Origin of the sequence: Actinoalloteichus caeruleus DSM 43889 (assembly GCF_000429185.2) — a bacterium.
Taxonomy (GTDB): domain Bacteria; phylum Actinomycetota; class Actinomycetes; order Mycobacteriales; family Pseudonocardiaceae; genus Actinoalloteichus_B; species Actinoalloteichus_B caeruleus.
Genome location: NZ_AUBJ02000001.1, coordinates 2,649,677 through 2,706,878, shown reverse-complemented (window position 1 = coordinate 2,706,878; position 57,202 = coordinate 2,649,677). Strand labels below are relative to the sequence as shown.

Annotated in this window: 47 protein-coding genes, 4 tRNA genes, 6 pseudogenes and 1 CRISPR repeat array (2 of these 58 cut by a window edge); of the genes and pseudogenes, 33 read left to right on the top strand and 24 right to left on the bottom strand. The window is 70.5% G+C overall.

Going from position 1 to position 57,202, the window contains the following annotated elements:
* Positions 1-771, top strand: the 3' portion of a protein-coding gene (gene zapE / locus G443_RS09915; RefSeq protein WP_035273079.1) for a cell division protein ZapE. It extends 279 nt beyond the left edge of the window; 771 of the gene's 1,050 nt are visible here — the last part of the coding sequence; the start codon falls outside the window, past its left edge; it ends in the stop codon at positions 769-771.
* A 7-nt stretch (positions 772-778) separates the two neighbouring features.
* Here the strand turns inward: zapE and rocD are convergent, their stop codons facing one another.
* Positions 779-2,017, bottom strand: coding sequence for an ornithine--oxo-acid transaminase (gene rocD / locus G443_RS09910; RefSeq protein WP_026418369.1), 1,239 nt, complete (start codon positions 2,015-2,017; stop codon positions 779-781).
* Positions 2,018-2,267: 250 nt separating this feature from the next.
* Here rocD and G443_RS09905 point away from each other — a divergent pair, with 250 nt between their 5' ends.
* A complete protein-coding gene (locus tag G443_RS09905; protein WP_026418370.1) occupies positions 2,268-3,068 on the top strand; it encodes an SGNH/GDSL hydrolase family protein in 801 nt (266 codons plus the stop codon).
* 40 nt (positions 3,069-3,108) lie between these two features.
* On the opposite strand, the gene G443_RS09900 is transcribed toward G443_RS09905, so the two are convergent.
* The 4 genes from G443_RS09900 to G443_RS09885 all read right to left on the bottom strand — a co-directional run bounded on the left by G443_RS09900 (position 3,109) and on the right by G443_RS09885 (position 6,522).
* Positions 3,109-3,897, bottom strand: coding sequence for a DUF427 domain-containing protein (locus G443_RS09900; RefSeq protein ID WP_026418371.1), 789 nt, complete (start codon positions 3,895-3,897; stop codon positions 3,109-3,111).
* Between the two features lie 59 nt (positions 3,898-3,956).
* Positions 3,957-4,412, bottom strand: coding sequence for a peroxiredoxin (locus G443_RS09895; protein ID WP_030103956.1), 456 nt, complete (start codon positions 4,410-4,412; stop codon positions 3,957-3,959).
* 101 nt (positions 4,413-4,513) lie between these two features.
* Positions 4,514-5,368 carry a sugar phosphate isomerase/epimerase family protein gene (locus tag G443_RS09890; RefSeq protein ID WP_211237497.1) on the bottom strand — a complete coding sequence of 285 codons (855 nt, stop codon included), beginning with the start codon at positions 5,366-5,368 and terminating at the stop codon, positions 4,514-4,516.
* Positions 5,365-6,522 carry a dihydrodipicolinate synthase family protein gene (locus G443_RS09885; protein WP_026418374.1) on the bottom strand — a complete coding sequence of 386 codons (1,158 nt, stop codon included), beginning with the start codon at positions 6,520-6,522 and terminating at the stop codon, positions 5,365-5,367. The genes G443_RS09890 and G443_RS09885 overlap by 4 nt, the downstream gene beginning before the upstream one ends.
* A gap of 244 nt (positions 6,523-6,766) precedes the next feature.
* Here G443_RS09885 and G443_RS09880 point away from each other — a divergent pair, with 244 nt between their 5' ends.
* A complete protein-coding gene (locus G443_RS09880) occupies positions 6,767-7,831 on the top strand; it encodes a LacI family DNA-binding transcriptional regulator (protein WP_026418375.1) in 1,065 nt (354 codons plus the stop codon).
* Positions 7,832-8,450: 619 nt separating this feature from the next.
* Here G443_RS09880 and G443_RS09875 read toward each other — a convergent pair.
* Positions 8,451-8,804, bottom strand: coding sequence for a histone-like nucleoid-structuring protein Lsr2 (locus G443_RS09875; protein WP_026418376.1), 354 nt, complete (start codon positions 8,802-8,804; stop codon positions 8,451-8,453).
* Between the two features lie 281 nt (positions 8,805-9,085).
* Here G443_RS09875 and G443_RS09870 point away from each other — a divergent pair, with 281 nt between their 5' ends.
* Complete coding sequence (locus G443_RS09870; protein ID WP_035291867.1) at positions 9,086-9,559, top strand: histone-like nucleoid-structuring protein Lsr2; 474 nt, start codon at positions 9,086-9,088, stop codon at positions 9,557-9,559.
* Between the two features lie 384 nt (positions 9,560-9,943).
* On the opposite strand, the gene G443_RS09865 is transcribed toward G443_RS09870, so the two are convergent.
* Complete coding sequence (locus tag G443_RS09865; RefSeq protein WP_245588748.1) at positions 9,944-11,041, bottom strand: AI-2E family transporter; 1,098 nt, start codon at positions 11,039-11,041, stop codon at positions 9,944-9,946.
* 290 nt (positions 11,042-11,331) lie between these two features.
* Between G443_RS09865 and G443_RS09860 the strand changes: the two genes are divergently transcribed.
* From G443_RS09860 to G443_RS09850, 3 genes are all read left to right on the top strand, one after another.
* Positions 11,332-11,673 carry a WhiB family transcriptional regulator gene (locus G443_RS09860; protein ID WP_026418379.1) on the top strand — a complete coding sequence of 114 codons (342 nt, stop codon included), beginning with the start codon at positions 11,332-11,334 and terminating at the stop codon, positions 11,671-11,673.
* A 2-nt stretch (positions 11,674-11,675) separates the two neighbouring features.
* Complete coding sequence (locus G443_RS09855) at positions 11,676-11,876, top strand: Rv3202a family protein (protein ID WP_026418380.1); 201 nt, start codon at positions 11,676-11,678, stop codon at positions 11,874-11,876.
* Between the two features lie 179 nt (positions 11,877-12,055).
* A complete protein-coding gene (locus tag G443_RS09850; protein ID WP_016697159.1) occupies positions 12,056-12,337 on the top strand; it encodes a metal-sensitive transcriptional regulator in 282 nt (93 codons plus the stop codon).
* 30 nt (positions 12,338-12,367) lie between these two features.
* On the opposite strand, the gene G443_RS09845 is transcribed toward G443_RS09850, so the two are convergent.
* Both G443_RS09845 and G443_RS09840 read right to left on the bottom strand, forming a co-directional pair.
* Positions 12,368-13,051: a potassium channel family protein gene (locus G443_RS09845; protein WP_211237498.1), complete on the bottom strand. Its 684-nt coding sequence runs from the start codon at positions 13,049-13,051 to the stop codon at positions 12,368-12,370.
* The gene (locus G443_RS09840) at positions 13,044-14,381 is read right to left on the bottom strand and encodes a TrkH family potassium uptake protein (protein ID WP_035291813.1); all 1,338 of its coding nucleotides are present in this window, start codon (positions 14,379-14,381) and stop codon (positions 13,044-13,046) included. Before G443_RS09840 ends, G443_RS09845 begins: the two co-directional genes overlap by 8 nt.
* A 452-nt stretch (positions 14,382-14,833) precedes the next feature.
* Between G443_RS09840 and ku the strand changes: the two genes are divergently transcribed.
* Genes ku through ligD (G443_RS09825) form a run of 3 tightly spaced genes read left to right on the top strand, consistent with a single transcriptional unit; the run spans position 14,834 to position 18,088 of the window.
* The gene (ku, locus tag G443_RS09835) at positions 14,834-15,751 is read left to right on the top strand and encodes a non-homologous end joining protein Ku (protein WP_026418383.1); all 918 of its coding nucleotides are present in this window, start codon (positions 14,834-14,836) and stop codon (positions 15,749-15,751) included.
* Between the two features lie 2 nt (positions 15,752-15,753).
* Positions 15,754-17,187, top strand: coding sequence for a non-homologous end-joining DNA ligase (gene ligD, locus G443_RS09830; RefSeq protein ID WP_026418384.1), 1,434 nt, complete (start codon positions 15,754-15,756; stop codon positions 17,185-17,187).
* On the top strand, positions 17,180-18,088 hold the full coding sequence (ligD, locus tag G443_RS09825; protein WP_026418385.1) for a non-homologous end-joining DNA ligase: 909 nt from the start codon (positions 17,180-17,182) through the stop codon (positions 18,086-18,088). The genes ligD (G443_RS09830) and ligD (G443_RS09825) overlap by 8 nt, the downstream gene beginning before the upstream one ends.
* Before the next feature lie 297 nt (positions 18,089-18,385).
* Here ligD (G443_RS09825) and G443_RS09820 read toward each other — a convergent pair whose 3' ends face one another.
* Positions 18,386-19,474: a LacI family DNA-binding transcriptional regulator gene (locus G443_RS09820; RefSeq protein ID WP_026418386.1), complete on the bottom strand. Its 1,089-nt coding sequence runs from the start codon at positions 19,472-19,474 to the stop codon at positions 18,386-18,388.
* A gap of 645 nt (positions 19,475-20,119) precedes the next feature.
* On the opposite strand from G443_RS09820, the gene G443_RS09815 reads away from it, so the two are divergent.
* Complete coding sequence (locus G443_RS09815) at positions 20,120-21,976, top strand: rhamnogalacturonan lyase family protein (protein WP_051313814.1); 1,857 nt, start codon at positions 20,120-20,122, stop codon at positions 21,974-21,976.
* 260 nt (positions 21,977-22,236) lie between these two features.
* Here G443_RS09815 and G443_RS09810 read toward each other — a convergent pair.
* Positions 22,237-22,308 (bottom strand) — tRNA-Val (locus G443_RS09810).
* A gap of 627 nt (positions 22,309-22,935) precedes the next feature.
* Here G443_RS09810 and G443_RS09805 point away from each other — a divergent pair.
* The 4 genes from G443_RS09805 to G443_RS09790 all read left to right on the top strand — a co-directional run bounded on the left by G443_RS09805 (position 22,936) and on the right by G443_RS09790 (position 23,769).
* A complete protein-coding gene (locus G443_RS09805) occupies positions 22,936-23,361 on the top strand; it encodes an SsgA family sporulation/cell division regulator (RefSeq protein WP_016699318.1) in 426 nt (141 codons plus the stop codon).
* Positions 23,362-23,502: 141 nt separating this feature from the next.
* Positions 23,503-23,575 (top strand) — tRNA-Gly (locus G443_RS09800).
* A 46-nt stretch (positions 23,576-23,621) separates the two neighbouring features.
* Positions 23,622-23,693 (top strand) — tRNA-Cys (locus G443_RS09795).
* Between the two features lies 1 nt (position 23,694).
* Positions 23,695-23,769 (top strand) — tRNA-Val (locus G443_RS09790).
* 1 nt (position 23,770) lies between these two features.
* Here the strand turns inward: G443_RS09790 and G443_RS25850 are convergent.
* The 5 genes and pseudogenes from G443_RS25850 to G443_RS09770 form a co-directional block, all read right to left on the bottom strand.
* Positions 23,771-24,055, bottom strand: a complete 285-nt coding sequence (locus G443_RS25850; RefSeq protein WP_372493013.1) for a hypothetical protein — start codon at positions 24,053-24,055, stop codon at positions 23,771-23,773.
* 28 nt (positions 24,056-24,083) lie between these two features.
* On the bottom strand, positions 24,084-24,557 hold the full coding sequence (locus G443_RS09785; protein ID WP_253860199.1) for an AAA family ATPase: 474 nt from the start codon (positions 24,555-24,557) through the stop codon (positions 24,084-24,086).
* Positions 24,558-25,241: 684 nt separating this feature from the next.
* Positions 25,242-25,598: pseudogene (locus tag G443_RS09780) on the bottom strand (transposase); the annotation flags it as partial.
* An 18-nt stretch (positions 25,599-25,616) separates the two neighbouring features.
* Positions 25,617-26,860: pseudogene (locus G443_RS09775) on the bottom strand (IS110 family RNA-guided transposase).
* A 403-nt stretch (positions 26,861-27,263) separates the two neighbouring features.
* Positions 27,264-28,084, bottom strand: a pseudogene (locus G443_RS09770) (IS110 family transposase); the annotation flags it as partial.
* 305 nt (positions 28,085-28,389) lie between these two features.
* Here G443_RS09770 and G443_RS25845 point away from each other — a divergent pair.
* Both G443_RS25845 and G443_RS25840 read left to right on the top strand, forming a co-directional pair.
* Positions 28,390-28,881, top strand: a pseudogene (locus G443_RS25845) (IS110 family transposase); the annotation flags it as partial.
* Positions 28,882-28,987: 106 nt separating this feature from the next.
* Positions 28,988-29,482 carry a transposase gene (locus G443_RS25840; protein ID WP_372493012.1) on the top strand — a complete coding sequence of 165 codons (495 nt, stop codon included), beginning with the start codon at positions 28,988-28,990 and terminating at the stop codon, positions 29,480-29,482.
* A gap of 262 nt (positions 29,483-29,744) precedes the next feature.
* On the opposite strand, the pseudogene G443_RS09760 reads toward G443_RS25840, so the two are convergent.
* From G443_RS09760 to G443_RS25835, 3 genes and pseudogenes are all read right to left on the bottom strand, one after another.
* A pseudogene (locus G443_RS09760) lies at positions 29,745-30,915 on the bottom strand (IS110 family RNA-guided transposase).
* 458 nt (positions 30,916-31,373) lie between these two features.
* On the bottom strand, positions 31,374-31,703 hold the full coding sequence (locus tag G443_RS09755; protein ID WP_211237499.1) for a hypothetical protein: 330 nt from the start codon (positions 31,701-31,703) through the stop codon (positions 31,374-31,376).
* 256 nt (positions 31,704-31,959) lie between these two features.
* Positions 31,960-32,328 (bottom strand): hypothetical protein, encoded by a 369-nt coding sequence (locus G443_RS25835; RefSeq protein ID WP_155886088.1) that lies wholly within the window; start codon positions 32,326-32,328, stop codon positions 31,960-31,962.
* A 228-nt stretch (positions 32,329-32,556) separates the two neighbouring features.
* Between G443_RS25835 and G443_RS09745 the strand changes: the two genes are divergently transcribed.
* The 7 genes from G443_RS09745 (at position 32,557) to G443_RS09715 (ending at position 39,234) form a co-directional block, all read left to right on the top strand.
* Positions 32,557-33,177: a cyclodeaminase/cyclohydrolase family protein gene (locus G443_RS09745; protein ID WP_026418390.1), complete on the top strand. Its 621-nt coding sequence runs from the start codon at positions 32,557-32,559 to the stop codon at positions 33,175-33,177.
* Entirely contained in the window at positions 33,174-34,031 is an 858-nt protein-coding gene (locus G443_RS09740) for a bifunctional 5,10-methylenetetrahydrofolate dehydrogenase/5,10-methenyltetrahydrofolate cyclohydrolase (RefSeq protein ID WP_026418391.1), read from the top strand. Before G443_RS09745 ends, G443_RS09740 begins: the two co-directional genes overlap by 4 nt.
* Before the next feature lie 271 nt (positions 34,032-34,302).
* Positions 34,303-35,238 carry an ABC transporter ATP-binding protein gene (locus G443_RS09735; RefSeq protein ID WP_035275487.1) on the top strand — a complete coding sequence of 312 codons (936 nt, stop codon included), beginning with the start codon at positions 34,303-34,305 and terminating at the stop codon, positions 35,236-35,238.
* Positions 35,238-36,002 (top strand): ABC transporter permease, encoded by a 765-nt coding sequence (locus tag G443_RS09730; RefSeq protein ID WP_026418392.1) that lies wholly within the window; start codon positions 35,238-35,240, stop codon positions 36,000-36,002. The genes G443_RS09735 and G443_RS09730 overlap by 1 nt, the downstream gene beginning before the upstream one ends.
* A gap of 6 nt (positions 36,003-36,008) precedes the next feature.
* Complete coding sequence (locus G443_RS09725) at positions 36,009-37,355, top strand: sensor histidine kinase (protein WP_081715368.1); 1,347 nt, start codon at positions 36,009-36,011, stop codon at positions 37,353-37,355.
* On the top strand, positions 37,352-37,972 hold the full coding sequence (locus tag G443_RS09720) for a response regulator (protein ID WP_026418394.1): 621 nt from the start codon (positions 37,352-37,354) through the stop codon (positions 37,970-37,972). The genes G443_RS09725 and G443_RS09720 overlap by 4 nt, the downstream gene beginning before the upstream one ends.
* A gap of 719 nt (positions 37,973-38,691) precedes the next feature.
* Complete coding sequence (locus G443_RS09715; RefSeq protein WP_245588749.1) at positions 38,692-39,234, top strand: PM0498 family protein; 543 nt, start codon at positions 38,692-38,694, stop codon at positions 39,232-39,234.
* Between the two features lie 19 nt (positions 39,235-39,253).
* Positions 39,254-39,547: a CRISPR direct-repeat array (repeat unit 30 nt; unit sequence GTTGTGACCCCTCTTAGGGGCGATGAGGAC).
* A 584-nt stretch (positions 39,548-40,131) separates the two neighbouring features.
* On the opposite strand, the gene G443_RS09710 is transcribed toward G443_RS09715, so the two are convergent.
* Positions 40,132-41,223, bottom strand: a complete 1,092-nt coding sequence (locus G443_RS09710) for an SAVED domain-containing protein (protein ID WP_245588750.1) — start codon at positions 41,221-41,223, stop codon at positions 40,132-40,134.
* A gap of 1,277 nt (positions 41,224-42,500) precedes the next feature.
* Here G443_RS09710 and G443_RS09705 point away from each other — a divergent pair.
* From G443_RS09705 to G443_RS09675, 7 genes are read left to right on the top strand one after another with little or no spacing between them, the layout of a single operon-like run.
* Complete coding sequence (locus G443_RS09705; RefSeq protein ID WP_162147294.1) at positions 42,501-44,516, top strand: RAMP superfamily CRISPR-associated protein; 2,016 nt, start codon at positions 42,501-42,503, stop codon at positions 44,514-44,516.
* Positions 44,516-45,928, top strand: coding sequence for a Cas10/Cmr2 second palm domain-containing protein (locus tag G443_RS09700; protein ID WP_026418399.1), 1,413 nt, complete (start codon positions 44,516-44,518; stop codon positions 45,926-45,928). The genes G443_RS09705 and G443_RS09700 overlap by 1 nt, the downstream gene beginning before the upstream one ends.
* Positions 45,928-46,497 carry an RAMP superfamily CRISPR-associated protein gene (locus G443_RS09695; protein WP_026418400.1) on the top strand — a complete coding sequence of 190 codons (570 nt, stop codon included), beginning with the start codon at positions 45,928-45,930 and terminating at the stop codon, positions 46,495-46,497. Before G443_RS09700 ends, G443_RS09695 begins: the two co-directional genes overlap by 1 nt.
* Positions 46,490-47,779 carry a type III-B CRISPR module-associated Cmr3 family protein gene (locus tag G443_RS09690; RefSeq protein WP_026418401.1) on the top strand — a complete coding sequence of 430 codons (1,290 nt, stop codon included), beginning with the start codon at positions 46,490-46,492 and terminating at the stop codon, positions 47,777-47,779. The genes G443_RS09695 and G443_RS09690 overlap by 8 nt, the downstream gene beginning before the upstream one ends.
* Positions 47,776-49,095, top strand: a complete 1,320-nt coding sequence (locus G443_RS09685) for an RAMP superfamily CRISPR-associated protein (RefSeq protein WP_026418402.1) — start codon at positions 47,776-47,778, stop codon at positions 49,093-49,095. The genes G443_RS09690 and G443_RS09685 overlap by 4 nt, the downstream gene beginning before the upstream one ends.
* Positions 49,092-49,523, top strand: a complete 432-nt coding sequence (locus G443_RS09680) for a hypothetical protein (RefSeq protein WP_026418403.1) — start codon at positions 49,092-49,094, stop codon at positions 49,521-49,523. Before G443_RS09685 ends, G443_RS09680 begins: the two co-directional genes overlap by 4 nt.
* A complete protein-coding gene (locus G443_RS09675; protein WP_026418404.1) occupies positions 49,520-50,254 on the top strand; it encodes a CRISPR-associated endoribonuclease Cas6 in 735 nt (244 codons plus the stop codon). The genes G443_RS09680 and G443_RS09675 overlap by 4 nt, the downstream gene beginning before the upstream one ends.
* Positions 50,255-51,035: 781 nt before the next feature.
* Here the strand turns inward: G443_RS09675 and G443_RS09670 are convergent.
* The 3 genes and pseudogenes from G443_RS09670 to G443_RS09665 form a co-directional block, all read right to left on the bottom strand.
* Positions 51,036-52,007 carry an RluA family pseudouridine synthase gene (locus G443_RS09670; protein ID WP_051313817.1) on the bottom strand — a complete coding sequence of 324 codons (972 nt, stop codon included), beginning with the start codon at positions 52,005-52,007 and terminating at the stop codon, positions 51,036-51,038.
* A gap of 483 nt (positions 52,008-52,490) precedes the next feature.
* Positions 52,491-52,607 (bottom strand): annotated as a pseudogene (locus G443_RS24980) (biotin carboxylase N-terminal domain-containing protein); the annotation flags it as partial.
* 107 nt (positions 52,608-52,714) lie between these two features.
* Positions 52,715-53,281 carry a TetR/AcrR family transcriptional regulator gene (locus G443_RS09665; RefSeq protein ID WP_026418406.1) on the bottom strand — a complete coding sequence of 189 codons (567 nt, stop codon included), beginning with the start codon at positions 53,279-53,281 and terminating at the stop codon, positions 52,715-52,717.
* A gap of 584 nt (positions 53,282-53,865) precedes the next feature.
* Between G443_RS09665 and G443_RS09660 the strand changes: the two genes are divergently transcribed.
* Both G443_RS09660 and G443_RS09655 read left to right on the top strand, forming a co-directional pair.
* Positions 53,866-55,125, top strand: coding sequence for an MFS transporter (locus tag G443_RS09660; RefSeq protein WP_051313818.1), 1,260 nt, complete (start codon positions 53,866-53,868; stop codon positions 55,123-55,125).
* Between the two features lie 43 nt (positions 55,126-55,168).
* Entirely contained in the window at positions 55,169-56,125 is a 957-nt protein-coding gene (locus tag G443_RS09655; protein WP_026418407.1) for an LLM class flavin-dependent oxidoreductase, read from the top strand.
* Between the two features lie 238 nt (positions 56,126-56,363).
* Here G443_RS09655 and G443_RS09650 read toward each other — a convergent pair whose 3' ends face one another.
* Positions 56,364-57,202, bottom strand: partial view of a xanthine dehydrogenase family protein molybdopterin-binding subunit gene (locus G443_RS09650; RefSeq protein WP_026418408.1) — the 3' end only. The gene runs 1,273 nt beyond the window's last position; 839 of the gene's 2,112 nt are visible here — the last part of the coding sequence; its start codon lies beyond the right edge, outside the window; it ends in the stop codon at positions 56,364-56,366.

Here is a 57,202-nt window from a genome sequence, read left to right as displayed (position 1 = left end):
ACCCACCTGCTCGCCGCGACCTGGCACGAGGTACCGGCGCCCCGGGTCTTCGGCACCTTCGTCGAGCTCACTCACCTGGTCGGGGCGTTGGGCTTCGCCGAGACCGTGCGCAGGCTCTCGGATCACCGACTGCTGGCGATCGACGAGTTCGAGCTGGACGATCCGGGCGACACCATGCTGGTGACCAGGCTGCTGTCCGAGCTGATGTCCGCCGGGGTGTTCGTCGCCGCGACCTCCAACACCTTGCCCGACCGGTTGGGGGAGGGGCGTTTCGCGGCGGACGACTTCCTCCGCGAGATCCACGCGATGGCGAGTCGCTTCGAGGTGGTGCGGGTCGACGGCCCCGACTACCGGCACCGGGGCCTGCCGGAGGCTCCCGAGCCGGTGGACGACGACGAACTCGCCCGTCGCGCGGAGGCCGATCCCGACGCCACCCTCGACGGCTTCGAGGAGCTGTGCGCCCACCTGGCCCGACTGCACCCGTCGCGGTACGGGCGGCTGGTGGACGGCGTGAGCGCCGTCCACCTGCGCGGTGCCCGCCCGTTACCCGACCAGGACGTGGCGTTGCGCTTCGTCGCGTTCGCCGACCGCCTCTACGACCGCGACATCCCGGTGGTCGTGTCGGGATCCTCGGTCGCGGAGCTCTTCGGCGCCGACATGGTGCGCGGCGGGTACCGCAAGAAGTACCTGCGGGCGATCAGCCGCCTGACCGCCTTGGCCAGGAAGGGCGCCACTCGCCCGGCCGAGAGCGGGCAGGGCGCCGCCGGCTGACGGGAGCTCAGCGGCTCCCGAGCACCTCCCCGATGGCCTCGACGCCGCGGTCCAGCTCGGCCTCGCTGATCACCAGTGGCGGCGCGATGCGCAGCGTCGTCGACTGGGTCTCCTTGCAGAGCACCCCGCGACGGGCCAGTTCCTCCGACACCTGACGCCCAGCCGGGCCCCCCGGCGCGATCTCCACGCCGGCCCACAGGCCGCGACCCCGCACCTCGGTGACGCCGTGACCCACCAGCTCCCCGAGGCGGGAGTGCAGCCGTCCGCCCAGCTCGACGGCGCGGCGCTGGAACTCACCGGTGGACAGCAGCCGGATCACCGCCCTGCCGACGGCGCAGGCCAACGGGTTCCCGCCGAAGGTCGAGCCGTGCTCACCGGGTCGGAGCACGCCGAGGACGTCCCGGCTCCCCACGACGGCCGACAGCGGCAACAGCCCGCCGCCCAACGCCTTCCCCAGCGTGTACAGGTCGGCGCGGACCCCGTCGTGCGCGGACGCCAGCAACTCCCCGGTCCTGGCCAGCCCGGACTGGATCTCGTCGATCACCAGCAGCACCCCGTGCTCGTCGCAGACGCGCCGCAGGGTCCGCAGGTAGTCCGGAGGCGGGACCACCACTCCCGACTCGCCCTGGATGGGTTCCACCAGGACGGCGGCGGTCCGAGGGGTGATCGCGCGTTCCACCGCCGCGGCGTCGCCGTAAGGTGTCACGACGAAACCCGGGGTGAACGGTCCGAAGTCCGCTCGGGCGACCTCGTCGGTCGAGAAGGACACGATGGTCGTCGTCCGGCCGTGGAAGTTCGAGCCGGCGACCACGATCTCCGCGGTGTCAGCCGGCACGCCCTTGACCTGGTACGCCCACTTCCTGGCGACCTTGATGGCCGACTCGACGGCCTCCGCGCCCGAGTTCATGGGCAACACCAGCTCGGTGCCGGTCAGCTCGGCGAGCTCGGCGCAGAAGGGCCCGAGCTGGTCGTGGTGGAACGCCCTGCTGGTCAGGGTGACCCGACCGAGCTGCTCGACCGCGGCCGACACCAGGTCCGGGTGGCGGTGGCCGAAGTTCAGCGCGGAGTAGCCGGCGAGGAAGTCCAGGTAGCGGCGCCCCTCCACGTCGGTCACCCATGCGCCCTCACCGTGCGCGATGACCACCGGAAGCGGGTGGTAGTTGTGCGTGCTCCACCGCTCGTCGAGCGCGATCGCCTCGGAGGTGCTCCGCGTCGTCGCGTGAGCGTGGTCGGTCGTGACAGCCATACCTCAAGGCTAGGGGGCAATACCCGACCGGATCATGCGGCAAACCATGCTCATTATGACGATTCGTTGCGAATTCGACCATGAATACGGCGAAACGTTTCCGGCGGGCGAGTGGGCGAGCGGAGCGGCCCAGGTGCGCACGCACGGTGACCGGCGATCGTCCGACCGGCTGGTTGCCTCGGCGAAAAGTTTCACGTTGAGAACGACCGTGTTAAGGATGAGCCACGTTGCCCATGATCGGGAGGTATCCGTGCGTGCTCGTCTCCTGACCACCCTGGCCGGCGCGGCGCTCGCCGTCGCCACCGCCGTCTCCGTCGCCCCCGCCGCCGTCGCCCAACAGGACCTCGCCTACGCCGCGCTCGGCGACTCCTACGTCTCCGGTACCGGAATCGGCCAGTACGACCCCGACAGCGGGAACTGCCAGCGGTCGCCGCTGGCCTACCCGGAGCTCTGGGCGAGCGAGAACGCCGCGAGCCTCACCTTCGCCGCGTGTTCCGGAGCCACCACCGACGACCTGCTCGCCAACCAGATCGGCGCGCTCGACCCCGCGACCGACCTCGTCAGCGTCTCCATCGGCGGCAACGACGCCGGCTTCGCCAGCGTCATCACGACCTGCACGATCGGAACTTCCCAGGGCTGCGCGGACGCGGTCGCCGGCGCCCAGGCCTTCATCGCCGACGAACTCCCCGCCCGCCTCGACGCCACCTACGCCGCGATCAGTTCCTCGGCCCCCAATGCCGAGGTCGTCGTGATCGGCTACCCGCACCTGTTCTCGGCGGGCACCTGCCTGGTGTCCAACGAACGCCGCACGCTGCTGAACGAGACCGCGGACCTGCTGGCCGACGTGACCAACACCCACGCCGGTGCGGCCGGCTTCACCTTCGCCGACGCGCGGCCCGCCTTCCAGGGACGTGGCTACTGCGCCTCCGGCGCGTGGATCAACGGCCCGATGCTCCCGTTGACCGAGTCCTACCACCCCAACGCCAACGGCCACGCCAACGGATACCTTCCGGTGCTCAACGGCGCGGTGTCCTCGGTCGCCGCCTCCTGAGTGGAGCGTCCGCCGGGAACCCCGTTCCCGGCGGACCGCCTCACCCCACCTCGACGCGCACCCGGGGGCCGGCGAAGCACAGGTAGCCGGCGACCGCCGCCGCCTCGGCCAGCGGCAGGGGGTAGGTCCAGGCCACCTCGGCGCCGCTGACCTCAGGTGCCTCGAGGTCGAAGTACCCCGCGCGTCCCTTGTACGGGCACATCGTCACCCGCTCCGCCGGCACCAGGAACTCGCTCGCCACGTCCTCCCGGGGGACGTACCACCGGACGGGCAGCCCCGTCTCGAACAGGGCCACCGGACGCCGGGTCTCGGCGATCAGCAGGGACCCCGCCCAGACCCGGACGAGCCGACTCGAACGGCGGGTGTCGACGCGGTGGAAGGGGTCCCTCGGATGCGCGAACACCCGCTCGTCCTCCTCGAACCACGCGTCCAGGCGCTCGAAGTAGAAGGCGCCGAGCCCGGACAGGTTCGGGGAGCCCCGCACCGGGTCCGGGTAGGACCACACGACGTTCTCCAGCACCCGGTCACCCACCCGGAGGTGCCAGTACCGGGCATCGCCCTTGAAGGGGCAGTGCGTCCGGTGGTCGCTGTCCACGAGCTCTCCGCTGACGTCGGACAGCGGGAGGTACCACTGGGGGAGCAGGCCCGTCTCGTGCAGCATCCGCGCCCCGACGGTGTCCACCACCGTCTCGCCCGCCACCTCGCCGCGAACGCGGCGGTCCACCTCGTGCAGGTACAGGACGTGCGCCGGCGCGGCCGCCTCCAGGTCGAAGTTCAGGTGCCCGGCCAACGGTCGCGCGAAGGGACCCGATCCCAGGGTGAGTGACATGGCACCGACTGTAGGGGCTGCGGGCGACCGTGGCCGGTTCCGCGTTGGCGCGGGTCCCGTCAGGACGACGCGCGCAACGCGGCGAGCGCCTCGTCCGCGTGGATCTCCATCCGGAACTCGCTGCGCGTCACGTGCAGGAGCCGGCGGTCGGTCCCGATGACGAAGGTGTGCCGCTTCATCGGGAGGGGACCGATCCGCCGGACCCCGAACTGGGCGGCGACGGTGCCGGCGGGGTCGGAGAGCAGCGGGAAACCCAGGGAGTTCGCCTCGTCGAACTCCCGCTGCCGCTCGACCGCGTCGCCGCTCACACCCACCGGCCGCGCCCCCAGCTCGCCGAACTCCGAGGCGAGGTCCCGGAAGTGGCAGCTCTCGGCGGTGCACCCGGTGGTGAAGGCGGCGGGGTAGAAGAAGAGCACGACGGGACCCCTGGTGAGCAGGTCACCCAACGAGAGCGTCTCGCCGTGCTGGTCGGTCAACTCGAAGTCGGGGACGAGGTCCCCCGCCCGCAGTGCCATCGTGTGCCTCGGCAATCCAGTCCGGTCGCGCCCTCACGGCCGACTCGCCGCCACGGTACTACCGATCTTCCCGACGGGGATCACGGACGGGGTTCGATTGACTACCAGACGTGGCGCCGGTAGCGCTCCACGGTCAGGTCCACCACCTCGCGGGGCGCGGCGTCCCAGAGCCCCTGGTTGAAGATCTCGACCTCGATGGGGCCGTCGTACCCGGCGCGTTCCACGGCCTCGCGCAACCGCGCGAGCTCCACGCAGCCGTCACCCATCATGCCCCTGCCCAGCAGGACGTCGGCCGGGAGCGGCGTCACCCAGTCGCAGACCTGGTAGGACGCGATCCGCTCGCCGGCCCGCTCGATGGCCTGGTAGACGTTGGGGTCCCACCAGACGTGGTAGGCGTCGACCACCACCCCGACCTGTTCGACGGGGAAGCGGCTCGCCAGGTCGACCGCCTGGTCCAGCGTCGAGACCACGCAGCGGTCCGAGCAGAACATGGGGTGCAGCGGTTCCACCGCGAGCCGGACCCCGCGTTCCTGGGCGTAGGGGCCGAGCTCCCCGAGCGCGTCGGCCACCCGTTCCCGGGCGCCGTCCACGTCGGTGCTCCCGGCGGGCAGGCCACCGGACACCAGCACGAGCACCGAGGTCCCCAGCTCGGCGCACTCGTCGACCGCGCGGCGGTTGTCCTCCAGGGCGGCGGCCCGCTCCCCGGGGTCCGCCGAGGTGAAGAAGCCACCCCGGCAGAGCGAGGTGACCTCGAGGCCGGCCTTCCTGACCAGGTCCGCCGACCTGGCCAGCCCGTACTCGGCGACCGGCTCCCGCCACAGGCCCACGCCGGGCACCCCGGCGCGCACGCATTCGGCCACCACGGTCTCCAGGTCCGCGTACTTGATCGTCGCCTGGTTCAGGCTCAACCGGGACAGGTCGGCTCCCGCGAGGGGAGCGGCGTCGGTGCTGGTCACTGGGCCACTCCGGACAGTTCGAGGAACAGGCGCATGCGGCGCTCGGCGAGGTCGGGGTCGGGGAGGAGGCCGGCTTCGTCGGCGAGGACGAACAGCCTGGCCAGATGGGGGACGGACCGAGCGCTCTCCAGGCCGCCCACCATGCGGAAGTGGTCCTGGTGCCCGGACAGCCACGCGAGGAAGACGATGCCCGTCTTGTAGTAGTACGTGGGTGTCTGGAAGATGTGCCGGGACAGCGGAACGGTGGGGTCCAACAGCCGGTCGAAGGTCTCCTCGTCCCCGGAGTCCAGCGCCCGGACCGCCGCGACCGCAGCCGGCGCGATGGCGTCGAAGATGCCGAGCAGGGCGTGGCTGTACCCCCGGTCGTCACCCCTGATCAGCTCCGGGTAGTGGAAGTCGTCGCCGGTGTAGCAGCGGACGCCCGTCGGGAGCCGCCGCCGGAGCGCCACCTCCCGGTCCGCGTCCAGCAGCGACACCTTGATGCCGTCGACCTTCGCGCTGTTGGCCTCGATGATCGAGGTGAAGGTGTCTGTCGCGGTGTCGAGGTCGCGGGAGCCCCAGTAACCCAGCAGCTGGGGGTCGAACATCGGTCCGAGCCAGTGCAGGATCGCCGGCTCGGGCAACTGTCCCAACAGGTGGTCGTACACCCGCTGGTAGTCCTCGGGTCCGGTGGCCGCGCTGGCCAGGGCGCGGCTGGCCATCAGGATCACGGTGGCCCCGGCGGCCACGGCGACCTCGGCCTGCTCCTCGTAGGCCGCGATGATCTCCGGGATGCCGTGGTCACCGGGACCGAGCTGGTCGGTGCCCACACCCACGCCGAGCGCCCCACCGACCGACCGGGCCTCCGCGCCGCTGCGGCGGATGAGCTCGGCCGCCGTCGGCCAGTCCAGGCCCATCCCCCGCTGCGCGGTGTCCATGGCGTCGGCGACCCCGACGCCGTGCTCCCACAGGTGGTGGCGGAACGCCATGGTGGCGCCCCAGTCGGGGCGTGCCGGGACACCCGGGGTGTTGTCCGCGAGCGGGTCAGCCACGACGTGCGCCGCGGCGTAGAGCACTCGGCTGCTCGGGGGAGCGCCCTTGGCCGAACGCGGCGCGGTCGGTCGAGGGGTGTACTGGACGAGATCGCCGGCGTCTGTCGGCAGCGTGAGTGCCACGGGGTCAGCTCCGGTTCGTAGAAAGCGCTTACTGAGCCTCGAAAGCTAGGTGGAGGGCACGGGGTGGTCAAGGAGGTGCCCGCACTCCTGGCCGAGATCGGCCGGGGCCGCGCCGCGCGGGGGGCGAGCGACGGACAGTACGGCGTGCGGGAGACGGTGCCGCCCCGCACGACGGCCCGTTCCCGCGTGCTATCCAGGACCGGTCCCGAGGGGGACGGGTCAGGACCGATCGGAGGCGTGCAGGGTGGCGGCAACGTTGGCCGATGTCGCGGCCAGGGCGGGTGTGTCCAGCGCGACGGTGTCCCGGGTGCTCAACGGCAACTACCCGGTCGCCGAGGCGACCCGGCGGCGGGTGACCGAGGCGCTCCGGGAACTGAACTACGTGGTCAACGGGCCGGCCCGGGCTCTCGCCGCCGCCACGTCGGAGGTGCTCGGCGTCCTGGTCAACGACGTGTCCGACCCCTTCTTCGGGGTGCTCGCCAGCGGGATCCAACGGGAGGCCGCCGAGGCGGACCTGCTGACGATGATCTGCCACACCGCCGGCTCGGCCGACGACGAACTCAGGTACATGGAGCTGCTGCTCCGGCAGCGCGCCAGGGCCATCGTCGTCACCGGGGGCGGACCGGAGGACGACGGGCACCGTCGGCGGACCGCCGACCTGGTGCGGCAGAGCGTTTCCCGGGGGACCCGCGTCGTCTTCTGCGGACGGGAGGCACCGCCCGACAGCGAGGCGGCCAGCGTGGTGTTCGACAACGACGGTGGCGCCGCCGCCCTCACCCGACTGCTGCTCGCCGCCGGGCACCGCCGGATCGCCTACCTCACCGGCCCGCCCCACCACACCACGAGCAGCGCGCGGGTCGCCGGTGCCAGGCAGGCGTTGACCGAGGCCGGGATCGATCCCGACAGCTGCCTCTGGATCAGGAGCGGGTTCTCCCGGGCCGCGGGTCTGGAGGCCGGCCGCGAGCTGGTGCGCGCGGGCGTGGACTGCACGGCGGTGGTGGCCGGGAACGATCTCACCGCCTCCGGGGTCATCGCGTCCTTCCGCGCGTGCGGGGTCCGGGTACCGGAGGACGTCTCGGTGGCGGGGTTCGACGACCTGCCCGTCGCCGTGGACGTGGTGCCCGAGCTCACCACCGTGCGACTGCCGTTGCGGAGCGGCGCGGTCACGGCGGGGCGGATCGCGACCGGGGCGCGGCGGACGGCCCCCGGGGCCGTCGTGCGCATGCCAGCCGAACTCAGGAGCAGGGATTCGGTGGCGGCGCCCGGTGGCGGGCTGACCGGGATGGCCGGTCGTCTCCGCGCGCATTGAGGAATCGTCGGGACGGAGGAACCTCCGTCGCGAGGTCACGACCGATGGTCCCCGTCGGTCGCGAGTGAGATGGGCGTGTGGGTGGGAGGGCGACGTCCGCTCGCCACGGCAACCAAACGTGTTTCGCCGAATGCGGAGCGTCCGGGAAAGTCGGGGAAGGGCCGCTACCGTCACCAGGTGACCGGTGGTGACCCAATGTCGTGCCGACGATTGGAGGGTCAGCCGGCGCGGGTGGTGTCGCCCGCGAAACGTCGTCACGAGCCCGCTCGTAGTAGCGGGCAGTAGTCGGGATCATCGATCCGGTATCGGTGGCTAGTCGGTCGGGTGGTCCGCGAGCCCTTAAGCGGAGAGCCACGTCACGTCCCGGTGGCTCGTTTGCCGGGACCGGCGTGGGCGTGTCGTTGATTTTCCGTTCTCCTCGGTGAGCGCGGGATTACTCCCGTGGGCGCATTAACAGAGGTGAACCCGGGGTCGGGTCCCCGGGGTGCTCCCCCGGGGACCCTGGTTAACGGCGCTGTGACGTCCGCCCCATATACGCGTATCCCGGCACATTCGCGCTGTCGCGTCGATCGTGCCGGGACTGCTTGTCTCGCGCTGGGCCTACCACGGCCAGCGCGGATCAGCCGCGCTTGTCGTACGCCTCGATGACCTCGGCGGGGATGCGGCCGCGGTCGGACACCTTCAGGCCCTGCTCCCGCGCCCACTCCCGGATGGCCTGGTTGCGCTCCCGGTCCGAGGCCTGGCTCGGGGCCGGCTGCGCACCGGTCGCCCTGGCGGTCCGACCACCGCGCTTGCGGCCCCCCGTTCGGCGGGCGTTGTCCACAAAGGGCGTCAGCGTTTCCCGCAGTTTGTCCGCGTTCCCATTGGACAGGTCGATCTCGAACTCCACCCCGTCCAGTCCGAACTTAACGGTCTGCTCGGCCACTGAGCCGTCGATGTCATCGAGCAGTTGGACCGTGACCTTCTGGGCCATGTTGCACTCCCTAATTCCGCTGTTTCCCGATGCCCGCGGTTGGCATACGGTATCCCACTGCGGCAATCATAAACATGATGCTGATGGCGTGTCTCTTCGCCGTTGCGTGGGAAGCGCTTTGCGCGTGCGCCCGGATGGCCCTTGGTAAGGGGGGCCGTGCATCTTGCCGCAAGGCTTGTCGGCCGGGGAGGGGTTTCGGCTTCCGGTGACGATTCCGTTAGAATCAGGGTGCCGCCGCGGCTCTGCGGTGCCCGAGTTGTACACGGAAAGACTAGGTGATCATGGCCGAGCGTGTCTGCGTCGAACTGGTTGATGACCTCGACGGAGCGCCTGCGCAGTCCACCGTGCAGTTCGCCTTGGACGGGGTCAACTACGAAATCGACCTCTCGGATCGCAACGCGAGCCACTTGCGGGAAGTCTTTCGACCCTACGTGGAGCGCGCCCGGACGGTCACCCAGCGCAACGACCGCACGGTCAAGAAGGACCGGGTCGCGCGCAACAAACGTCGGGCTGATCAGCGCGAGGCGACCCAACGCATCCGGGAGGTCGCCGAACGGGGCCGGGCCCACCAGCGTGCCGTCCGGGAGGCCGAGGAGGAAGCCAGGCGTGCCGAGCTGGCCGCCGCGGCGGAGGCCTCCGCGCAGGAACTCGCCCTGAGCCAGCCGGCCCCGGCCCAGGAGGCCCCAGCCCAGCCCGCCGCCGACCCCACCCGCCCCACCGTCTCGCTTCCCCAGTTCAGCTCCGCCACCGGCTGAGCTGGCACCCCCGGCGCCGGCGGCGCGGACCCGCGTCCCCCGGTCGGCCCCGGGCGCACGGGGAACGAGACGGACCGACGTCGCCGGCAGAGCCCGCCGCGCGTCACGTGCCGTCCGTCGAGGAGCACATCGGGTGGAGTGTCCAGGCGGTGGGGTCGACCCGTGTAGCGGGTCCCACCAGCCACCGGTTCGGGCGGTGGCGGGGCCCCGAGGCACGGGAGCGGACGGGACGTCCCCGACCAGGCCCCTCGGCCGCCGCCCGCACTGACGGCCCGACGAGCCATCCCAGGCGTGACCGTGGGCGGGCCAGGGAGAGGGGAAACACCCGGTTCGCGGGATGGGGCGCCCCTCGGCCCCGACGCCACCGGCACGCCAGCCCGCACCTCACGGCGCTTCGCCCTCGGTCGTCCCCCCTCCCGATGCCACGGGGCCGGGAGGTTCCGCCGCCGACCGCGCGAGCACGACCACCATCGTCCGCAGCGTCGTGAGCAGGGGGACCGCGAGCAACGCGCCGATGACACCGGCCTGGATCACGCCGACGGCGATGGCCAGCGCCACCGCGAGCGGGTGCAACCGGACCATCCGGCCCATCAGCAGTGGCTGGAGGACGTTGCCCTCCAGCTGCTGCACGGCCAGCACCACGCCCAGCACCAGCACCGCGGTCAGCAAGCCGTTCGAGGCCAGGGCCACCAGCACGGCGACCGCGCCGGACAGGAAGGCCCCGATCAGCGGGACGAAACCCCCGACGAACACCAGCATCGACAGGGGGAGGGCCAGGGGCACGCCCAGGACCAGTAGGCCCAGGCCGATCCCCACCGCGTCGATCAAGGAGACCGCGGCGGTGGCGCGGATGTAGCGGCCCAGCTGGCGGAACGCCTGCCGACCCGCGTCGTCGGTCCTCGGCCGGTACCGCGCGGGAACGGCCAGCAGGACGAAACGCCAGATGCGCTCACCGTCGCGGAGGAAGAAGACCAGGACGAACAGCGTGAGGACGGCCCCGGTCAGGACCGCGCCGACACCGCCGGCGACCGTCACCGCCCAGGAGGCCAGCCGCGCCTGGTGCTCGGAGAGCCACCGGCTCAACCGGTCGGACAGGTCGCTGACCACGTCGTCGCCCAGCGGCAACGGCCCCTCGACCAGCCAGGTCTCGACGGAACCCACCGCGTCTGCCAACTGCCCGGCGAGTTCGCCGGCACCCGAGACGAGCGCCCCGATCACGAAGGTCAGCAGGAGCGTGAGGACGGCGAGACCACCCAGGATCGCGATCGCCGTGGCGAGACCGCGCGCGACCCGGTGCCGGACCAGCCAGCCCACCACCGGAGCCAACAGCGCCGACAGCAGCACGGCCAGCGCGGTCGGGACCACCACCGTGGAGAGGGCGGCGACCAGGTGGAGGACGAGGTAGCCGGCACCCGCGATGACGAGCAGGCGCCAGCTGAGCGCGGCGGTCACGACGAGACCCCTCGGGAGGGACGCGCTCACGGTGTCCACTCGCCGCCCCGGGGAACGCGGCCGGTGGCGCCCACGGCCACCGCCGCCCCCCGACGTGGTCACGGCCCCGTCAGGTTCGGGGCCACGGCCAGCCGAACCGGGTGCGCCCGGCGGTGGCGGTCCCGACCGGTGGTGCCCCTGGACCCCCCGACCGAACCCGAAAAGCTCCTGTGGATCACATGCATGTTTTCGCCTCGGGTGGGTAAGGACGAAGTAGCGCGGGTCGGCACGGGCCGCCGAACAGCGAACTACGGACCTGGGACAACTGCGGGGAGCTGAGCATGACGAGCACCAAGCGCCTACCACAGCCTGTGACGGAACTCTGGGACTGGCAACTCGAGGCGGCCTGCCGGGACATCGACCCCTCCGTCTTCTTCTTCTCGGAGGGGGAGCGCGGAGCGGCCCGGACGATCCGCGAGGAGCGCGCCAAGCGCATCTGCGAGACCTGCCCGGTGATGCTCCGCTGCCGCGCGCACGCGTTGGCGAGCGGTGAACGGTACGGGGTCTGGGGCGGCCTGGCCGAGGGCGAGCGCCGCGAGCTGTTGAACCGGCTCCGCGCGGAGACCAGGGCGGAGAGCGGGACCAGCGAACGTGCGCTGGAGCCCCAGTCGACGGGAGGCTGACCATGTCCAGCCACGACGAGGACCGGGCGGTCCCGCAACCGGACGCCGTGGAACAGGAGCGAGCCGCGGCTCCCGACGAGGAGGAGACGAGCGGGGACGCCGAGCACATCGCCGACCGGGCGGAACAGGCGAACCCCGCCGACGTCGCCGAGCAGCTGAGGTCCGAACCCCTGGACGAGGACTACCGGCCCTCCGACGGCTGAGCCCACCTCCTGGCGGTGGCCATCCCCGGGAGCACGACGTCGAGCTCCCGGCTCCCACCCGCGGCACCGAGGTGACGGGCAGCGGCTGACGACGTCAGCCGCCCCCGGTCGAGCGGCCCGGAACGCTACCCGGTGGGGGTAACGTCGTCGGGAGGGACCGGACGACGCGAGGAGCCCCGATGCACGGTTACACGCCGGACAAGGACAGTTACCTCAAGCGGCTGCGCCGCGTCGAGGGCCAGGTGCGGGGTCTCTCCCGGATGATCGAGAACGACAGCTACTGCATCGACGTCCTCACCCAGATCGCCGCCGCGACGAAGGCGCTCCAGGCCGTGTCCCTCGGCCTCCTCGACGACCACCTCCGGCACTGCGTCAGCGAGGCGCTGACCGAGGGCGGGGAGGTCGCCGACGAGAAGGTGCGCGAGGCCAGCGAGGCGATCGCCCGGCTCGTGCGGTCCTGAGCGGCCCGGTCGGCGGCGGGCCGCCGACCGTCACACCAGCTCGGAGAACCGTTCCACGTCGTTGGTCCGTCCAGCCACGATCAGCACGTCATCCCGCCTGATCACCGTGTCCGCCGTCGCGTACGTGAAGTCGGCCCCCTCCCGCTTGATGGACACGACGGTGACGCCGTACTTCGCCCGGAGCCTCGACTCGCCCAGCGGCAGGTCGGTGGCCTCGGCGGGGGCGACGGTCTTCGCCAGCGCGAAGTCGTCCTCGAACTCGATGAAGTCCAACATCCGGCCCGTCACCAGGTGCGCGACCCGCTCACCCATGTCGTGTTCCGGCAGGACCACGTGGTGGGCGCCGATCTGCTCCAGAATCCGCCCGTGCTGCCGGTTGATGGCCTTGGCCCAGATGTTGGGCACGCCCAGGTCCACCAACAGCGAGGTGGTGAGGATGCTCGCCTCCAGGTCGGTGCCGATGCCCACCACCGCTCGGCGGTGCTCCTGGGCCCCCACCTGCCGGAGGGCCTCGACGTCGGTCGAGTCGACGACCATGGTGTGCGTGAGTTGCTGGCGGAAGTCCTGGACCACCCGCGCGTCGTTGTCCAGCCCGAGCACCTCCCACCCCCGGTTGGCGAGCTCGAGCGCCAGCGAGCCGCCGAAGCGGCCAAGACCGATCACCAGGACGCGGTGCCCCGAGGGGGGCTTCCTGCGTTGACGTTTCCTAGCCAATGATGGGTCGCTCCTCCGGGAGTTCGTACCGCCGCGTCTTCTCACGAAGGGCCAGCGCGGCGGCGAGGGTGATGGGACCGAGTCGTCCGGCGAACATGAGCAGGACCAGCAGTGCCTGGCCCGTGGGGGGGAGGTCAGCCGTGATGCCCGTGGACAGGCCCACGACGCCAAACGCCGACGTGACCTCGAAGAGCGCCTTCTCCAACGGGAACGAGCTGATGAGCAGCAGGTAGACGGTGGACAGGATCACGACGGCCACGCCGATCAGCGCGACGGCGAGGGCCTGTCGCTGGACGTCGAGGGGGACCCGGCGGCCTGCCACGTGCGTGCTGGGGTGGCCCCGCACCTCCGCCAACAGCACGAAGAGCAGGACGGCGAAGGTCGTCACCTTGATCCCTCCCGCCGTGCCCGCACTGCCTCCGCCGATGAACATCAGCGCCGAGGTGCCGAGCAGGGTCGCCTGCTCCATCTCGCCGACCGCGACGGTGTTGAACCCGGCACTCCTGGGCATCATGCCGTGGAAGAAGCCGTTCATCAGCTTCTCGGGCACCCCCATCAAACCCAGGGTGGCTGGGTTGGACCACTCGAAGGTCGTCACCATGAGCGTTCCGAGGACGGCGAGCGCGCCGCTGGTGATCAGCGTCACCTTCACATGCAGCGACCAGCGGCGGGGGGTGCGCATCCTGCGCCACAGCTCCAGCAGTACGGGGAACCCGAGCCCACCCGCGGTCGCGGCCACCACCACCGGAAGCACGATCCACGGATCCCCCGAGAAGCTCTCCAGGTTGTCGCTGAACAGCGCGAAACCCGCGTTGTTGAAGGCGGCCACCGCATGGAACAGACCCAGCCGCAAGGCCTGTGACCAGGGTTCGTCGTACCCGACGAGGAAGCGGGTGACCAGGATGACCGCCGTCACGGCCTCGAACAGCAGGCTCGTACGGATCACGCCACCCACGAGCGCGCGCACATCACCCAGGTTCAGCGTGCCGGTCTCGGCCTGGGCCGAGAGCTGCATCCGGAGTCCCAGCCGGCGGGACACGACCAGGGCGAGAACGGACGCCAGGGTCATGATCCCGAGCCCGCCCAGTTGCACGAGCCCGATGAGCACCACCTCACCGAAGGTGGACCAGTAGACCGGGGTGTCGACGATGATCAACCCGGTGACGCACACCGCGGAGGTGGCGGTGAACAGTGCGGTGAGCAGCGGAGCGGAGGCCGGTCCCTCGGTGGCGAGGGGCAACGCGAGCAGCACCGTGCCGACGAGCACGGCAGCGGCGAAGACGAGGACCAACAGCCGGGCCGGGTACTGCCACCACTTGGTCGTGGCCATGGAGCGACCTCGCGGCCGCTTCCGCGGGCGCAGTTCGCCCTCGAACAGACTCACGGTGCTCAGTCCACCGGGGAGGGGGTGAGGTCGCCGTCATGCCCGGCCACGACGACCACGCGCTCCACGACCACGGCAGCGAGTCGGGTCGGCCTCCTGCCGGCCCGACGAACCGGGGAAGCGGGAAGCAGGGGCGCTCGGACCCGACAGCCGCACACGAAGCAGGGAATATACACCTGCCGAGCGCACCGCACCGGGCTGCCGGCGCATCGTCGAGACCCTCTCTGATCAGCACATTTCCGGCAGGTTGGTGGTAACGGATGCCGAGGGCGGACACCGCCGGGTCCAGGAGGGACCGGTGGATTCGACGACCGGCCCGACCGCTGCCTCCGGTGGGAATCCGCCGATGTGGGTGACCTCGGGTGGTTGGGGGCTCCAGCCTCGGGTAGGCAGACCCCATGAGGTCGCTGTGGCGTGGAGCCGTGTCCTTCGGGCTGGTGACGGTCGCCGTCCGGCTGTACCGGGCGACCGAGGAACACGACTTCCGGTTCCACCAGGTGCACCGGGAGGACGGCGGGCGGATCCGGTACCAGCGGGTGTGCTCGGTCTGCGGCAAGCAGGTCGGCAACGAGGACATCGCGAAGGGGTACGAGTTCGAGGACGGCCGGATGGTGATGCTCGGGCCCGAGGACTTCGAGTCGCTGCCGATCAAGACCGAGCACGCCATCGAGGTCCTCGAGTTCGTGCCCGCCGCCGAGGTGGACCCGATCTTCTTCCAGAAGAGCTACTACCTCGAACCCGACAAGGCGGCGGTCCGGCCGTACGTGCTGCTGCGCCGCGCCCTGGAGGAGGCCGACCTGCTCGCCGTGGTCAAGATCACCCTCCGCCAGCGGGAGACCCTGGCGATGCTGCGCGCCAGGAACGACGTCCTGGTCCTGCACACCATGCTCTGGCCGGACGAGGTCCGGAAACCGGAGTTCTCCTTCCTGTCCCAGGACGTCGAGATCCGGCCCCAGGAACTCCAGATGGCGTCCTCCCTCGTGCAGAGCATGGCCGGGGACTTCGAACCCGACCAGTTCTCCGACGACTACCGGGAGGCGCTCGGGGAACTGATCAGCGCCAAGGCCGAGGGCGCCGAGATACCCGAACGACCGGAACCCGAACGGGAGGGCGAGGTCATCGACCTCATGACCGCGCTGGAACGCAGCGTCGAGCAGGCGAGGACCTCCCGGGACGGCACCGGGGACCAGGACCGCCGGACCTCCCGGGGGCGCAGCGGCGGGGGTGGGAAGAAGAAGGCGGAGAAGGAGCAGGACGAGAAGACCACCCGGTCCGGCTCCACCCGTCGCACCGGCGGTAGGAAGAGCAGCGCCTGAGCATGGCCGACCTGGACGAGTACCGGCGTCGGCGGGACCCGAGACGGACGCCCGAGCCCGTCCCCGACCACGGCCCCCTCCCGCACGGCGCGGACGACGTGTTCGTCGTGCAGGAACACCACGCCCGACGCCTGCACTGGGATGTCCGGCTCGAACGGAACGGGGTGCTCGTCTCCTGGGCGGTGCCCAAGGGCTTGCCCGCCGAACCCGGCACCGTCCGACTCGCCGTGCGCACCGAGGACCACCCGCTCGACTACGCGGACTTCGAGGGCCGCATCCCGAAGGGGGAGTACGGGGCCGGTGAGGTGCTGATCTGGGACAGGGGCACCTACGAGACCCGGAAGTGGACCGACCACGAGGTCGACGTGGTGCTGCACGGCGACCGGGTGACGGGGCGCTACGTCTTCTTCGGTCGAGGCGGCGACTGGATGGTGCGACGGAGCGACCCGCCCCAGGACCCCGACCGGGTCCCGGTGCCCGACGACGTGGCGCCGATGCTGGCCACCGCCGGCACCCTGCCCAGCACCTCCGAGGACGACCAGTGGTGCTACGAGTTCAAGTGGGACGGCGCCCGGGCCCTCGCCGAGGTGGAGGGCGGTCGGCTCCGGTTGCGCAACCGTCGAGGCGAGGACGTCACCGCCACCTACCCCGAGCTGCGGGGGCTCGGGGAGCAGCTCGGCTCCACCCAGGTGCTGCTCGACGGCGAGATCGTCGTGCTCGACCAGGGACGCCCGAGTTTCGCGCTGCTCCAACGTCGGCTCCACGTCACCGGGCAGGCCAGGACCAGGCGCCTCGCCGAGGAACACCCCGCCACCCTCCTCGTCTTCGACCTCCTCCACCTCGACGGCCGGAACCTCTTCGACCTGCCCTACACGCGGCGGCGGGCGCTGCTCGACGAGCTCGCCCCGCGCGGACCCCACTGGCAGACACCCCCGTCCTTCTCCGGAGGGGGCGCCGCCGTCCTCCAGGTGAGCAGGGAACGGGGGTTCGAGGGCATCGTCGCCAAGCACCGAGACTCCCCGTACCGGCCGGGCCGGCGCTCACCGGCCTGGACCAAGATCAAGGACGTACGCACCCAGGAGGTGGTGGTCGGCGGCTGGCGTCCGGGGGAGGGCCGGCGGAGCGGGGTGCTGGGATCGCTGTTGCTCGGCCTCCCCGGCCCCGACGGGCTCCGCTTCGTCGGATCGGTCGGCAGCGGCTTCTCCGAAGCCGAACTGAGGAGCCTCACCGGCACGCTGCGCGAGCTGGCCAGCGCGAAGTCCCCCTTCGCCGGACCGGTGCCGGCCCAGCGGGCCCGGTCCGCCCGCTGGGTCGAACCCCGCCTGGTCGGTGAGGTGCTGTTCCAGGAGTGGACGCGGGACGGGCGGCTCCGGGCCCCCCGCTGGCGCGGACTCCGGGACGACAAACGGCCAGCGGAGGTGACCGAGGGTGCCTGAGGACCGGGTCAGCGTCGTCGTCGGCGACCGCCGCCTCCGCCTGACGAACCTCGGCAAGATCCTCTACCCCGAGGCGGGGGTGAGCAAACGGGACGTCATCGACTACTACGCCCGGGTCGCACCCGTCCTGCTCGGGCACCTCCGGGGACGACCGGTGACGCTGCGCCGCTACCCGGACGGCGTCGACGGGCAGTCGTTCTTCGAGAAGAACGCCTCCCGGTCGGCCCCGGACTGGGTGCCCACCGTCGAGATCCCCACCCCGGGCAGCAGCAAGGGAGCGGAGACGACGGAGTTCGTCCTGGTGGACGAGGTACCGACCCTGGTGTGGCTCGCCAACCTGGCCGCCCTCGAACTGCACGTCCCCCAGTGGCGGGTCACCCCCGACGGGGCGCGCGACACCCCCGACCTGCTCGTTTTCGACCTCGACCCCGGCCCGCCCGCGACGGTCGTCGAGTGCTGCCGGGTGGCGGAACTCCTCCGCGTCGAACTGGAGGCGGACGGGCTCGCCCCCCGGCCCAAGACCAGCGGGTCGAAGGGGCTCCAGCTCTACGTGCCGGTCACCGTGGCCGAGGCGGACCGGACCTCCCGGTACGCGAGGGAACTCGCCGATCGGCTGGCCCAGCGCCATCCGGAGGCCGTGGTGTCGACGATGACCAAGGCCAGGCGGGTGGGCCGGGTGCTCATCGACTGGAGCCAGAACAACCCGGCCAAGACGACGGTGGCGCCCTACTCGCTCCGCGCCCGCGCCCAGGCCACCGTGTCCACCCCGGTCACCTGGGACGAGGTGGAGAGCTGCGCCGCGCCGGAGGACCTGGTCTTCACCCACGGCATGATCCCGGACCGGCTCGACCGGTACGGGGACCTCTTCGAGGAGCCGCCCGGCGAGCACCCCCGGCTGTAGGTGACCCGCGTCCGGGGCGCACCGCCGTTGACCGGTGCGACGGGATGGGCGGATGTCGACGGCACGGTCGAGAACGCGACGGCCTGGCGCGACCACCGGGCACGGGCACCGGGCGTGATCCGCTCCCGGCCCACGCCCGCCGGGACCACCGCCAGCCCCGAACCGATCGTCGGCGGCGCCCCGCCTCGCCCGGCCGTGGTGCGGGGTGTGCCCCGGGCGGGCGTGGTGCGGGAACACCGGGAGAGCGGGACGGACCCGCGACGGGTACCTCCTCGACCGGGCGTCCCGGGCCCACCGTCACCCCACCCGGGGCTCCTCGCGGACGAGCGGCCGAACCGAGTCGCGGACGACGATGTGCGTCCCGAGCATCACGCCGGGGACCGCCGCCGTGGAATCCCGGGGGCGACCCAGGGCCATCCGCACGGCAGTGCGTCCCAGCTCCTCGTGCGGCACGTGCACCGTGGTGAGGTCGATGTCCGCCGACGGCGGCAGGTCGTCGAAGCCCACCAGGGAGACGTCCTCGGGGACGCGGAGCTCGTGCGCCCGCAACGCCTGGCGGGCGCCCGCCGCGATGAGGTCGTTCCCGGCGAAGACGGCGGTGAAGTCGCGCGGCCCGGCGGCGAGCCGATCCCGGATCATCCGGTAGCCCTCGTCCCGTTCCATCCGGCCCTCGACCTCCAACCCGGGGTCGTGGGGGACACGGTGGTCGGCCAGGGCCGCCCGGTAGCCGGCGACCCGGCTTTCCGGGGTGGTGTAGCTGTCGCGGCGGCCGAGGAACAGGATGCGCCGGTGCCCCAGCGACAGCAGGTGGCTGGTGATGGCATAGGCGCCACCGGTGTTGTCGTACTCGACGACGAGTGCGGGGACGTCGGAACCCAACGCGGGTCGGCCGCACAGCACCAGCTGCGAGCCGGCCGCCGCCAGGGCGCGGGCGTAGTTCGCCATGCGCTCGCGGTAGGCGTCGTCGGCGATCACGTTCCCGACCAGGATCACGCACTCGGCGTGCTCCTCGCGCATCAACTGGACCGTGGCCAGTTCGCGCTCGGGATCGCCGCCGGTGGTGCCGACGATGCACAGTTTGCCCTCGATCGCCGCCTGCGTCTGGACCCCCTGCGCCACGTGGGCGTAGTGCGGGGAGATCACGGAGTTGACGATGATCGCGACGCTGCGGCTGCGGGCGCCGGCGAGCCCCCGCGCGTTCGCGTTGGCCACGTAGTCGAGTTCGCGCACCGCGCGGAGCACCTTGCCCCGGGTCGCGGCGGCTCCCGGGTACGTCCCGGAGAGGATGCGGGACACCGTGGCGACGGACACCCCGGCGCGGGCGGCCACATCCCTGATCGTCGTCGGCCGCCGTCCCCCGCTGTCGGACGCCGCGCGCCGGCCCATCCGTACCTCCTCGTCACGCTGAAACGTGCTGGTAAAACGATTACACGCGATGGTTCCGGGCTGGCGCACTGGTGTCAAATCACCGCCGCGCCCACAGCGTGGATCGGAGGGAGAACCCGCGCCACCCGCCCAGGGGGAACGACGCGGCCACCCAGGATGCCGGCGCCCGCTCCCTTGACGGCACCGGCGGCACCGTGCTCCCATCCTTATGTAACCGTATACATGGAGTCGGTCCGCTACCGGGAAACGGCCGTGGTGGGGAGGGCGTAGGTGACGGCCGCCCGACATCCTCGGACCCCCGTCGGCCACTCCGGCCCACCGAACCGCGCGCACAGCGGCGGAGCGCCGTCCGCCCGCAGCGACCTCGCCCCCTGGTGACCCCGTCGGCCCGCCCGTGACGTTCCCCGGGCACCCGGCGGCCGGGAGGGCCCGCCCCGTGAGCACGGGAACGCGAGCCCACACGCCCGCCGCGTCCCCGGAACCCGGTACGAGGCCCTGAGCGTGTTCCGGGATCCGCCACGCCACCGCCCACCCCACCCCGCCCCGCGCCGCGCACCCGCCGTCCGGGTCCACCCCGCCGGTCCCGCCAGCGCCGCACCATCCGCACACAGCACCGCATGACCATCGGAAGTCAGGGAGGACTTCATGGCAGTCACGCGTCCCCGCCGCCGAGCCGCGACGATCAGCGCGCTGGTACTGACCGCCAGCGCCACCCTGGTGACCAACCCGCCCCACGGCGGTGACGACCCACCGGGCGAGCCGGCGATCTCGACGCCGCGCGTGATGGAGCGCCTCGACCGCGGTGTCGTGGCGGTGCGTTCCAGCGGCTCCGACGTCCTCGTCACCTGGCGGCTCCTCGGACTCGACCCGGACGACATCGGCTTCCACGTGTACCGCTCCGCCTCCGGCGGGCCGTACGAGCGGCTGAACTCCGAGGTCCTCACGGGCGGGACCAACTTCGTCGACTCGACCGCCGACCTCGACCAGCCCAACAGCTACCGGGTGCGTCCGGTGCTCGACGACACCGAACAGGATCCGAGCGGCTCCTTCACCCTGCCCGCGGACAACCCCGTCGAACCCGTCGTCCGCGTCCCGTTGCGACCCGGAGGCCCCGTCAAGTTCGTCTGGGTCGGTGACCTCGACGGTGACGGCGAGTACGACTACGTGCTCGACCGGCAGACCGCACCCCAGAAGCTCGAGGCCTACCGCAACGACGGGGAGTTCCTCTGGGAGGTCGACATGGGGCCGAACAGCATGGACCAGAACAACATCGAAGGAGGCTCGTCCACCCTCAACGTGGGCCACTGGGACGGGGTCACCGTCCAGGACCTCGACGGCGACGGGCACGCGGAGGTCGCCGTGCGCATCGCCAACGGGGTCACCTTCGGAGACGGGGAGACCTTCACCCACGACCACGACGACCACCAGTTCATCGCCATCCTCGACGGTATGACCGGCGCGTCCCGGGCCACCGCCGCCGTCCCCACGGACTACCTGTCCGACGGGCCGATGTACGCGCGCCTCGGCGTCGGCCACCTCGACGGCGTCACGCCGAGCGTCGTCTCCTACATGAAGAACCGCGTCGGCGACGGCGGCTTCAACCTGATGATGGCCGCCTGGAACTTCGACGGCCGCGACCTGACGCGGCAGTGGACGTGGCTGCGCGGCGACCAGAACGCCCCCGACGGCCACAACACCCGCATCGTCGACGTCGACGGCGACGGCAGGGACGAGATCGCCGAGATCGGCTTCGTGCTCAACGGGGACGGAACCCTCCGCTACAGCCTGGGGGAGCAGGGCATCGTCCACGGCGACCGCTTCCACATCGCCAAGATGGACCCGACCCGCCCGGGCCTCCAGGGGTACGGGGTGCAGCAGGACCACCCCGGTGGCCTGCGCGAGTACTACTACGACGCCAGCGACGGCACCATGCTGTGGCAGCACGTCGAGGAGGGCGTCAGCGACGTCGGCCGCGGCATGGCGGGCGACATCGACCCCAACCACCCCGGCATGGAGGTTTGGTCGTTCTCCGGCCTGTACAACGCGCCCACCAACACCCTCACCGAACCAGACACCTCGCTGGCGCCGTGGCCGCACCTCGGCCTGTGGTGGGACGGCGATCTGACGATGGAGCTGCTCAACGACGGCAAGATCGAGAAGTGGGAGCCCAACGACCCGAGACCGAGCAACAGCCTTCGAAGGCTGGTCACCACCTGGCGGCACGGCGCGGTCAACGCCAGCGGACCGAACCCGGCCTTCGTGGGCGACATCCTGGGCGACTGGCGTGAGGAGGTCGTTCACACCAACGCCGAGTACGACGAACTCATCATCTTCACCACGGACCAGCCGACGGACACCAGGATCTACACGCTCGCCCACAACCCCGCCTACCGAAACGGGATGACGCTCAAGGGCTACCCGCAGTCCCACCACCTCGACTACTTCCTCGGCGCGGACATGGCGCCGCCGCCCCGGCCGAACATCAGGTACGCGGGGGACTGACCGAGGACGGCACCGCCGTCGTCGCCACCACCGTCCGTTCGACGTCCGGGGCGCCTCGACGCTGGTCCGGGCGCCAACCACGCGGAAGGACGGTGGAGGGCGGCGGATGAGGGGGCCGGCTCCGGCCCGGCAGCGTCGCGGCACGACCGCTCACGAGGGGTGGCGACGGGCACACGAGCCCGGTCTGGCGCGACCAGGGGGCACCTGGGAAAACGACAACGGCCCTACCCGAACCTATCGGGTAGGGCCGTTGCGTTGGGTGGGCGATACTGGGATCGAACCAGTGACCTCTTCGGTGTGAACGAAGCGCTCTCCCCCTGAGCTAATCGCCCGTGGTTCCTGGTCGAGGGCGGAATCACTTCCGCTTGCTCGGCTGGCTCCGGTGCCTCCGGGGCTCCCCGGCGACGAGAAGAACACTACACCACCTGTTCGGCGGTCTTCGCCCGGGGGGTCGCGGCCGGATCATGGAACGGGAACGCCTGGTGGGCGGCCACCCGCCTCCTGGCACCCGCGTCTCCCGTGCCGAGGTGGGTCGCCTCCCGCGTCGCCCCTCCGGGCGGGTGGTCGGGGGCGCGCGAGAGCTCCCGGCGACGGCTCACCCTGTGCTTTTTCCCGCAATGTGATGATGGCCGGCGCGGCTGCGCTCTGGTTTGCTCAGGACGGACGATGGCGGCATGTGACAAGAGTGGAAGTGGCTCGCCGTGGCACTCACCGTGCGTCCAGGGCCAGTTGCGTCACGCAGCGAGATGACTGCCCGCTCCTCCCGGGCGGAGGTGGACGGCCAGGAGAGACTCCTCGGATTCTGGGCACGGAGCGCAGCTGGTCGGTCGCCCAACGAATTAGTTCTGACCCGTACGGGTGATGTCTCGGCCCAATGCGAGCATTTTCGGGTCTCTACGCGTCACAACTGTTGTGGTCGGTCGTTTCAGACCAGTAGTGAACAGGAGAGGGTAACAACAATGCGCAACGATCACGTGACGCTTTGCTCGAAGGCGGTTTTCGATCTGCTGGCCCCCCGCACACCGGCCGTGCCGGTGCACGTGGAGCTCCGGTACGACACCCGCGACCCCTACGCCATCGTCGCCGCGTTCCAGACGGGGCGGGGCGGCAGTGTCGAGTGGGTCTTCGCCCGCGACCTGCTCGCCGACGGACTCATCGCCGAGGTCGGTGACGGCGACGTCCGGCTGCGGCCCGCGATGGACAACCCCGAGGTCGTCGTCATCGAGCTGAGCTCCCCCTCGGGGCATGCCATGTTCGAGGCTTCGGCGCAGGAGCTCGCCGACTTCCTGGACCAGACCTACGACGTCGTGATGCCCGGCAACGAGAACCTCTGGGTCAACGTCGACGACGCGCTGGCGCGACTGCTCCCTCACGACCGGTCCTGACCAGCGGAAACGGCCGACCATGCGTGTTTGGGGACCCCCCGTTTGATCCACCAGGACGGGGTCCGCTAGAGTTCTCATCACGACAGCGAGGCAGGGACTCCCCGGGAGGATCCAAGCCCAGGGGTTCACCGCCTTGCTTCTGCGGACGTAGCGCAGTTGGTAGCGCATCACCTTGCCAAGGTGAGGGTCGCGGGTTCGAGTCCCGTCGTCCGCTCTGAGCGGCCGTAACGAGGCCGACGTCTCGGTGCGAGCCGGGATTCGGCGGAGTGGCCGAGTGGTTTAGGCAAGGGCCTGCAAAGCCCTGTACGCGGGTTCGATTCCCGCCTCCGCCTCGGGCGATTAGCTCAGTGGGAGAGCGCTACCTTGACACGGTAGAGGTCACTGGTTCAATCCCAGTATCGCCCACCAGTTATACATGGTGGTCAGAAGCCCCGTCGACGATCTTCGTCGGCGGGGTTTTCTGCGTTGTGGGAGCATTTTGGGAGCAGATGATGTTGCTGCGGTCCTGGTCGCGGTATGTGTTCGGGAAGCAGGGCTCCACGCTGCCGGTCGAGGCCCGTTCCCAGCGACGTTGGAGGCTGTCGCACATCTGATCGACCATGTCCTGCGTCACATGCGAGTACCGGCCCGCGATGCCGCGCCTCCGGTGTCCGAGGCGTTTGTGTTGAGCGACTTCGGGGACGTGGTCCTCGATGAGCCACGTCTTGTGGGCGTGACGGAGATCATGGAAGTGGAAGCCGGGCAGTAGGGGGCCCAGCCGCGTACGCGGTGTCCAGCCACGGCGGGAACCCAGAATCGATCTCGGAAGTTCGAGCGTCGGACGCCAGCGCGTCGGACACCGTCGCCCCGTGCACGCCCGGGTTGTGACCAGCGACCACGTAGAACCCGGGGGCGGCCTTGACGACCTCGCCGCTGTTGGCCTTCACGATGATCTCGCGGCGGTCGTCCATCGCGGGGTACACCACCGCCAACACGGGCGGCGGGATCAGGGTGGCATCGTCGATGAACAGGGTCCGGCCTTCCCTCATCGCCCGGATCAGCGGCCCGTGGACGAACGTGTACAGGCCCTCGGGGGTCTGGGTATACTCGCCCACGAAGTCCGCGACCGTGGTGTCGCCGTCACCCGCGACGGTGATCAAATCCGGGAAGGCGGCCTCGATCACCGAGGTCTTCCCGGTGCCGGGTGGAACGTACAACAGGACGGAACACCCCTGCCTCGCGCAACCTGCGCAACGCCGTAACGTCGGAAATTCCCGCCACCGTGCGCGGGTGATAGGGCTGTCCATTCGGCCGTGTCACCGGACCCGACACTACGTCGGGAACCACGGCGGAGAGTGTCGTCGGTGCCGCCGTCGCCCGGGGTCGCCGTGGGCGACGGGCCGAACCCGACCGCGCGGTGTGCGACGCGGACGCGGCGCCGCCCGTGGTGCAGGTGGCCTGATACCGCGCGGGTGCTGTCGATGTCCGCGCGGCTTTTCCCCTGTCCACCAGAACCGTGAGGGCGTTCGCGACGGCCCCGGCCGACCGGGTCAACACGTGCGCGACGGCCCGGGGCGTGTGGTCGACGTCGGGCCAATCGGCGAGACCGGCGGCCACCCATCGGCAAAGCTCACCAGCTGCCCAACCGGGCACCCGAGGAGACGATCGACGTGGTCGGGTCGGATGACGTGGGCGGGGCGGTCATCGCGCTGGTCCTTTCGATCTTCTACTGGTAGCGGGTGTCGGCGGTGGGCGCCGGGCCAGTGGCGACGGGCGGGGCGCGGTGGATTCTCGGGTGGCGACGTCGACCGGTAGGCGCGGTCCCTACTTCGCGTAGCCACCCGAGGGCACGGGCCGCAGCGGTCGGCAAATACCCGATCTGATGGGGCGGGAACGGTCTCGGGATGTCGGTAGTAGGTCTTGTTACGGAGCATGGCGAACACGACGTCGCAGCGGCGCCGGGCCAGGCAGGTCAGGGCGGCGTTGTGCTTCTTCCCCTCATCGCGTTTCCGCTGGTAATAGGCCCTGCTGGTGGGGTCGGACAGTGCTGCGAACGAGGCGGGAAAGAAGGCACGTTTAAGTTTGCGGTTGCCGGTGCGGGCCGGGTGCTCACCCTTGATCGAGGAGCCCGAACTGCGGGTGACCGGCGCGATCCCGGCGTAGGCGGCCAGGTGGGCGGAGGAATTGAACGCCGAAGCGTCGCCGACTTCCCGCAGGATCCGGGCTGCGGTCCTGACTCCGATGCCGGGCATCGAGACCTCCGATCTCGCTAACTGTCAAGCAGCGACGGGTTCGGCGTTGTATGCGGGTTCGCCGAAGGCTTTGATCGGGTCGTAGGTCTGTCCTGTGTGGAGGCAATGGTAGAGCTGGCCGAGCATGCGGTTGAACAGGTGCCGCAACGCGGCGGCGTGGTGGTCGCCGCGGGCGCGTCGCCGGTCGTAGTGGTCCTTCGCCGGACCTGGGCGGGGCATAGCCGCGAAGGCCCAGAGGAACCCGACCGCGTTCAGACGGTCGTTCTTCACCACGCGGCGAGTGATGGCGATGCTGCGTCCGGAGGCTCTCGTCACCGGTGCTGAATCGGCGTAGGCCTTGAGCGCGCGGGCATCGGCGAAGCAGTCGCGGTCGTCGCCGATCTCGGCCAGGAGCCGTGCGCCGCAGAGTTTGCCTATGCCGGGAAAGCTGGTGATCACCGCGTGATCGGGGTGTTGCCGGAACGCCTCGACGGCGACCTGGCCGAGCTGCTCGGCGTTGTCGCATTCGGCGTTGAGCGTTGCCAGCAGCGCAACAGCCTGACGCCCCAACGCTTCCTCGATGAGCGGAAGCTGCCGCAGCTGCGGAACCCGGAACGCTTGGTGGAGTTCGGCCGTCAGGGCGTCGATGCCGCGTTGCCGGCCGGCTCGCCGCAAGGCGGTCGTGATCCGGGCCGGCGTGAGCTTCGCGGCCGCCGGTGTCGGGGCGAGCGCGAGCAGCTGACGGGCTTCGGGGCGGGCGAGGTTGGTAGCGCCGCTGCGGCGAAACGCGGCGAGGAAGCCCGGGTAGTACTCGCGCAGCAGAGACCGCAGTTCTTGCAAGGCCCTGGTGCGGCGCCAGACCGCATCCTGGACGGCGCGGGCCAGGACCGCGACCGCGCGAGCGAGCTCCGTGTCGGCGGGCAGCTGACGGTGGGCGTGGGCGTCGGTGCGCAGGATGTTGGCCAGGACCATCGCGTCGGCGTGGTCGGACTTCTTACGGAAGACGGTGTGCCGTTCGCAGTAGCGCGCGACGGCCATCGGGTTGATCGCGTAGATCGCCCGCCCGGTTTCCCGCAGCGCGGCAACGAGCAGCCCGCGCGGGACTCGATCGCGACCGGGATCGGGTCCTCGCGACTGTCGCCGGCCTCGGCCAGCATGGCCGTCAGCTCGGCGAAACCGTCGGCGGACTCGGCAATGCGGCGTTTGGTCACCAGCTTGCCCTCGGCATCGACCAGGGCGACGTCGTGGTGGTGCTCAGCCCAGTCGATGCCGCAGAACACGATTGCCAACTTGCTCTCCTTGCTCACCTGTTTGGACTGGCTGGAACCCCTGGCGAGAACGTGCGGCGCCCTAATAACGAGGCTCTGTGGCCTTCCCTCCGATTGAGCCGTTCACGATCCCAGCGATCCGCACGACTCCGGTCCTGATGCCCGAGCTCCCAGGCTCCCGAGAAGCTGGGTGTAGGTCGTGCGGACGGGCTCGAACCACGAGCGCCATCCTTGATCAGCAGGCGTGACGGTGGCCCGGACGGGTATGATCCGCTGGCTCAATGAAGGACTCCAGGTCCATGGTCAGGACAAGGCGAGGGCTCAGGCCCCATGTATCGCCAGGCGTCGGCGGAACACGAACTGGAGAGCGAGCCCGAACCGAGCAGAGATCATGATTAGCTTCGGGCTCGTTCGCGTGTTTTTAGGTCAGGACCCCGGCAAGAGGGTGCGGATCAAGTATCTCCTCAACCTCGGTGGCAACCTGTTTGCGTTGCTGGAGAACGGTTGGCAAGCTCTCGGTCATCCTGGGCAGCACGGTGTCGGCGGCAGCGGACCCGGAACGGTCAGGGTCTGCTCCTGCAGCGCCGCCAGGATGCCGGTGACCAGCTTGTCGCCCATGCGGGGCGCGTGCGTGGTGGCGATCGAGGCGAGCTTGCGCCGTCCCGCCGTGCGGATTCCGGCGGGTCCACCGCAGCGGGAAAGGATCTCCAGCACCGCTGGATGGCTGATCCTGGGGCCGATGACGCGTTCCAGCGCGGGGTGGATTCCGGTGAGCAGACCGCGGATGCGGTTGCCGATCCGGGTGGTCTCACCAGCCAGGTCGTCATCGAAGCCGACCAGCACCTCCAGTTCGGCCAAGGCGTCGTCACCGACATCGACCGATCGCAGCGTGTGAGGCAGGGAGCGGGCGGCATCAGCGATGACGAAGGCGTCTCGGGCGTTGGTTTTGGCCCTGCCGGGGTAGAGGTCGGCGATGCGGCGCATGGCCAATTCGGGCAGGTAGGCGACCTGGTGACCAGCGGCGCGGGCGACCGCGACAGGCAGGGCGCTGATCGTGGCTGGTTGGTCGACCACCACCAGCAGGGGGCCGTGGGCGGCGAGCTTGTCCAGCAACGCTCGCAGTTGGGGTTCGCTGTTGGGCAGCTGCCCGTCATGCAGGCGATTTCCAGTCGGGTCCAAGCCGACGGCGTGGTGTTCGCCCTTTCCGACGTCCAGGCCGAGGAACACCTGGTAACCGCTGGTCATCCGTACTGTCTTTCGTCCGTCGCGGGTGGTCGCCGGTTGGGCATCGACGGCCGGCACCCACGTTACGACTGTGATGATCAAGGGTGCCGCCCCGGGCCGTGGCCTGACCCGCGTTACGACTGACCGGTGTGTCTTTGTCTCGATCCGTCGGCCTCGGTCCGGGGCGGTGCTTGCTGCCGCCGGGCTGGTGGGGCGTGTCCCGATAGGGGCTTTGCCGCACTGCGCATCTTCACAGTCCTGACCGCCTGATCGGCCCGGCGTCGGCCAGCCACCGGCGTTTCGATCAGAGCAGGAGCCAGCAGACCGTGCCGAGTACCCTTCGTCCTTCCTCCCAGTCCCAGGCTCGCGACGGCGAGGAGGTGGTCGTGGGAGTCGACACCCACAAGGACTTCCACGTCGCCGCGGTCGTCACGGCGCTGGGCGTTTTGCTGGCCAGCAAAGCATTTCCGACCACGCGAGCCGGGTATCAAGCTCTGGTGAAGTGGGCACGCGGATTCGGCGTCGTTCGGCGCGCGGGCGTGGAGTGCACGGGCTCCTACGGAGCCGCGCTTGCCCGCCACCTAGCGCCCGCTGACATCGACGTGTTCGAGGTCAACCAGCCTGACAAGGCCAATCGCCGGCGGCGCGGCAAGAACGACGTTCTCGACGCCGAGTCCGCAGCCCGCTCCGTGCTGAACGGGCAGGCCGGCGCGTTGGCCAAGGGAGGGCAGGGGCCAGTGGAAATGCTGCGCATGTTCAAGGTGGCGAAGACCTCGGCCCTCAAGTCCCGGACCCAGGCCATCAACCAGCTCAAGGCCGTCCTGGTCTCGGCCGACCCTGCGCTGCGCGACGAATTGCGCGATCTCAGCACCGCCAAGCTCGTGCAGCGGTGCATCGCGTGGACGCCCGCCACGCCATCCGACAGTGCTACCGCGGCTCGGTACACCCTGCGTCTGCTCGCCGCCCGGATCGACCGGCTTAGCCAGGAGATCGCCGACCTCAACGCGCAGACCGCCGCTGTCCTGGCCCGCCACAACCCCGCCATGCTCGACACCTACGGAGTCGGGCCTGACACGGCCGCGACCCTCCTCATCGCGGCCGGCGACAACCCCGAACGCTTGCGAAGCGTCGTTCGCCGCGCTGTGCGGTGTCAGCCCGGTGGAAGCATCCTCAGGAAGGACGCAACGCCACCGGCTCAACCGCGGTGGCGACCGCCAAGCGAACTCCGCGCCGCGCAGCATCGTGCTGGTCCGCCTGCGCTGGGATCGACGCACCCGCGACTACATCGACCGGCGTGTCCGCGAGGGCAAAACCAAACGCGAGGCCGTCCGGTGCCTCAAACGCTATATCGCCCGCGAGCTCTACCGAATCATCACCTCGCCCGAGCCACCGGCTGCACCAGCACGGCACGCTGCTTGACGAACAATAGGGGCATCGAGACCTACCCGATCGGTGGCCGTGTCCCTATCAGCGGTCCCTCGATGCCACCAGGCCTGGTGACACCCCCCGGATCAAGGGTTCGACTGGGGGCGTCAGTCATGCCGGGCCTGGCGACCACGACTCCTTGATCAGGAGCTACGAAAAAGACCTCCGATCTTGCTAACTGTCAAGCAGCGACCGGTTCGGCGGGCGGAGTGGACGGTTGGTGGAAGGCCCGGGTCTCGTCGTAGATCTGTCCTCTTTAGAGGCAGTGATAGAGCTGGCCGAGCATGCGGTTGAACAGGTGCCGCAGCGCGGTGGAGTGGCGGTCGCCGTGGTCGCGGCGGCGTCGGTAGTGGGCTTTGGCGGGTTCGCAGTGGGTGGCGGCGATGAAGGCCCAGAGCCAGCCGACGGCGGCGAGGCGGTCGTTCTTGACCCGCCGATAGGTGACGGAGATCGACCGCCCGGACGCGCGCGTGACGGGTGCGGAGCTGGCGTAGGCCTTGAGCGCGGGGGCGTCGGCGAACCGGGCGCGGTCGTCGCCGATCTCGGCCAGGACGCGAGCTCCGGTGGAGTCGGCCAGGCCGGGGAAGCTGGTGGTGATCGCGTAGTCCGGGTGCTGGCGGAACGCGTCCGCAGCCGCTGCGCCGAGGTCGTCGGCACCGCTGCAGGCGGCGTCGAGTGTGGCGAGCAGAGCGAGGGCCTGGCGTCCGAAGGCATCCTCCACGAGCGCGGACTGGCGCAGTTGCGGGATTCGCAGCGCCGCCTTGATGTCGGCGGCGGCCTGGTCGACGTAGCGGGTGCGACCGGCGCGGCGCAGAGCCGCGGCGATGCGGGCCTTCGACAGCGCGGCCCCGAGCGCCGGAGTCGGGGCGATCGCCAGGACCGCGCGGGCTTCCGTGCTCGCGAGGTTCGTCGCGGACTTGCCAGCGAAGGCTTCAAGGAAGGTCGGGTAGTACTCGCGAAGCATCGCGCAGTTCGTTGCTGGCCTTGGTGCGCCGCCAGATCGCGTCCTGTTGGGCGCGGGCCAGGACGGCCACGGCCTGCGCCAGGTCGCTGTCGGCCGGGATACGGCGATGCATGTGAGCGTCCACGCGCAGGATGTTCGCCAGGGTCATGGCGTCGGCGTGGTCGGACTTGGTGCGAGACACCGAGTGCCGCTCGCGATAACGGGCGACGGCCATCGGGTTGATCGCGAACACCGGGCGTCCGGTCGCCCGCAATGCGGCGACGAGCAGGCCACGAGGTGTTTCGATCGAGACCGGGATCGGGTCCTCGGCGGTGTCCCCGAGCTCGGCGAGCAGGCCGGTCAGCTCTGCGAAGCCATCGACGTCCTCGTTGACCCTCTTCTTCGCCATGAGCTTGCCGGCGCTGTCGACCACGGCCAGGTCGCGATGGACTTCGGCCCAGTCGATTCCGCAGAACAGTGTCAACCCACAACCTCCGGTCGTTCGATAATCTCTGCTGGTCAGAGACCCAACGAGAACGCGCAGCGCCCTAATGACGAGGCTCGATGGCCTTCCCTCCGATGAGCTGTTCGCGATCCCAGCGACCCGCACGGCAGCCAGTCTTCGCGTCAGAGCTCACCGGCTTCCGAGAAACAAGGCACCCACCGTGCGGACAGGCTCGAACCACGAGCACCAACCTGACCCAGCAAGATCGCGGTGGTGGTCCGACACGCCGAGCCCGCCGGTTTTGCATGAGGGCTCGAAGGCCCCAGTGGTACTCAGGCATGGCACTCGCGCGGCGGACCACCACCGCCGACATCGCGTCGGCCGGTCTCCCGTGAGGACTCAAGTCCAGAAAGGGGCAAGGCCTACCTCGATGCCGAGCAGGGGTGAACAGCCCGCCAAGACCCCAAGCTGCCGCTCTTTTTGGAGACCTCAGCGGGTCAGGTAACGGGGAGGCCTACACCGGTCCCAGCGGGCTGTTCGAGATTCATTAGGTAACGGGGAACCCAGACCACCTCGTGGCCTGCCAGCAACAGCCCGTCGGCCAGCCAGCGGGCGAAGCCCCGGCCGTCCTCGATGGCCCAGGTGACCGGTGCGCCGGTGATCGACCTGATCCACCTGAGCAGCACGCTGATCAGGGACGCGTCGATGCCGACGGTCAGCGGCTTGCCGACGCGCCCGCCGCCAGCGTCGACGGCCACCGCGACGTGGACGTGCTGTGCGGATCGATTCCCACTGTCACCATCAGTGCTTGTCCGCGTTGTCTTCATCGCCGATGACGGGACAGACGCGAACGCCCCGGCCTGGGGACAAACCTCGTGCGAGTTGACTGTTCAGCAGGCTTCTATCAAGTCACTCCTGGCCGGGGCGCTCGCCCTGCGGGCTGCTGTGGACAGACCAACGGAAGGCCCCCGACGGGGCACGTGTTCTCAGAGTCACCCAGCAGCCCGACCAGCGCTCGTCCCGTCGAACGAGCTCCGGCGCCACTCAGTGTGCACCACCAGGTGTTCTCGTTGCTGCCGCGTGTCAGGCCGAGCACGAGTCGCAGAAGTAGATGGGCATTCCCGTACGAATGGTGAAGTCGGCGCGGCGAGTCATTTTCTTTCCCCTGGTCCCAGGTGATGCTGTTCCGCGTGAAGTCGGGCAGGCCAGCTTCAACTCCGCGCGCAGCGCACCTCGAGCCTGCCGATAGAGGCACTCGTAGATCGTTTCATGGGAAGCGCGCATCTCAAGGTCAGTCGGATGGTCCTCGATCAGTCTCTCGCTGATCTGCTGCGGCGACCATTTCTCGCGCAGACTTCGGGCGACGCCGATCCCCCTTTGCGCGACGCTGAGCGTCGCCAGCCGATACTCACCTCGGCCACCCTTCGCCTTGATCTCTCGAGCGATCGTCAAATGATGCTTGCCGCGAAGGTGTCCAGGAAACTAGTGGAACAGTCCTCATCTTGAATCTCGGCTCAACTCAAGGGAAATGATTTTTCGCTCCACCACCACAATGAACCAGTCAATCATTGGGACAAGATCCTATTAGGACGTCGCTATGACCGATTGACCCCCGCCCTTGATCCTGCCCGTTGTAGTACTAGGATCTGGAGTGACACTGTTCGGGTTGAGAGGACTTTCATGCACCGGAGCACGATTGGCGCATTCCTGGACGAGTTGGCCGCGCGGACGCCGACGCCAGGCGGTGGCGCGAGTTCGGCCTTGCATGCGGCGCAGGCCGCTGCGCTCGTCGGAATGGTCGGCCGCTACAGCGATGGCGCGAAGTACGCCGAGCATGCCGACACGATTGGGCGAATCGTTGCCGAGTCCGATGACGTGCGCGAAGCTGCGCTGGCTGTCGCCGCGCGCGATGCCGCCGCGTTCGAGGCGGTCGGCCATGCCTACGCCCTTCCCCGCGGAACGGAGCCTCAGGAGGTCGAAAGACGACAGGCGATTGAGCGGGCACTGGTCGCCTCGGCCGCGCCGCCGGTCGAGGTGGTCGAGTTGACCGACCGCGTTGTCGGGCTCGCCGAGGGGCTGCTACCCATCGGGAACCGGAACGTCGTCACCGACATCGCCTGCGCGGCCGAAGCGGCCAGGGCCGCCGCCGTCACGGCACGAATCAACATCGAGATCAACCGGGCGGGTATCAAGGACGAGCCGACCCGGACCGCGCTGGCCGCCCAGGCCGCACGAGTCCAGGTCATCACCAAGCGGGCCGAGCGCGTGACCTCCGCTGTGCTGAAAGGGATCTCGAAGTGACGACTGTCCTTTCGGGTAAGGTACTCGCCGCACAGATCAAAAAGGACATTGCGGAACGGGTTCAGGCGCTCACTGCCCGAGGTGTCCAAGTGGGACTTGCGATCGTCACCGCCACTGATGACGAGGCGAGCGCCTGGTACGTCCGATCCATCACGAAGGCGGCGGCCGCCGTGGGAATCGCCGGACGGGTCGAGGAACTCGGGGTGACAGCGACGGAGAGCGACATCCGGAGCATGCTCGTCAAGCTGGGCGATGATCCCGGTGTCCACGGCATCATCCTCCAGACCCCGTTGCCTGACGGGGTCCGTTCGGAGCGTGTCTCCGTAGCCATCGCCCCGGAGAAGGACGTCGACGGCGCGAACCCCGAGTCATTCGGGCGGCTCGCCACCGGGCTCCGCGCGTTCGCTCCGGCAACGGCGCAGGCCGTCGTGGAGCTGCTGGATCACCACGGCATCGACCTGCACGGCAAGCACGCCGTGGTCGTGGGCCGGTCCACTGTGGTGGGCAAGCCGCTCGCGCACCTGTTGCTCGACCGACACTCCACTGTAACCATCGCCCACTCGCGCACCCACGGTCTCGCCGAGGTGACCAGCCGTGGCGACGTCGTCGTCGCGGCTGTGGGTCGCGCCCGTCTGATCACCGCAGATCACGTCGGCCCCGTTGCGGTCGTCGTGGACGTCGGCACCAATCCGACACCAGGGGGTGGATTGGTGGGCGACGTCGATCCTGGTGTCACTGGCAAAGCAGCCGCGCTGTCACCCGTGCCGGGCGGCGTCGGCCCGGTGACTACGGCGCTGTTGCTGCGCCACACCGTCGATGTGGCTGAACGCGCCGGGGCCGCCGTTGGATCCTGAACCGGCGACCTCCCTGCGCCACCACCGAGACCCAGATCACACTCGATTGACACTCTCAGTACTGGATCAGTAACGTTCCGTCTCGTCTTGGTGAGTGTTGGTTGGTCGTCGTAGGTCCGTGCATGCGCGGAACGAAGTGGGGGGAAGAGTGCTAACTGTGAGGCGAGCCTGTCGTGCCTCCGTCGCGACCGAGCACGGTATTCCACCGCGGTGCCACGGGTGATCGGCTTACAACGCGTGGCGAGGCGAGGCGCGCCCGAGACTTCGCGGTGTGACCGCACTGGAAGTACGGAACCTGCACAAGCGCTACGGGCAGCACGTCGCCGTCGACGACGTCTCCTTCACTGTCGAGAAGGGGGAGATCTTCGGCATCATCGGGCCCAACGGCGCCGGCAAGACGACGACCGTCGAGAGCATCGCCGGCCTGCGAACGCCCGACTCCGGCTCGCTCTCCGTGCTGGGGCTCGATCCGACCAAGGACCGGGCGGAGGTGCGTGAGCGACTCGGCGTGCAACTCCAGGAGAGCAGCTTCCCGGACGCGATCAAGGTCGCCGAAGCCCTCGAGCTCCACAGCTCCTTCTACCGGAACCCCGCCGACTGGCGCGAGCTCATGGAGCTCCTCGGGCTCACCGAGAAGCGCGACACCCAGTACAAAGCCCTCTCCGGCGGGCAGAAGCAGCGGCTTTCGATCGCGCTCGCCCTGGTCGGCAACCCGGAAGTCGCGATTCTGGACGAGCTCACGACGGGACTGGACCCGCAGGCGAGACGCGACACCTGGAGCCTCATCGAGCGGGTTCGCGACACGGGCGTCACGATCCTCCTCGTCACGCACTTCATGGATGAGGCGGAACGCCTCAGCGACCGGATCGCCGTCATCAACGGTGGCCGGGTCGCCGCGGTGGACACACCGGCTGGGCTGATCGCGCGGTCGAGCGGGGCGCGGCAGGTCCGGTTCCGCGTGTCCCAACCGCTGGACAGGAGTGTTCTGACCGATCTTCCCGACGTGACCGATGTCGAGATCACCGAGGGCCGCTGGCTGGTCACCGGCAGGGGGCAGCTCCTGAGCAGCGTCGCCGGGGCCCTCGCCAGGGCGCGGGTCGTGGCCGAGGATCTCCGCGTCGACCAGCGCAACCTCGACGACGCGTTCGTGGCCTTCACCGGACGCGCTCCCGAGTCCCCGGGGAACTCCACGAGGAGGGTCGGCTGATGCGTGCCCTCCTGAAGATGGTCAAGGTCGAGGGGACGCTCTTCCTCCGAGACTCCGCCACCGTCATCTTCGGTGTGCTGTTCCCGACGGGACTGCTGCTCGGCCTGGGTGCCATCCCGGCGCTCAGGGAGCCGTCGCCGGAAACCGGCGGGCTCCGGGACATCGACATCTGGGCGCCGACCGCACTGGTGTTCGGGATGGTGATGATCGCCGTGCAGCACGTCCCAGCGGTGATAGCGACGTACCGGGAGCGCGGCATCCTCCGCAGGCTGTCGACCACTCCCGCGCATCCGAGGGGAGTCCTGCTCGCGCAGATGATCGTCGCGCTCGCCTCCGTGGTCGTTTCCGCGGCGCTCATGACCTTCCTCGCGTGGGCGGTACTGGACATCGCACCGCCCGAACGACCCCTGGAGTTCGTCGTCGCCTTCGTCGTCGGCTACGCGGCGCTGCTCGGGCTCGGCATGGTGTCCGCCGCGGTGGTCCGAACGAGCAGTGCCGCGAACCAGCTCGGTACCCTCCTGTTCGTCGCGCTGATGTTCTTCGGGGGAGCCTTCCTGCCCCGTGTCGTCATGCCCGACGTGCTGCGCGAGGTCGGAGAGTTCATACCGCCGGGGCTGCAGGCCCTCACCGCGGCGTGGTCCGTCGAAGCGGGCCAGATCACCGCCACAGCTGGTGGGCAGCCCTTCTGGCCGCAGATCGCCGTGATGGCGGGTATCGCGGTGACCGCGAGCGCGGTCGCCGCCAAGCTCTTCCGCTGGGAGTAGATGTCGATGACGAGGGACGCCGGCACGGGTGAGCGGCTGAACTTCGCGGCGCACGAGTCCGCCATCAGCCAAGAGGCGGCGATCGCGAACCGCTCCCGGTTGGCCTGGAAAGCGGAGCAGCTCCGGGTCTGGGACCTCCTGCAGTTGGTCAGCCCGTGGCTGCTGCTGGCGATCTCGACCGCGATCCACTTCTCGTGGGTGCTCCCCACCTCCGGTGAACCCTTCTGGCCCGACGGTCCGGCCGTCCTCGGGCTGGTCGCGATCTCGGTGCTGTGGGTGCTGTTCGGTCACACCCTGCCCATCAGGAGGAGGACGCTGCGGCCCACGTCGGCGGGCATCTACCTCGTCGGGCTGCTGGCGTCGTGCGTCACCCTCATGACGTACTCCGACATCTTCCTCGTCTTCACCATCGCGGGCTTCTTTCACGCCTACCTGCTCAGGCCGTGGCCGTTGGGGGTGCTCGGAGTCCTGGCCACCTCCGTTGCCCTCAACGGCTCGGTCATGCGCGTATGGGCTCACCCGGCCCCCGACGTGCTCGCGGAGTTCATCCTGATCGTCGCCGTGCAGACGGCGGCGATCGGGGTGGGCATCCTGCTGACAGCGCACACCGAACCCGAGGAACGCAGGCGGGAGGAACTCGTCGAGCGCCTCGAAGCGGCACTGCACGAGAACGCCGGGCTCCACGCGCAACTCGTCGCCCAGGCCCGTGAATCCGGGGCGCAGGACGAGCGGCAGCGACTGGCCGGCGAGATCCACGACACGCTGGCCCAGGGGCTCGCCGGCATCATCACGCAGCTCCAGGCGGCGGAGCGTTCCGCGCGTGCGCCGGGCGAGGCGGAGGAGCACGTCGCGCGCGCACTGCGGCTCGCGCGCGACAGCCTGACCGAGGCCAGACGGTCCGTGCGGGCACTCGCCCCCCAGGAACTCGGGCGAGCGCACCTCCCCGACGCGCTCCGCACCCTGACCGAGCGATGGTCGGAGGACCAGGGGATCAGGACACAGGTGGAGGTCACCGGCACCCGAGAGCCACTGAGCCCGGCGATCGAGGTGTCGCTCTTCCGGGTCGCGCAGGAGTCACTGACCAACGTGGCCAAGCACGCGGAGGCCTCGCGTGTCGGTGTCACCCTGTCGTACACGGGCACCGAGGTGCTGCTGGACGTCCGGGATGATGGACGAGGCTTCACGAACGGGGTCGGCACCGGCTTCGGACTGACGAGCATGCGCCAGCGCATCAGAGGGGTCGGCGGTCACGTGGAGGTGCAGAGCGCACCGGGTGAAGGGACATCCGTCAGTGCGCGCGTGCCGGCGATCGCCCCTGGGGGCACGGGAGCGAAGGGGGAGACCGACGGATGATTCGTCTGGTAGTCGTCGACGACCACCCGATCGTGAGGGGCGGTCTTCGCGACACCTTCGCGGACGCCGAGGACATCCTCGTGGTCGGTGAGGCCGGGGACGGCGCCGAGGGCATCGAACGTGCGGAGCGGCTGGCAGCGGACGTGGTGCTCATGGACCTCCGAATGCCGGGCATGGACGGCGTCGCCGCGACCGCCGCCCTGCGGGAGCGGTCCCCGAACACCCGCGTGCTGATCCTGACCACCTTCGACAGCGAGAGCGACGTGCTGCCGGCGATCGAGGCGGGCGCCACCGGATACCTCCTGAAGGACGCGCTGCCCGACGAACTGACGCGCGCCGTCCGTGCGGCAGCGCGCGGCGAGCCGGTGCTCGCGCCGTCGGTGACCCACCACCTCATGGGTCAGGTTCGGAGGCCCGGCCGCGGCACCCTGACCGACCGGGAGAGGGAGGTACTCCAGTTGGTCGCGAACGGCAGTTCGAATCGGGAGGCCGCCACGGCCCTGTTCATCGGCGAAGCGAGCATCAAGACCCACCTGCAACACATCTACGACAAACTCGGCGTTCGTGATCGCGCCTCGGCGGTCGCCGAGGGCTACCGCCGTCGCCTGCTCACCTGACGCCCCCGCTGCCGAACATCGCTGGGCAGGACCGTCGCACGCGGCATCGAGGTCGGGATGAACGTCGACGTTCGCCAGGTGGCGGTGATGCGGCCCTTCGGTGCCCCGCGAGACACCGTCACACGCGGCACGCGCACCCGTCCTTCGGGTGGCGCCCCACCACCCGTGACCACGGTCCGCCGGTCCCAGTGGGCGAAGCGCGCTCCCCGGAGGCCTGGCCTGGGCACTGGTCCGGGTCGCCCGTCAGCACCCGCCCCTGACCGCGTCGTCGGGAGTTGGGGGTTCTGGCACACCGCCGCCGACACCATGCCACCGCAGGAGGGCAGGCTAATCCTGATCGAGGCCTCGGCTCGCCGCGACGGGTGGCCGTTCTCAGGGGTCGACGAACACCGCCGTCGGCACACGCGAAGCGGCGACACGGGCGTCACCATCATCATCGACCGCACCCGGTCACCGGTCCGGTGCCCGCTCGCCATCGTCGAAGGACGGTCGGCGATGGCGTTCGGGACCTGGCTGGAACGAGCGGGACCAGGCCTGGCGCGACAGCGGATGGCTCCCTCGAAGGAGGCCGTCCCCTTCCGGCTTCGACGTCCTGGCGCGTAGGCGACCCAGGCGTGGCCCACGGGGAGGGGGAAGGTCATCGCGCGCATCCGGTGCCGGTCAGCAGCAGGCCGGTCTTCGCGTGCGTCCTTCGGCGTGTCCCTGGCAGGCTCTGCTCCGTGCTCAACATCCGGATGAACGAGGTGGCGGTCCGCGCCCTGGAGCCGGGAGGCCTGGCGGGCGCGACCCCAGTGGCGGAGTTGGCTCCCGAGCTGCGCGAGGTGCTGGACGAGGGCATCGTGCGGGCCGGCCCGGCCCTGGTCTTCGCCCGACGCGCGACCCGTGCTCACGCACCCCACGCCGCTACCGAGGATCTGACCGCATGGGAGTGCGCGACGAACGAGATCCACCTGGATGACGTGGTTCCCGTCGATGTCGGATGCCTGGAGGACGGCGAGCCGGTGATCAGCGAGGCGGACCAGGTGCGGATGTCGCGGCACGGGTTGGGCTTCGCCCTGGAGGTCGTGCGGCTTGTCCGTGCGCTGCCCGAGCCCGTCGCGGTGCGCTGCATCGTGGGAGCGAACAGCACGAACGGAACCTTCAGGTTCCACCGTGCTCGACCAGGCGAGTCGTGGCTGGGCCCAGACGTGGACGGCTTCCTGGGTGACAAGCTGATCGTCGTCGACAGCGGGCCAGCGAGCCTGGGCGGTACCCCGTGGTGACGCCTCCACGCCGAGGCACGTCGTGACCCCTCTCAGGGGCGATGAGGACCCGGCGGGGATGCCGTCGTGCGTGCAGGCGTCCAGCGGTTGTGACCCCTCTTAGGGGCGATGAGGACCAATCCTCGCCAGCAGCCTCGTTGGAGTACCAGGGTTGTGACCCCTCTTAGGGGCGATGAGGACCCGTGGGCGGCGCCCCGCCTGCTCGACGTGGACGGGGGTTGTGACCCCTCTTAGGGGCGATGAGGACGTCACCCGCCAACGCTGACCGGTGGGCCGAGCTCGCGTTGTGACCCCTCTTAGGGGCGATGAGGACCCGAGAGTAAAGCCGCAGGTGGGAGGCTGTCCACGAGCGGTTTTTCGTGGCTGTTTTGCAGCGAACCCGAGGTTTGACATCAGACCCGGGGGGTTCGCTGAAAATGGTACGCGGACCTGCGGCTGCGCCTCGCCCGTGGTCGGGGCATCCCAGCGGGGTCCGTTGTCTCTCCGCGCTGTCGTAGGGGCCTTCTCGAAAGCTGGCTCGCGTGCGGAGGAAGACGTGCCGGGCGCTGTGGTGCCTGGTCGAACGGTGGGCCTGAGATGGTCGGTGTGCACGGTGCGGAGACACGGTATCGCGGAGAGTGCGAGTGGTAGGCGGAGGCGCCGAGGGTCAGCATGCGGCGGGGAGCGGGTCGGGTGGACGGCGTCTCGTGGAGGCGGTGGAACCCCGTCGGTGTATCGGGCGGGTTGCCGGTCGGGAAGGTCGTCCTGCACTGGGCGCCGTAAGGAAGTCGCGGAGGGAAGGGTCGGGGAGCCGGAGAGCTGGGACTGTCGTCGGTCGGTGCACCGCCTTCGTGAGCGCGCATTCGGGGCATCGGCCCGGCCGCCGTGGCCGGGCCGGTACTTCCGGTCCTACTCGGTTTAGTGGGCGGCGAGGGGGCGGAACGGGAACGGCTCGTAGGTGTTGTTGTCCTTGTCGAAGGTGTAGGCGGTCCAGCGGCCTCGACTCTGCGCGGCCAGCCGGGCTCCGAGAGCCACCCCGATGGCCACGGGGCCGCTGAGGAAAATCGCGTACTCCCCGGTGCGCGCCTTGTCAGGCGCATCGTCCTGCCATACACGGCAGACCTGCTCCACCACGCCCGTGTAGGTGGCGCGGTCCTCAGGCAACCTCTTGGAGTCGTGCCCGAGGATCAGGAGGTGACCGATCCCGTCGCGGCGGCACGCCTCCTTCACGTGCGTGGAGAAGTCCTTCCCCCGTCCCTGGAGGTCCAGGGCGAGAGCGGCCCTGGTCGGGTCGCCGCCTTCGATCGACTGCGACTGTTCGACGGTCAACGGTGTGATCCCGGGGCCATCATCGATCGTGCGCAGCGTCGTCGCCGGGAAGTAGGGAACGGCACCATCGCTCTGCCGGATCGCGTGCACCACGATCTCGCGAGCGTGCGTTTGCCCGAGCCGGGCACCGAACCAGAAGGCGACGTGCAGCGGCATGGTGGGGATCAGGTTGATCCGGGTGGCGTCCGGAGTGAGGTTCTCCGCCATCCTGATCGCTGTCATCGTCTCGTCGGCGAGCGCTTCGACCCGGGGCTGGTCCCAGAGGCTGTCGGCTGGCAACTCGACGTTGGTCTTCATGGTCACCGTGCACGTGCTCTGGCTGAAGCGTTCCGCCTGTTGCTCCAGTCGGTCGGCCTCGATCAGGCCTCGGCGGGGATCGCGGGCGGTGGCGGTGATGCCAATCCGCACCTGGCGGCGGGCCCGGCTCCGCAGCCACCACCCCAGGGTGATGAGCCCCAGTCCCCCGGCGAGCGCGAGGGCGAACCACCACCGCCCCCCGGGTTCGTCCGCCATGAAGGATTTGGCGAGCTCAACGCCGAACCCGCCCGCGACCACGCTTCCCACCGCGATCGGTGCCGTGCCGTCGGCCACCACGGCCCAGCGCCCGGTCGTGCTGTCAAGGCCACCGGGGGAGCCGACCACGTCCAGCCCAGCCAACCTCGTCGTTCCTGAATTCGTCACCGAAGCCCTCCATCTGGGCAGTTGGTTCCAGCATGTCGTGAGCCGACCGATCGACGAATCCTCCGCCGTCGATCCTTGTCACGCTCTTTCCCTCCTGCCGTCCCCGGAAGTTCCGCCAGTGAGTGTGGAAGCTCGTTCCGTGTGGTGGCGGGCAGAGCGGTGTGGCCCAGGCCAGAGAGGGATTCGGGTTCCCGTGCGGGGCCGAGTGGGTGCGGTACCACGCGGGACGCGGCGAGAATCACGGTACCGGAAGTCGGTGCACGCAGAAGCGGGAGGATGTTCCTGGTGAGTGGGTCCTGGGTAAGGGGTGGGATCCGGGGTGTGAGATTGTGCTTCCCCGCCGCCGCTGTCCCGAGGATCTCATTTCGGAAGGCGATTTCCGTGACTCGATGGTCATCTGGAGGAACGGGAAACCGGGCAGGTCGACCGGAGGCCCACGTGCCGCGCGGTCCCGGCTCGGAAGGGTTCCAGGGCCAGGCGTGGGCCGTGCCGCAGCGATATCAGAACGGCTCCGAAGTGGTCGTCGGGATATTGCCGACGCAATTATTCTCGCCGTGGAACCCGATGACCGACCCGAATTCGCCCATCCGGTAGGGTTGCCTGGTCGCGTCAGCTCAGGGGGGCTCGACGCGGTCGATCCAGTAGGCCCGTTCCAGGGGGTGGGTGTCGTGATGTGTGAAAACATGACCACGATGGAAAGCGTCAAGAAAATCAGTCACTGATCTCGGTCGCGGAGCTGGTCCTGTCCGAACTGGGGATGTGGCCGCTCGGTGACGGCTTGCGGGAAGATATCCCGAACACTCCAGGAGTCCCCTCGGCTGCGCGGCGAGTTCGGAACGGGCGAAAACGCGCCACCGCTCGGCTCGCGTGCTGTCCGGTTCGCTGGTAGCCGGGAAAATTCTTCCTCGGATGACGCGCCCAGTCTGTGCTCGGCCTGTGTCGATAAGTGGATTCGGCGTGGACGCCGAATCCACTTACCACGATGAGGCGCTGACCCGGCGTCGGCGGAACCCGCTCAGGAATCCGGTGTGAGGCACGCTCTCCTCGCGCCGCGCAGGCACACCGGCCCGTCGTGTCCTCGACATGTTCCACTGTCTCGAAGGGAGGCGAGTACGATTCCCAGCGTCATCAACCCTTACACCTTCGTGCCGTTCGCGCGGGTCGACCCGGAAACGTTCCGTCGGCGGCCGGCGGGTCATGCCCTCCTCGGTTCCTCCGATGAGGGGTGCGAAAGGTACTCCGGGCACGTCGAGGCCGTCTGGACGAACCACAGCCCGTTGCACCTGGCGACCGGTGAGGTCGAGAACGACGTCGCGGTCTTCCCCAACAGGCGCGACCCCGACACCGGCGAGTGGACACCGTTCATTCCGGGATCGACGGTGGCGGGAGTGGTGCGCAACCTGCACGAGAACCTGGTCGGTGGGTGCCTCCGCGTCTTCGACTCGGACTTCGTGCCCACCTACCGCGACGAGGTTGCCAACGCCCATTCCACCGCTGCCGGCGCCCGGGAAGGCTGGACCCTGGCCCAGGTCTCGGATGTGCGGCACGGCTGCCCCAGGAAGCTCCGGCTCTGCGACGAGGTGGTGTGGATCGAATCGACGGTGCTGGCTGACGTGTTGGGTGGCGCGGAGAAGGTCGTCACGGGCGCCACGGTCAGCCTCACCGATTCCGCTCGGAACTCGAGGGGGAGTAGCGCTCGGGGACGCCGGGTCATCAAGGCTCTCGGGGACGTCGAACCGGGGACCGACTGGGTTCTCCTGGTCACCGACGCCGCCGCGCGGGACGTGTCCCACCGGTACTACGTGGCCGCTGGCCTGCTCGGCAAGAAGGAGCACGCGCTCGAGGACAATGCCCACGACGCCTGGCAGCGGTTCCTCCGGCTGGTCGAGGACACCGACGACCTGCGGCAGGCACGCCGTGACGCGCGGGAGCAGGGCGAGGCCACCGCCGACCGGGAGCGGGAGGTGCGGTTCTCCGGTCCTACCGGCCAGCAGCGTCTCGTCGGGTACCGACACGCGGTGGGGCGGTCCGCCTACCCCGGCCAGGTGTTGTGGGTACGGCGGCGGAACGCGGACATCCTCGACTTCGCCGCGTCCGCGATCTGGCGCCACCCGGGTTCTGGCGCGGCGGGCGACCGGGTGCCTCCTGAACTGTTGGCCTGCTCCGATGCTGGTCATCTGTGTCCCACCTGCCGAGTCTTCGGTTCCGTCGACGCCAGCGAGACCGAACCCGAGGCGGGCACAGGCGACACCGAGCGTGCGGAGTACCGCGCCCGGCAGCGCTCCTACCGGGGCCACCTGCGGTTCTCCGACGGACTTCCCCTGAACGAGGTCCGGCAGAAGGTCCGGCGCTTCCCGATGTTGAGCACTCCGCGTCCCGGTGCCGGGCAGGCCTATCTGGACCCGAGGGGCAAGGGGCAGCACGCGCCGGAGGGGGAGCTCGCGCTCCGTGAGTGGGGCTCCCGCCTGGACAACGACGAGGATGGTCGGGGTCTTAGGCAGTTCCGTGGCCGGAAGCATTACTGGCTGACCCAGGACTACACCAGCCGCCCCTACTTCCGGCTACCCACCGAGACGATGCCGGCGGCCAAATCGGGAGCATTCGGGAAGGAGTCAGTCCGGGGCCGGTGCCTGGAGCCGGGCGCGCGTTTCCGGATCACCGTCTCCTTCGAGAACCTCGACCTGGCCGAACTCGGCGGTCTGCTCGCCTCACTCGACCCGGCCCTCGTGCTGGAGGTCGCCGACCAGGCCAAGCGCATCGGTTTCGGCGTGGGCCACGCCCGTCCGCTGGGCCTGGGCAGCTGCACTGGCGAGGTCCTCACCCTCACCACGCACACGGCGCGCGGCAGATACCTCGGCGAGACCGCCTCCACCGTCGCGGTCGCCGACGCCATAGCCGCGTTCGTCGAGGCCACGGACCCGGGGGTGCGCGGTGTGTGGCCGATGCTGACGTCCGCGTTGACCCTGGACCACGTCGACCCACGCTACGTCTACTACCCGACGAAGGGCGACCTCCGGTCGGGCCAATTGCACCCGGACGACCTGGAACCGGATTTCGAGTTCTGGCAGGAGTCGCGTGGTGTCGCCACGAGGAAGGAGGCGATGCCGCTGACCGTCCTCCCCGACATCACCGCACCCGCCGAGGCCCAGTTCGTTCCCCGAGCACGCCGTACGACCCTGCCGTCACAGGGCAAGGGGCAGCAGCGGAAGCCCTCCACAGGTGGCCAGCGTCATCAGGGCGCGGGGAACCAGGGCAAGAAGGGGCGGCAGGCCCAGAAAGGGAAGGGCCGTTGATGCGCACCTACCTGGACATCGCCGCGGTGCGCATCCAGCGCTACCTCGCGCGAACGCCCACCCTTCGAGGTCGGCGGACGGCCAGCGCCGCACTCGTCGACATGCGGTCGGTGGCCGCCGAGGCGCTGGCCGGGACCGGAGCCTGGCTCAATGCGGAGGCAGGTGAGATCGATGGTGTCGTCAGCCTCGAACTGGACTCGCCTGACGACGTCGACCGTGTCTCCGCCGTCGTGCTGCGCGCGCTCCGGCGACGGTTGCCCGGGGCCGAGTTCCAGGTCGTCTGGGCCACCGACCTCGACTACGTCACCGCCTACGCCGAGCAGATGCGACCCACGATCCTGAGCGGCCGCAGCCGGGTGGACCTGCCCACCGTGGCAGAGCTGCCCCTCGCCGCGCTCTGCCGACTGTGCGGCATCGACCCCGCAGTCACCACGGCCACCCTCGACGACGCCGAGCGGAACGTGTGCGCCGACTGCGTGGAGCGGGAATCGTGGCGGTCGCTGTCGGCCAGCCGCACCGGGGAACGCAGACTCGCGAGTCGTCTGAACCGCGAACCCGTCAACGGGGGGTTCGAGGCGCTGGCTGGCATGGGGCGGCGTGAAACGCGGATCGCGGTCATCCACGCGGACGGCAACCGGATCGGCGCCTTCTTCCGCCAGCTCGCCAACATCCCGGCCGAACGGCTGCGTGCCCCGGAAAACGCCCACCTGACCCGGGACAAGCTGGCTCTGGAACTGTCGAAGGCCACCTTCGAGGCACTCGCCGAGGCCACCATGTCGGTTCGGGGAATCCCCGGCCGGTCGCTGCCGCTGATCCTGCACGTGCTCGGCGGCGACGACGTCCTGGTGAGTGTTCCCGCCGACCACGCCTGGCAGTTCGCCCGCGCCCTGCTCGCCGGCTTCAACGAGCGGATGTCGCGCTTGGTGCGGGGGCTGGACCTGGAGGTCGAGATCTCCGCTCCCACCATGTCCGCCGCGATGGTCTTCGCCCGGCACGACGAGTCCTTCACCACCATCGTCGCGCTGGCCGAAAGCGCCCTCGCCCGCGGCAAACGGGCCGGCGCTGGTCGCTCCTCGTGGCTGTGCTTCCACGACCTCACCACCGAAGGGCGCCACGACGAGGGCAGCGTGGTCCCCCTCCACGAACTCAAGCAGAGGCAGGACGAGTTGACCGAACTCGCCAGGGCGCCGCGTTCGTTCCGGGAGAACCTCGCGTTGGCGCTCGCCGACGGCGGCCCCGAGGCGGCCCTCGCGCACAGCCGCCGAGTCGGCGTCACGGCGGGGACGCCGTTCCTCCCACGGCGCGGCTCGGATCCCGCACGCGAGGCGGAGCACACCCCCGCCGGCATGGATGGCGACTCACCGACGCGACTGGGCCTGGACACCGCACTGCGGATCGCGAGGTGGTGGTGATGGACATCGACATCACCTTCCACGGCCCCTTCCGCGTCGGTACCGGCACCCCGCACCTCGGGGTGGCGGAGACCGTCGATCCCGACGACCTCCTCCCCCCGAGCTCGCTCAAGGGGGTCATGCGTGCCTCCGCCGAACTGCTGCTGCCCACCCGCCCGGACCTGGTCGCCGAGGTCTTCGGTGCGTCCGGCGGACAGCACCGGGCCGCGCCGTGGCACTGGGGTCCCGTGGCGTTCACCATCGACCCCGTCGTGGTCCACCGCGCGCGCATCGCCATCGACCCCGTCACGAACACCGCGCGCGAGGGCGGGTTGTTCCTGTCCGACGAGGTGTGGTGCCCCAGTGCCAGCTTCTCCCTGCTCCCGATCCGCCCGCTGGACGCCGACGCGCGTCGACGGCACCAGATCGTGCTCGCCTGTGCCGCCGCCGGGGTGCACAACCTCGGCGGAGACCGGCGACGGGGGCTGGGCTGGGTCAGCCTCCGCCCGAGGGACGGGGCCATCGACGATGCCCTGCTGGAGGAGTTCGAGGCGCTTCGCGCCGCACGGCCGGGAGGAACGCATGCTTGAGGTGATGCTCACCGCTGAACAACCGCTGTCCCTCGGGGTGGGGGAGAGTGTCGGCAACCTGACCCGGACCCACCGGCACGTCCCGGGATCGGTGTTGCGCGGAGCCCTGGCGGCGGCGTGGATCGCCGAACACGGCGAGCCAGCGGGGGACCCGGACCTCCGGAACCAGCTGCGGGACACCTTCGAGCGCGGCGTGCGGTTCTCCCCGCTGTTCGCGGAGGGATCCTCCGTGGTGCCGCTCTCGGTACTGCGCTGCTCCTACCTCAGTGAGGCAGCCTGCGCCGACGTCGTCGTCGACACGGCGTGGGACGAGGAGGGAACCGACTGCCCGGAGTGCGACGGGCCGCTGCGTGCGGGCCGGGGAGAAGTCGAGTTCGTCGGCGCGGACGACCCCGTCGTGCACCGCACCCGCGTGGCGCTGAACCCGGACGGCACCGCACGCGACGGCGCACTGTTCACCCGCGAGGCCCTGAACCACCGCGACGGCGGCACGCCACGGCGCTTCCTCGGCACGATACTGACCAGGGACACCGAGACCTCCTGGTTGTCGGCGAGCCGACCCCTGCTGCTCGGTGGTGGCCGCAGCACCTCGGGGCTCGTGCGGTACGAGGCCACTCCGGGGACCGCCGCCCCGCCCACCGCCACCGGGCGCCGACTGGTCCTGCGGCTGGTCTCCCCCGGGGTGTTCGTCGACGCCGCCGGTCGGCCCAGCGACGTCCCGGACCTGTCCGTGCTGCGCGAGCTGCTGGGGGTCGACGTCGAGATCACCCGGCACTGGGTCCGGCGAGAGCGGCTGACCGGCTGGCACTCGGCCACCGACCTGCCGAAGTCGGAGGAGCACGCCGTCACCGCCGGTTCCACCTACGTCCTGGAACTGTCGGACGATCCGGACCCGACTGACCTGACCAGGCTGCTGGAGCACGGGGTGGGGTTACGGCGGGCCGAAGGGCTCGGGTGGATCGAGTTGGACCGGTGGCAGCCGCCGCCCGTCACGGCGGAGGACCACGCCGACGGATCGTCGAGGGCGAAGGCCGCGGCCTTCGCCGCCATGCTGGTCAGGACCGGGCACGGCCGGCGAATCCTCAAGGAGTTGCGCCTTTACCACTTCGCGTCGCACAGTGACAAGGCTCCCTCGGTCGACCACATCCTCGGACGGCCGGTGTTCCACGCCCTCGACGAACACCGGCGAAAGTTGTTGGACGGCTTGATGCGCAGCAAACAATCGTGGATCCCCGAGGTCGTCGCCGCACTGGAGATCCAGCTGCGAGGAGGTAACCGATGACCGCACGGCTGTTCGTCTCGGTCCGGCTGCGACTCACCTCACCAGGGGGCATCGCCGCACCAGAACTCCTCCAGCAGGACGACGACGGTCTCCTGCTCGGCACCGCCCTCCCGTTGGCCCGCACGGCCGAAGGAATTCCCAGGGTTCCCGCCACCTCCCTCGCCGGTTCGCTGCGCGCCCATCTCGGCGACCGGGCCGAGACGTTCCTCGGTGGCGCGACCGAGGAGTCCCCGCACCCGTCGGCGCTGTGGTTGTTGGGCACCCGCGTCGACCACGACGAGACGGTGCACCGGACGCGTACCGCGATCGACCGGGAGCGCGGCGCGGCGGCGGCGGGACCACTCCGGCGGTCCGAACACCTACCCGCCGGGACACGCGTCACCGCCTACTTCCGCCTGGACGACGTCGACCTCGGCGACGAACTGATCGACGCGCTCCTCAGCTGGCAGGCCACGATCGGCGGCGGCCGCACGATCGGCCACGGGACGTGCGCAATCGAGGAGATCCGGCGCGGCCAGCTCGACCTCGACACCCCGTCGGGGCGGCGAGCGTGGCTGACCCGGGGCGGGCTCGACCTGTTCGCCGAGGAGCACACGGAGGTCGTGCCGCTACGAACACCCGAACCTCCTGAGCCGGTGCTCCACCTCCCCTGGTCCGTCGTGGACGGTCTGCACATCGGTAACGGCGAGGTCGAGAGCAGGGGCGGGCAGAACGACGTCGCGCTCCTCCTCCGCGCCCCCGACGGCGCACCCGTCGTGCCCGGCAGCACCTGGAAGGGACTCCTGCGTTCGCGCTGTGAGTACATCCTCCGCTCGCTGGGGGCAGCCGCCTGCTCCCCGGTCGTCGACCTCGACACGAAGCGACCCTCCTGCGGGACCTGCCTGGTCTGCCGCGCCTTCGGCGCGGCGGCTCCCGGAGACGGTGCGAGCCGTCGTGGCCTGCTGGTCTTCCGGGACTCCCCGGTCGTCGGGGCGGAGGTCGTCGAGCAACGGCACGTCGCCCTCGACCGCGTCTTCGGTGGAGCCCGTCCCTCCGCGCTCTACTGCCGCCAGGTGGTCCGCTCTGGCACCCTCGACCTGACCGTCGACGCCCTGGGTCCCGTGCCGCCGGCCGTCACCGCCCTTCTCACCCTGGCCTGCCTCGACATCCACGACGGGCTGCTCGGCGTCGGAACCGCCACTACCCGAGGGCTGGGCACGCTCCGACTCACCCACGACGCGGGGGCCGTCGAGGCACTGCGCGCCGAGGCGGTCCAGACCCTCACCACCAGTGGCGTGCTCCACGCCACCGCGACGAGCGAGCGGAGCGCATCGTGAACAACCAGCTCACGGGTTTGCTCGACGGACGGGGACGACTGCCGTGGGCTCAGGCTCGCGAGCTCCTGACGGAGCACGTGTGCCTGTGGATCGACCTGGACGGCATCCATCTCGGCAAGGCCCCGGCCGCGCCACCGATCGCCACCCACCTCTGGGCGCGGCACCACGACGGGAGCCACTACGCACGGCTCAGGTTCGACGACGACCACGCCTACGTCGGCCTGCTAAACGTGCGCGAGAACGTCGCCGGCGGAGGTGCCGGCGAACCGGTGACGGTCCAGCGCCGGCCAGCCCGGCTGCGATCACCTCGCCACGCCGGGCACGCCCTCCTGGACACCCTCACCGTGGACTTCTTCGAGATCTCCGGTGCGGCCCCGGTCACCTTCCTCGACTTCGACCACCCTTCGGCAATGGACGCCACCTCATGAGGGTCCGACTCCAAGTCAGCAGCCAGGCCACGCGCATCCCCTGGGACCAGGTGCTGAGGCCCGGCCGAGGGCTCATCTACCACCTGCTCGCGGCGACGGCGCCGGAACTCGGTGCCCGGCTGCACGACTCGAACGCTCCCATGCCGGCCGGCCACGGAGCGCCCGTCTTCCCGAACGCGCCCCGGGTGCCGCGGACCTACGCCGTTCGGGGCCTCGGATATCTCGAACTCGGAAGCCCGCTGCCGGGACTCGCCGAGTCGTGGCACGAGGAGCTGACGCGGCGGAAGGTGCTCGACTGGGGAGGGACCGCGTTGCGCATCGAGGGCGCGGACCTCCTCGCCCCGCCCGCGTTCGATGCCGGGGTGGCCGACTTCGCCACCGAGACACCGGTGGTCCTGCGGCTGCTGCCGCCGAACTCCCCGCGAACCGCCGGCGGTGAGGTCGGACGGCGGCCATCGCTGCCCAACGTCCTGCCCTACGAGGAGGGCTTCGCCGAGGCGCTGCTCCACAACCTGCGACGCAAACTCGACACGCTGAAGCTCGACTCCGACATCAAGCTCAGCGAGGTCACTCCCACCGGACCGAAGAGGTCCTTCGCCATCGGGCGTGGCCGCCAGGCCGGCGCCACCGTGAGCGTGCGGGTGCACGGCGAGCCCGACTCCCTCCGGGCCCTCTGGGCCTGGGGCCTCGGTGCCCGCAACTCCGGCGGTTTCGGGTGGATCCGCCGCTGACCTCCGGGCACCGCTGACCGCCGACGCAACGCCGTCCCGCGTCAGGCGCCTGCCGTGGGTTCGGGCGCGGAGTACCACTGTCCGCGCCCGAACCGGAAGCGAGCATGAAGAGCGGATGCCTCACGTCTGCTGGCCAACACCCTTCCCGCGCTGGGTTTCCTCGCTCGGACGTCCGCTGACCGTTCAGGCCGTCACGGCTTGGCCCCTGGACGCCGCTACGCCTGGTCGGCCCCCGACGAGGCGCGATGAAGGCCACCACGCGGTGCGGAAGACAGCTGGCACAAGCGCATCGGATTGTGACCCCTCTTAGGGGCGATGAGGACTCTGACCTGCCACGCACAGCAGGAAGCCCCCGCACGTTGTGACCCCTCTTAGGGGCGATGAGGACAAGGAGAAGGGAGACCAGCAGGAGGAGCCCAAGCCGTTGTGACCCCTCTTAGGGGCGATGAGGACCCGAGAGTAAAGGCGCAGGTGGAGGCTGTCCGCGAGGCGTTTTTCGTGGCTGTTTTGCAGCGAACCCGAGGTTTGACATCAGACCCGGGGGGTTCGCTGCAAATCGTACTCGGACCTGCGGCTGCTCCTCACCCGTGGGTCGGAGCATCCCAGCGGTCGTCCGCTGTCTCTCCGCGCTGTCGTACGAGGCCTTCTCGAAGCTGACTCGCACGCGGAGGAAGACCTGCCGGGCGGTGGAGCTGAGGCGGTGCGCACGGTGCGGAGACACGGTATCGCGGAGAGTGGGAGTGGTAGGCGGAGGCGCCGAAGGTCAGCATCCAGACCGCTTTCATGGGTGGCTCGCCGACGGGGTGGGGCGCGGGTCGTGTCGGCCCCCGGACCAGGTTTCGTAGTCGTCCCAGGCTCCGAGCGTGAGGCGGCTTTCGAAACGGCGTGGTCGACCTGTCACGGGATCGGTGAAGGACAACGCCTTGGCCAGCAGTTGGAGTGGTCGGGTGAAGTCGTCCAGTGGTTTCTCGGTGAGCATCGGGTAGAAGTCGTCACCGAGGATGGGCAGGCCAAGCCCGGCGAGGTGGAGGCGTAGTTGGTGGGTGCGGCCGGTGCTCGGGAGCAGCCGGTACCGGCCCAGGCCGTCGCGGTGCTCGACGAGTTCGATCCGGGTCTCGCTGTTCGGGGCGCCCGGCACTTCCTGAGCGGTGATGACGCCGCGTTCCTTCACGATCCGCGAGCGCACGGTCCTGGGCAGTTCCACGGCCGGGTCGTGCGGCGCGACGGCCTCGTATTCCTTGTGCACCACGCGGTCGCGGAAGAGGGTCTGGTAAGCCCCCCGGAGTTCGGGGCGGACGACGAACATGAGCAGGCCGGCGGTCACCCGGTCCAGGCGGTGCGCGGGCACCAGGTCGGGCAGGTCGAGTTCGTCGCGGAGGCGCACCAGCGCGGTCTGGAGGATGTGCCTGCCCCGGGGGATGGAGGCCAGGAAGTGCGGCTTGTCGACCACCAGCAGGTCCTCGTCCTGGTGCACGATCCCGATCTCGAAGGGGACGGGCACCTCCTCCGGCAGGTCGCGGTGGAACCACAGCACCGCGTGGGGGACGAAGGGGCTGTCCGGGGCGAGCGGCCCGGAGTGGTCGACGAAGCCTCCCTCCCGGAAGAGGGCGTCGATGCGTTCGGGGGCGACTCGGGGCAGGCGGTCGACGAGGTGATCGCGGAGGGTCGCCCACGGGCCGTCCGCTGGCAGCCGCAGCCGCGCCGCGTCCAACCCGTTGCGCTGCGGCAGCGGTGACCTGGCCTTCCGTCTCATCGGCGGGAGCCTAGTCGAGCCGGGGGCGGTCGCGGGGTCGTGTGCGCCGCCCAGGTCACTGGCGGTGTCGGACCGGCGTCGCTTCGCCCACCGTGCCGCTCCGCCCACCGTCTTCGATTGCCGGAGGTGGGGGGAGGGGCAGAGCCGGCCACGCGGTGGCTTCCGGCGGCCGCGCGAAGGGGCACGCCAGGCGCGGGCGATGCGGGAGCTCGGCGACGTGGCGGGGAGGGCCTGCGGGGGCGAGGTCCTGCGGACCGAGCGGGGGAGTTGGCGACCGCGAGGTCCACGCGGGGGCCGGGCGACGTGGGGGCGAGCGCGCAGGGGGGAGGCGCGGCGGTGGTCGGCGGGCGTGGCCTCAGGGTGCTGGCGACCGGGTCGAGCGGTGGTGCTGGGCGCCAGCGGGTTGGTGGTGCGACGGTCGGTGGAGCGGTCCGGGTTGAGGCGGGGCGGGACCTGGTCCGTTCCGCACCCACACGCGTCGGCGGCCCGCGTGGCGGGCGGGTCGTCGTCCGCCGTCGAGTGGGCCACGACGGTGCGGATGCCCAGTTCCCGGCAGCTGCGGATGACGCGGAGCGCGATCTCACCCCGGTTGACGACCAGGACGCTGTCGCGTGGCGCGACGAGGACGGTGTCGCGTGGCGCGACCAGGACGGTGTCGCGTGGCGGACCAGGGCGGTGGCGTGACCAGGGCGGAGTCGGTGGGGCGCTCAGGAACCAGGGGGGCTGGGAGTGGACCCTCCGCTGATGCGTTCGATGGCGTCGACGGTGAACGCTCGTTCCAGGGGTTCGGTGCCCAGGGCGTGTTGGATGGTCAGTCCCTCGATGAGGCTGTCGAGCTGGCGGGCGGTGTCGGGGTCGAAGTGCCGTTCGAGGGCGTGGCGGGTGCGCCGCATCCAGTCGTGGGTGATCGAGCGGAAGGCGGGTTTCCGGGCCGCGAGGGTGTACAGCTCGTGGGTCAGGACGAGGTTCCGGGCGGTGTCGAAAATGTGGTGGTGGATGATGTCGGCGATGGCTGCCTTGGCCTCCTCGCGGTCGCGGGCCCGGCCCAGCCGGTGGTCCATCCGCGCGCTGACGGCGCCCGCGAACCTGCTGAAGGCCTCGCGGAGCAGTTCGTCCATGCCGGTGAAGTGGTAGGTCATGGAGCCGAGGGGCACGTCCGCCGCCCGGGCGACCTTGCGGTGGGAGGTCCCCGCGACGCCTTCCTCGGCGATGAGGTCCAGGGCAGCGGTGATGATGCGGTCGCGGCGTTCGGGGTCCACACGTCTGGTCGTCATGGCTCCACCCGTCCCCGGCCCGGTGTGCGGGCCCGATCGTCCTGTGGTCTCCCCTGGCGGCGGCCGCCTGGGCCATTCCCGCCGGTCGAGGTGTCCTCGGTCCTGGCGCAGCATTTTCCCGGACGTGGCCGCGCCCTCTTCCCGGACGTGGCCGCGCGCCCTCGGCGAGCCCGTGCGGGGCCGGCCATCCAGGTCTGGGCCCGCGGACCCGGGCGAGGGGCGGAGCCGGTGCGCGACCGCAGTGAACCAGGAGGTCCGGGCGTTCGGTGGACCAGGTGAGCCCGCACGGAGCAGGAGGGGCGGGACGGCGCGTCCGCTGAGGGGGCGGTCCCCGCGCTGGTGCCCGCGTCTGGCCGGCGGCGTCCGGTCGACGCGCTGGTCCGGCGGGGTGTGCCCCTATCGCACTGTCCGGGGACGGTGGGTAACGGGCTGACCGCTTGTGGTCACCGAGGTCCGCTCCACGTCCACGGCTTCGTGCGTACACTCGTACACCGCGTGTGTGTACGACCGTACACTCCCGTGTCGTCCTGGGAACTCCGCCCGCCGGAACCCGCCCCGTGGAACCGAGAGGTGCACTCGCTGTCATGGCTGCTGACGAGCAGGGGACCGTCGTGCCCCCCGAGCACCGGGAGACGGCCCGGCGGCGGTTCGCGTTGCTGGTGCTGTTCGCGATACCCGGGATCTCCCTCGCCTCCTGGGTGACCCGGACGCCCGCTATCCGCGACCAGCTGGACGCCACCACCGGGCAGATGGGCCTCGTGCTGTTCGGTCTCTCCATCGGCTCGATGACCGGGGTGATCTCGGCCGCCACCTTCGTCCGCCGGTACGGCACCCGCCGAGTCGCGGCGGTGAGCATGATGCTCATGATCGCCGGCCTGGCGGTCATCGGGCTGGCCGCGTTCCTCGCCTCCGCCGTGGTGGCCTTCCTCGGGCTGCTGCTGTTCGGCCTCGGGATGGGTGCCGGCGAGATCGCGGTGAACATCGACGGCGCCGAGGTCGAACGCCTCCAGGGCAGGCCGCTGCTGCCCACCCTGCACGGCACCTTCAGCCTCGGCACGGTCGCCGGCGCGCTCCTCGGGATCTGGTTCACGGCGGTCGACTTCCCCGTCGCCGTGCACCTGGCGGGGGTGGCCGGGCTCTGCGCCACCGCCGCCGTCCTGGCCGTGCGCGCGGTGCCCGCCGGCTTCGGCCAGCGTCCACCGGCGGCCACCCGGGGCCTGCGGGCCGCGTCGCGCCGCCAGTGGGAGGTGTGGCGGGACTCCCGCATCCTGCTGATCGGCGTCGTCGCCCTGGCGATCGCCCTCGCGGAGGGCGCCGCGAACGACTGGTTGCCGCTGCTGATGGTCGACGGGCACGGCTTCGACCCGACGTCCGGGTCGCTGGTCTACACGGGGTTCGTCGCGGCGATGACCGTCGGCAGGTTCTGCGGTTCGGTGGTCGTTCGGCGCTTCGGCCGGGTGGCGGTGGTGCGGGCCAGCGCCAGCCTCGGTGCGGTGGGGCTGGCCACGGTGGTGTTCGTCGACAACCCGGTGGTGGCCGCCTGCGCGGTGGTCGTGTGGGGCCTGGGGGTGTCGCTCGGGTTCCCGCTGGCGATCTCGGCGGCGGGCGACGGCGGGGGAGACGCCACCGCCCGGGTCAGCGCCGTGGCCACCGCCGGGTACGTCGCCTTCCTCGTCGGCCCGCCGCTGCTGGGTTTCCTCGGTGACCACGTCGGCCTGCGGGACGCGATGATCGTCGTGCTGGTCCTGGTGGTCTGCGCCCTGTTCGCCGCGGGCGCCACCCGGCCGCCAGCGGAGGACGATGACGGTGTCGGGCACGCCTCGGCCGGAACGCGGACCGGGTGACCAGCATGTCGGGCAGAGTGCCCGGCGCGATCGAGGAGTGGGGATGATCGTGGACGACCGTGCCACCGGGGTGTTGCTGCCCCGTGACCTGCCAGCCGGCCGGGTCCTCGACTTCGCGAGGGAGGCCGAGCGGTTCGGCTTCGGCGAGTTGTGGGTGGTCGAGGACCTCGGTTTCCGGGGTGGCTTCGCCCAGGCCGGGGCGGTGCTCGCCGCGACCGACCGCATCCGGGTGGGGATCGGGGTCCTGCCGGTCGGTGCCCGCGGCGTCGCGTTCGCGGCGATGGAGGCGGCGACGCTGGCGGAGTTGTTCCCTGGGCGGGTCGACATCGGCGTCGGTCACGGCATGCCGGACTGGATGCGGCAGGTCGGGGCGTGGCCGGCGAGCCCGCTCACCCTGTTGGAGGAGTACACGGTCGCCCTGCGGGCCCTGCTGCGCGGGGAACGGGTCGACGTGGCTGGTCGGCACGTGTGGCTGGACGGCGTCCGGTTGGAGACGCCTCCCGCCGTTCCGCCGCCGGTGCTCGCCGGGGTCCGAGGGCCGCGTTCGCTCGCGGTGGCCGGGAGGGTCGCCGAGGGGACTGTCCTGGCCGAACCGGTGTCCCCCGAGTACGCGCGCACGGCGCTCGGCAGCATCGCCTCGCACGGCCCCCACCGGCTGGTGGGCTACAACCTGGCCGTGGTCCACGACGACGGGGGTGCGGCGGTGGCGGCGGTCCGCCCCGCGCTGGCGCCCCTCGGCGAACCCGACTGGCGGCCCCACCTGGCGCCGCTGCCCTTCGCCGACGAGGTGGTCGCCCTGCGCGACGGGTGCGCGGACGGCGCCGAGTTCGCCCGGCGACTGCCGGCGGAGTGGGTGCGGCAGCTGGCCGTGGTGGGGACCCCCGACCAGGCGAGGCGGCGGGTGGACGTGCTGCACGAGGCGGGGGTGACGAGCACGGTGCTCATCCCGGTGGGCAGCGACCCGTTCGTGTCGTTGGCGTCCCTGGCCCGGGTGCTCTGAGCGGTTCCGGGGAGACGCTGATCAGCGTCGCCCGGACGTGTCGAGGACGTCGTCAACCGGCGAGCTGGGGTGCCGTTGGTGGGCGGCGGCTGCGCCCTGGCGTGGTCCGGCCGGGGATCCAGGGGACCGGATGAGGTCCTCGATCCGTCCGCGTGGCGTGGGGCGGTCCGACGGGTAGGCCGGTGGTCGCGCGACCACCGGGTCCCGCTCAGGGGGCGGGCGCTCGGTCCCGGCGCGGCTACCGGTGGCGGCCGAGCAGGCGGTCTGGGGTGATGGGCACGTCCCGGACCCGCACCCCGGTCGCGTGCCACACGGCGTTGGCGACGGCGGCGGCGGTGCCGACGATGCCGATCTCGCCGATCCCCTTGCTGCCCATCGGGTTGTACAGGGGGTCGGGCTCGTCCAGCCAGCTGACGTCGATGTCGCCGACGTCGGCGTTGGTGGGGATGTGGTAGCCGGCGTAGTCGCCGTTCACCACGTGCCCGAACCGGGGGTCCACCACGCTCTCCTCGTGCAGGGCCATGGACAGCCCCATGGTCATGCCGCCCATGAGTTGGGAGCGGGCGGTGCGCGGGTTGATGACCCGTCCGACGTCGAAGACCCCCACCATCCGGGGAACCCTGATCTCGCCGGTGACCGCGTCGACCCGCACCTCCGCGAACTGGGCGCCGAAGGCGTGCAACGCGTACCGGCCGACGGCGGTGTTCTCCGGCAGTTCCCCCACCACCTCCGCCCCGGCGGGCGGGTCGTCGCCGTGCCGGTCCCGGAAGGCCCGCGCGGCGGCGACGACGGTGGTGCCCCAGATGCTCAACCCCGAGGAACCGCCGGCGCCGACGGTCGCGGGCAGCGCGCTGTCCCCGATGACCAGGTCGACGGCCTCCGCCGGCACCGCGAGCGCGTCGGCCGCGATCTGGGTCAACGCGGTCCAGGTTCCGGTGCCCAGGTCGGAGGCGGCGATCTCCACCTGCCGGCGGCCGTCGGGCAGGGCGCGGATCCGCGCCCTGGACCCCTGCTGGGGGAACAGCGGGTAGGTCGAGGCGGCCATCCCGACACCCACCAGCCAGTCGCCGTCCCGGC

Excerpts from the sequence above, each read along its gene's own strand:
- rocD (WP_026418369.1), bottom strand. The coding sequence starts at position 2,017 with ATGGCTGTCACGACCGACCACGCTCACGCGACGACGCGGAGCACCTCC.
- G443_RS09900 (WP_026418371.1), bottom strand. The coding sequence starts at position 3,897 with ATGTCACTCACCCTGGGATCGGGTCCCTTCGCGCGACCGTTGGCCGGG.
- G443_RS09895 (WP_030103956.1), bottom strand. The coding sequence starts at position 4,412 with ATGGCACTGCGGGCGGGGGACCTCGTCCCCGACTTCGAGTTGACCGAC.
- G443_RS09875 (WP_026418376.1), bottom strand. The coding sequence starts at position 8,804 with ATGGCCCAGAAGGTCACGGTCCAACTGCTCGATGACATCGACGGCTCA.
- G443_RS09870 (WP_035291867.1), top strand. The coding sequence starts at position 9,086 with ATGGCCGAGCGTGTCTGCGTCGAACTGGTTGATGACCTCGACGGAGCG.
- G443_RS09860 (WP_026418379.1), top strand. The coding sequence starts at position 11,332 with ATGACGAGCACCAAGCGCCTACCACAGCCTGTGACGGAACTCTGGGAC.
- G443_RS09855 (WP_026418380.1), top strand. The coding sequence starts at position 11,676 with ATGTCCAGCCACGACGAGGACCGGGCGGTCCCGCAACCGGACGCCGTG.
- G443_RS09850 (WP_016697159.1), top strand. The coding sequence starts at position 12,056 with ATGCACGGTTACACGCCGGACAAGGACAGTTACCTCAAGCGGCTGCGC.
- G443_RS09840 (WP_035291813.1), bottom strand. The coding sequence starts at position 14,381 with ATGGCCACGACCAAGTGGTGGCAGTACCCGGCCCGGCTGTTGGTCCTC.
- ku (WP_026418383.1), top strand. The coding sequence starts at position 14,834 with ATGAGGTCGCTGTGGCGTGGAGCCGTGTCCTTCGGGCTGGTGACGGTC.
- ligD (WP_026418384.1), top strand. The coding sequence starts at position 15,754 with ATGGCCGACCTGGACGAGTACCGGCGTCGGCGGGACCCGAGACGGACG.
- G443_RS09820 (WP_026418386.1), bottom strand. The coding sequence starts at position 19,474 with ATGGGCCGGCGCGCGGCGTCCGACAGCGGGGGACGGCGGCCGACGACG.
- G443_RS09815 (WP_051313814.1), top strand. The coding sequence starts at position 20,120 with ATGGCAGTCACGCGTCCCCGCCGCCGAGCCGCGACGATCAGCGCGCTG.
- G443_RS09805 (WP_016699318.1), top strand. The coding sequence starts at position 22,936 with ATGCGCAACGATCACGTGACGCTTTGCTCGAAGGCGGTTTTCGATCTG.
- G443_RS09755 (WP_211237499.1), bottom strand. The coding sequence starts at position 31,703 with ATGAAGACAACGCGGACAAGCACTGATGGTGACAGTGGGAATCGATCC.
- G443_RS09745 (WP_026418390.1), top strand. The coding sequence starts at position 32,557 with ATGCACCGGAGCACGATTGGCGCATTCCTGGACGAGTTGGCCGCGCGG.
- G443_RS09730 (WP_026418392.1), top strand. The coding sequence starts at position 35,238 with ATGCGTGCCCTCCTGAAGATGGTCAAGGTCGAGGGGACGCTCTTCCTC.
- G443_RS09725 (WP_081715368.1), top strand. The coding sequence starts at position 36,009 with ATGACGAGGGACGCCGGCACGGGTGAGCGGCTGAACTTCGCGGCGCAC.
- G443_RS09720 (WP_026418394.1), top strand. The coding sequence starts at position 37,352 with ATGATTCGTCTGGTAGTCGTCGACGACCACCCGATCGTGAGGGGCGGT.
- G443_RS09700 (WP_026418399.1), top strand. The coding sequence starts at position 44,516 with ATGCGCACCTACCTGGACATCGCCGCGGTGCGCATCCAGCGCTACCTC.
- G443_RS09695 (WP_026418400.1), top strand. The coding sequence starts at position 45,928 with ATGGACATCGACATCACCTTCCACGGCCCCTTCCGCGTCGGTACCGGC.
- G443_RS09690 (WP_026418401.1), top strand. The coding sequence starts at position 46,490 with ATGCTTGAGGTGATGCTCACCGCTGAACAACCGCTGTCCCTCGGGGTG.
- G443_RS09685 (WP_026418402.1), top strand. The coding sequence starts at position 47,776 with ATGACCGCACGGCTGTTCGTCTCGGTCCGGCTGCGACTCACCTCACCA.
- G443_RS09675 (WP_026418404.1), top strand. The coding sequence starts at position 49,520 with ATGAGGGTCCGACTCCAAGTCAGCAGCCAGGCCACGCGCATCCCCTGG.
- G443_RS09670 (WP_051313817.1), bottom strand. The coding sequence starts at position 52,007 with ATGAGACGGAAGGCCAGGTCACCGCTGCCGCAGCGCAACGGGTTGGAC.
- G443_RS09665 (WP_026418406.1), bottom strand. The coding sequence starts at position 53,281 with ATGACGACCAGACGTGTGGACCCCGAACGCCGCGACCGCATCATCACC.
- G443_RS09660 (WP_051313818.1), top strand. The coding sequence starts at position 53,866 with ATGGCTGCTGACGAGCAGGGGACCGTCGTGCCCCCCGAGCACCGGGAG.
- G443_RS09655 (WP_026418407.1), top strand. The coding sequence starts at position 55,169 with ATGATCGTGGACGACCGTGCCACCGGGGTGTTGCTGCCCCGTGACCTG.